Here is a 57,671-nt window from a genome sequence, read left to right as displayed (position 1 = left end):
TTGCCAGTCCCTGGACCTGGCCTTTGTCGCCGGCGAAACTCCAGCCCGCTTCATGACCGTTCGTTTCGGCAATGTCCTGGGTTCGAGTGGGTCGCTGATCCCGCTGTTCAAGCGCCAACTCGCCCATGGCGGTCCGCTAACCGTAACCGACATGGAGATGAAGCGCTTCTTCATGACGATAAGGGAGGCGGTTGAGCTCACCTTGCAGGCATCGGCCCATGGCCTGGAGAAAAGCCTGGGACAAGGCGAGATCTTCGTTCTGGACATGGGGGCGCCGATCAAGATCATCGACATGGCGCGCCGCATGATCAAGCTCGCCGGTTTTCGGCCGGATGAAGACATCAAGATCAAGATTGTCGGTTGCCGGCCTGGAGAAAAGCTGTTCGAGGAACTCTTCGACGAAAGAGAAAGACGTGTCGACGTTCCGATCTCCGGGGTCTTGGGCGCGGTGCCCAATCCGGTGCCGCTCGAGACCCTTCGCAAGGAATTTTCGCAACTGCGCCGCATGGCGAAAGCCGGCGACACCGGGGGCGTGCTGGACCTCGTTGCCCGGTTGCTTCCCAGCTACCACAGACCGGAAACAAAACCTACGGCGGCGACGGCGACGCCATTCGTGCCTCACGTGATCCGCGGCTCGGCCAAGGCGGCCACGCCTCCACGCGAAGCAGCAGCCTGATGCCGGCGGGAGCGCAGCCGTGCTAAGACATATCGCTTCGGCTCTGGTTGTCGCGCTGTCCTGCGGCACCGCACTGGCCGGCGAGCCTCAACCGACCGTCGCCGAGGCACGGGGCGCGATCGAGCGCGCGGGCGCCTACTTCCGCGACCACCTCGGTGTGGCCGGCACCTACGTGTGGAAATATTCGCTTGATGGCCAAAGGAGGGTGGGCGAAGGCGGCGCCCTGCCCACCAGCGTTGGCTGGGTGCAGCCACCTGGGACTCCGGCGGTCGGAGCTGCCTTCCTGCGCATTTTCGAGGTCACCGGCGACAAGCAATGGCTTCAGTCGGCCCAGCTCGTGGCAACGGCTCTGGTCAAGACGCAGTTGGAGTCCGGCGGGTGGTTTTACAGCATCGAGACGGACCCGCAAAAGGCGGCCACCTGGTGTTATCGCTCACTGAAGACAGATGGAAACGCCTGTCACGACATCAAGGACAATCCGCATCGCAACGAGACCGTCCTCGACGACAACAACACACAGAGCGTGCTGAATTTCCTGATGTGGTTCGACCGGGCGAGCGGCGGTTCGGATCCGGATGTCCGGTCCTGCATCGACAAGGCGCTTCATCGACTGATGCGGGTGCAGTACCCGAACGGGGCCTTTCCGGTCTTCTTCAAGGGAGCCGCGCCGGGTGCGGATATGGAGACGGCGGCCAAGGCGAGTATTCCGGCCAGTTGGTCGCATGAGTGGCAGAAGCCCGATCGTCCGCCTTACTTCGTCGTCAATGACAATCTCCCTCGCGATATGGGCCGTCTCTTTCTCAACGGCTACCGTACATATGGTGATCCAAAATATCTCCAGGCAGCCGAAAAGGTCGGCGATTTTCTCCTCGCGGCCCAGCTCCCTGCGCCGCAACAGGGCTGGGCTCAGGAGTATGATCGTTCCATGCAGCCGGTGTGGGGCCGCAAGTTCGAGCCGCCAGGCGTGGTCTCGCGCGAAACCGCCGGCAATATCGATTACCTGATCGAGTTGAACGAGCAGAACAAGGATGCGCGGCTGCTGGACGCGGCGGAGTCGGCCGCCAAATGGTTGCTGGCGGCGCGCCTGCCCGACGGCAAGTGGGCACGTTTCTATGAACTCAACACCAACCGCCCGCTCTACATCGACGATGATAACCAGGTGACCTTCGACGACAAGAACCTCCTGCACCACTACGGGATGAAAACGGGGCCCGAGATCGAGCCGGTGTTCGCCCGGCTGGAGCTTGCCAGGCGCGGCTTGCCGGTTTCCCGCCAACAGCTGTGGATCAGTGGCATGGATGAGTTGAGCGCCGGCGACCTAAGTTCGAAGGTGCGTCAGCTCATCGACAGTCAGGATGCCCAGGGGCGCTGGGTCGAGGGCCGCTTTGTAATGGGACAGGACTTCATCGACGGCGTGTTCGCTCTCGGTCGCATTATCTCCCCGCAGGCGTCCGCGCCGGGGAAGTAGCTGCACGTCGTCCGCTCTAATCCACATCGAGATTTCGACCGGGCCTTCGCGATCGCCGATTGGCCGTGTCAGGCCGGCAAACTCAGCCGCTGTGCGGCCTAGTTTGATCGACGTTGAAGAAGCTGTAGCCGGCCACGCGTGGAGCGGGCGTTACGAAGGAAGCCCGCGACCGCTCCTGGCACCGGGCCTCCGCGCAAAATCGCAATACTGGGCGCTATCCCAAGCAGCAGGGGCACGACAAAAAAGCGGCTGTAGAGATGCGGTAGCGCGTTGGCCAACGCGGCGAAGAGAAGGACCGTCGTCAGGGTGCAAATGGCGGATATTCGTCCTTGGCGAAGTCGCGCGGCGAGCATGCCGATGATTATTCCGGCGACCAGCATGAGCAGAAAGCCGATCAACCCAGGCAGCCCTGCCTCTACCCAGATCAAGAGATAGACGTTGTGGACTGGAGCATGCAGCTCGCTGAAATGTCGATACTGGTCGGCGCCGATGCCAAGCAGCGAACTGCTGTCCGCTTTGGTGATGGCCTCGCGGATAAGCCGCATACGGTCCGCAAACGTGCCGGCCTCGTCAATGTCGCCACTCTGCAGCGCATTCAGCACGCGGCGCTGGAAGATCGGGGGCAGGAAGTCGCGGCCCCACGTGACGACGACAAAGAACGCGCCGAGCGACGACACCGCCAACAGGATGATGCGGCGCCACGAGCCCGTCATGGCAACGAAGACGGTGAGCGCGACGACTAGGCCGATCAGCCCGGTATTGGAACCAGTCAGGACAATGCCATACGCAAAGAGCGGCACTCCGATCCAGGCCCAGCGCGGCCGGGCGCCCCCTGAAGCGACCAGCCACAACAACAGGGGGACCGCGAGTGCAATCAGCGTCGCGCATTCGTTCTCGCGTTCGACCCAGCCGATAAAACGGCCATTGCCGCTGGTCAGGTATGTGCCTTGTTGCTTGAGGATGTCGATGACCACGATGCCGTGAATGCACATCAGGCCGATCGAGCAGATAAGCGCCTTCGTAAGCAGAACCGTTTCGCTCCAGGGCCTCGACGCCAGCATGAAGGCCAGGAGAAAATAGGCATACAGATACTGCGCCGAGATGATGAAGCCGCGCTGCGGATCACCATTGATCAGGCTGCTGAGCAGCAGCATGCCGCACAGCAGCGCCACCCCGGTGTTCCAGAGAAGCGTCCCGGCTGCCAGGGGAGCGGGCGAAAGGGATTTCCCCAGCACCATCGCAAAGACGGCGGTCAGGGCGAAGGCATCGCTGGCGGTGAAGTAGAACGTGTCGACCCGCAGGATGTTGAAGGGGGTGAGAAACACGGAGGCCATTGCCAGCCAGAGGCCGATCTTGCCGGTCCCATTTGACAACGACGCCGCAGCCGGCCTGCGGTCGGGCTTTGCCCAGTACCCGCGAGGGACCCCGGCATGATTCATCGTCACTCCTGAAAACTATCTTTTCACCAGCCTCCATGGACGTGCAGTTCGGTACATATGCCAAGATATGCCCGCGGCCACCTACGCTATCCTTTCGGATAATCCCATGGCCGCGACTAAGCCTCTTGAACGCGCTGGCGTCCGTGTATCCGTGCTAAAAACTTGTCGCTTGGTTGGGTCTCGAACTCGGCTTGAAGACCCGGTGAGATCGATAAGGATAGGGGCGCGATCAGTGAGCTTGGTAGACGAAAACAGCGTGTGGAACCGACTGGGGCCATTCCTTCAGGAGTCACCCGAACCCTTGGAAGAACGGACGTTCGGCGCGCGCGAACTTTACAGTCTTTTCCGCAGACGCCTGCTCCTGATCGTTGCGATCGTCATTGCGGGCACCGCACTCGCACTCATCGCCGCGGTGGAACTTCCCAAGACATATACGGCTCGTTCCATGATCGTCGTCGAAACCGACGATCCCAATCCTCTCGACACCACGCAGGCGCAGCCGAACCAGCAGCCTGACAAGTCGCGGATGGACACCGAGGCGGATCTGATCGCCTCTCGCGTATTCGCCAGCCTGGTGGTCGACCGGCTCGACCTCATCCAGGATCCGGACTTCAACACCTATCTGCCGCCAGCCGCCGCCGGAGGAACTTCGGATTCGAGCGGCGGTGTGCTGTCACAGGCAGTCGGTCTGATTGTCTGGATACCGCAAGAACTATTCTCGCTGGTCGCCGGCTCGGGCCCGCAGGATGCCACATCCCTGCCGCCCAAGGATGTTCAGCAAGACCGGGCAATTTCGGCTTATCTGGCGAACCTGTCAGTCGATCGCTCCGGTGAAAGCGCGGCAATGACGATCTCGTTCTTCAACGACGACGCAGCGACCGCGGCCAAGATTGCCAATGCAACTGCCAGACTGTTCGTGGAATGGTCTCGTGACAACAAGCGGCAGGACATCAAGGATGCCGTCGGCTTTTTGAGGCAGCAATCGACCGAGCTCGCATCACGGATTGCCGCGATCGAGGGTCAGATCGCCAAATACGCGACCGAGCATGGCGTCTCCAGTGATCCACGCGATGATCTGCTGCGCGCCTCAATCCAGCAGGCCAATGAACAGCTCAGCACTGCCAGGGGTGAATACACGCAAGCACAGGCGCGCCTTGCCCAGGTCAGGCTAGCGGCCAAGAACGGCGACACCGGGGCCGGCGTCGACCCGTTGCTCACATCGGACTTCCTGACGTCGCTGCGCAACGATGAAGCGACGGCGATGAGGGATCGCGCGCAGCTGGCCGGCAATTACGGCCGCAATCATCCCCTGGTCCAGGAGGCCGATGCGAAAGTAGCGGCCGTCCGTGCGATGATTTCCCAAGAGATGCTGCGAACGATCGCAGTCCTGGAAAATGACGTGCGCGTCGACGAAGGCCGGGTGAACCAACTTGTCAAAAGCCTGGAGGCCTCCAACGAGGAGCTGCGTCAAAGGAGCCTGGCGGAGGCCAAGCTGCGTGAACTGAACAACAATCTGGCGACCGAGCAAAAGCTCTACGACCTCGTATCCGGTAAACTTGGCAGTCTCGATCCGTTTTCGGAAGCGGTCGAACCCGGCGTGCGAACCGTCTCCACGGCCGAGATCCCGACGAGCCCTTCCTTTCCCAAGCTTCGTCTGATGCTTGCGGGCGGTTTGGCCGCGTCGCTTGTCCTGGCCCTAATTCTGGTGCTGACACTTGAAAGCATGGAAGTCCGGATACGGGACTTGCGGAGGGCATCGAAGCTGATACGCGCTCCCCTGCTGGCGTCAATTCCGCGGTTGCCCCAGAAATTCCTGCGTCCCGCCCTGCCCCCTCTCGAAACCCTGTTGTCACGGCCGCGGTCTGCTTTCTCCGACGCTTTCCGATCACTTTACAATGCCTGCACCCGGATGAACGGTGGACGGAGCAAACATGTTGTTCTGGTCAGTTCCGGCTTGCCGCAGGAAGGCAAGACGACAACAGCCATGGGCCTTGCCATGGCAGCGGGCATGGATGGCGCGCTGACCGCCCTGATCGATCTGGATTTACGAACCCGCAGCCTTCACACCGCCATGGAACTGGGCTCCGCCAGCAGGACGCTCGGCGACTATCTGCAAGGCGATTGCGCTCTGGCGGAAATCGTCCAGACGCTGCCTGATATCCCGCAGCTCGATGTTCTAGCGCCATCCGCCGACGACCAGACGCTGCCGGAATTCCTCAATTCCGGCCAGCTCACCAAATTGCTGGAGGCGTTCCGGCTTGAGTACGATGTGGTGATCATCGATGCTCCGCCGGTGCTCGTTGTTGAAGACGCGATCAGGATTGCCGCCTCGGTCGACACAATCGTCGTTGTGGCCGCGTTCGACAGCACCACTCAAGAGGCTCTTTCCCAGGTTGTCGAGCGCTTGCGCTTCGCCGGCGGCCCATCGATTGGCTGGGTGTTCAACCGCGTCGACCCCTTCCAACAGGCTCGCGGCGCCCTGCGGAAGGCCTACATGAGGCGGCAGCAGATCCGGCGTTACTTCTTCGCTGATAGCCCGTGACCGCACAGCCGGTCACGCTCGGCCGGTTACAGTCCCATCGACTCGAGCAAGGTACGGTTCACCTTGTGCACATCAAAGCGTTCTTCCGCGAGCCTTCTTGAGCTGGCACCCATTCTGGCGGCGAGTTCCTCGTCTTCGAGAAAAGCCCGCTGCGCCGCGGCAAGCGCATTCACATCGCGTGGCTCGATCCGAAACCCGTTCTCGCCATCGATAACCGTTTCCTGACAGCCAGGCGCGTTGGTCGTGATGATCGGCCGGCCCGTCGACAAGGCCTCCAGCGCGCTGCGGGGAATGCCCTCGCGATAATAGGACGGCAGCACAAACACCGTGGATGCGGTCAGGTACGGGCTGACGTCGTGCGTTTCTCCGAGATACTCCACGGCTCCTTCCCTGGTCCACTGGTCCATTTCGGCTTTCGAGATGGAGAGGGGACTGGGATCGAACGGACCGAGAATCTGGAAACGCGCGGTACGGTGCTTGGCCTTCAGGATGCGCGCGGCGGCGGCAAACTCGGCAATCCCTTTCTCGCGCAGCAAGCGAGCAATCAGCAGGAAGATGGGCGGCCCGGGCGGCGGCCGGCTGGCTGCAAACAGTGTCAGGTCCACCCCTGAGCCCGCAACCTTGATCACCGGCGTGGTCGCGGAAACCATCCTGTGGCACCGGATGTCGAGAGCATCGGCTTCATTGTAGGCGAAAACAGCTTCGCAACCCTTCAGGGCCGAGCGGTAGAGACCAATGCTCAACCGGCGCAGGACAGTTGCACGCAGGCCCGTAACGCTGCCACTGAATATGAAGCCGAATCCCGTGAAGAGGGCAAACCGCCGAGGCACTCCGGCAAGCCGCGCCGCCAGCCCGCCATAGATGATCGGCTTCATCGTGTAGGGCAGGACGATGTCGGGAGCCAAGCGGCGCATCAGCCGGTAGAGCGCCTTGAGCGTTCGCAGATCGGCCAGCGGATTGGTACCCGTCCTGGCCATCGGAATCTGTTGGAAGCTGACGCCAATTGCACCCAGCCTGGCGATGGCCTGCTCATCATTGTCGGGGGCGAGCGCGATGACCTCGTGCCCGGCGGCGACCATGGCTTTCAACAATTCGAGGCGAAAATTGACGAGCGAACGCGTCAGGCTTGCGATCACGACGATCCGCTTGCGGCGCATCGCATCGTTCCCGCCGGCGGGAAAATGATCTCGACCATTCGCGTGCATGACAACCACCAGTCACTCCTGTCAGCTCGAGATATGGCGACGACGGCCCAGAGCTGTTGCGTAGAGTTCCAGGTGCCGATCGACGTAAAGCGATAGTGAGAAGTTCTCCATGACGCGGCGACGCGCCTGTTGGCCCAGAGCGCGCCGCTGGGCCGGTTCAAGGCCGACAAGCCTGACCAAACCGGCGGCCAGTGCTTCACTGTCCCGGGGCGGAACGACCACTCCACTGTCGCCGACGAGCCAGCCGGAGTCGCCGACCGCCGTCACCACCGCCGGCACGCCACTTGCCATCGCCTCGCCGGCGGCAAGGGAAAAAGCCTCGCCCCACGCTGAACAAAGCGCGTAGACATCGAAGCCGGGCATGAGATCGGCAACGTCACCGCGGATGCCCGGCGTCGTAATACGGTCGTCTATGCCGAGGTCGCGGGCGGCGCGCCGCACCGGCCCATCGGCATGCCCCTCCCCGATAAACACGCCCTGAACGTCGTACCCCCGCGCCAGCACACGGCTGATGGCCCGAACCAGGCTGATCTGGTCTTTCATGGGATGAAACCGCGCCACATGGCCGATGATCAGCCGTTCGGGCGGCAAGCCGAACAGATGGCGCAATTTCGCACCGGCGTCGGCCGCGGGAGAAAACTGATCGCAATCCGTTCCATTCGGAATGACCACCCTGCGGCGCGGGTCAAAACCCAGACGCTCGTGATCGTCGGCGGCCACGCGCGAGCAATATGAGATTGCGCTGGCGCGGCTAGACAGCCGGGCCGAGAGCCGGATCAACTGGCGCGTCAGCGGTTTCTCGTCGGCGAGGTCGCGAACCGTGTGATGGATACTCCAGATAACCGGCGAGAAGTTGAACCCCAGCACCGAGCCGAGCGTTGCCGCGACGTTGCCGTGATACATCCATCCGTGAAGAAGATCGGGCGCTGCCCTGCTTATCGACCGGGTCAGCCGAAAGACATCTCGCGGCCGCGGCCGCTCCGTCATGCTGATCGACACGAGCCCGGAATTCGCATGCTTCACCTGTGCAGCCAACGGCCCAGGTGAAAGCAGCGATAGAACCGAAGACGAGAAGCGGTTTTGGTCGATCCGGCCAAGAAAACGGGCAAGCATGACCTGGGCGCCGCCAACGTCGAGACTGGTGATCGTGTGAAGAACACTTGTGTGCACGCAAGCTTCCCAGCTGTCTGCGGCGCTCCGCCACAAGGAAGCGTTCAATCGGCCGACAGTATCCAGCCGCACCATACGTTGGTTACGATCGACATCCAGTTAGCCAAATTGGGTGGGCACGAGACCGAAGGTTGTCTCTGCTCCACCAAAGGTATGACTCATTGTCCGCGCACAGGTGTCGCTAGGGTCTTCACAGGAAATTTCTGTGGTGGGCTTCCATGGCGTCTTTTTGCAATCCGGCACGGAGCGGGCGATCGATAGGCTCGTGGACCAGTATCCTCGCGAAAGCGTTGAAACATGCCCGGATCACGGTCCCCGCTGTTGTGGCGATCCTGGCTTGCCCGATCGGTGCCAGGGCCGCGGCTGACGACGGCTACAAGCTTTCGGTCGGCGATGTGGTTTCGTTCGACTTCATCGACGATGCGCTTCCTGCCGAACAGCTGACAGTGGCCAGCGATGGCGCGGTCAACATTCCGCTGATCGGCAGCTTTGAAGTTGGCGGCCTGACGGTGCCTGACGCTTTGAAGCATATCCGCAAGGCGTTCATCGACCGAGAGTTCTTCAACGACCCGCATATAGCCCTGGCGGTGGTCAGCTTCCGTCCGATCTTTGTCCTTGGGGATGTCAAGGCGCCGGGCTCGTTTCCGTACCAGCCAGCACTGACCGTGGAGCAGGCGGTGGCGCTTGCCGGTGGTCAATCGACGGGCGGAGCCACTGCCGAGGATCGCGTGGTGACGCGCGCCCGGCTGCGTGGAACCCTTGATGAAAGCGTGGTGCAGATTGCCAAGGAAGCCGTCGCCGCCGCGCGCATCAAGGCTCAGTTGGCAAACAACGACAAGATCTCGGAGCTGGATCTGCCCCCCAAGATCAGAGGCCTCATGAATGCCAATCTGCTCGCAACGTTGCTTCCGACGGAGCAGCGGATCCTTGAAACGGATCAACACGCACTGACCACACGTCGCAAGCAGCTGTTGGCGGGGATCGACGAAGTGAACATCGCCCTCGCCAATATTGAACAGCTATCGGACATACAGAAGACGGTGATCGCTTCGTCGCAAGCCGATCTCGAGCGTGTCAGGGCCCTCAACAAGAAAGGCATCGTCACGCTTACCGATCTCTCGAACGCCGAGCGCGAGGCGACTACGCAGCAGTCGCATCTGCTTGAAATCTACAATCAGGCGTCGACGGTTCGCCGGGAATTGAGCCAGTTGCAGCGTGACCTGGACGACGCCACCCAGGCCTGGACGCACACAGCGCTGACGGAGCTTCAGGCCCACAACTCTGAAATCGAGCGCCTGGTCTCGGTTCGCGAGTCGACCGAAGAGCAGATCCTGCTGCTGAGCACGCTGGCGGCGGAACAGACACGCACCAACAACACCATCGCGTTCACTTACCAAATCCGCCGCAAGCAGAACGGCCAGATCGCCACCAGGGTGGCGACCCTCGACGATCCGATTGTAGCCGGAGACACGATCCTGGTGTCGATAAATCGTCTGGACAATGCTCTGGACCTGGCAAGCCGTCTGGATGCTCCTGTCGCGGCGCCCCCTCCCGTTCAGGTGGGACCGTCACAATGATCGGCCTCAGCAATCCGATGGCCCGCTCTCCCGAACTGACCGCTCGCGTGGCGGTAGGCCGTGCGATGCCCAGCCGGCTCGCCGCGGTGGTGCTTTTGATCCTCAGCCTGCCGCTATGGATGGTGGCCGCCGCAATTGTCTGGGCGAGTGTCGGCCGCCCACTGTTCTTCCGCCAGACCCGCAGCGGCTTGGCAGGCCGCCCCTTTGTCATCTGCAAGTTTCGTACGATGCGTGAAGGGCGCGATGCGGATGGCGTGCTGCTCCCCGACGCCTTGCGCGAGACGCCCGCCACACGGCTGATGCGCGCCATCCGTATCGATGAGCTGCCTCAACTTATCTCCATAGCCAGGGGCGACATGGCGTTCATAGGGCCACGCCCGTTGCTCCCAGCCACCATCGCCGAGTTCGGCGACCTGGGACGTGTTCGCTGCACGGTCCGTCCGGGCCTGTCCGGCTGGGCACAGGTGAACGGCAATACCCGCCTCACCAACGGTGAAAAGCTGGCGCTCGATCTCTGGTATGTGCGCAATCGCAATCTCTGGCTCGATCTGCAGATACTGATCCTGACCGTCCTTGTGGCCCTGTTGGGCGAACGCATCGACCGCCGCCATGTCGATCACGCGTTGAAGGCGATGCCCGCCGGGACGGTTCGGTCATGAGCCCGGCCCTTGGTCGGCTCCTGGTGATCGCGCCGCATCCCGACGATGAGGTTCTGGGGTGTGGCGGCACGATAGCCCGGGTCGCCGCGGAAGGCGGCGAAGTCCATGTCGCGGTCGTTACGCGAGGCTGTCCGCCTGCCTTCACCGAGGAGATGACGCAGCAGGTACGAAGCGAGGCGAAGGCGGCCCATGCCGGCCTGGGCGTGCGACACACGCATTGGCTCGATCTGCCCGCCGCGCAGCTCGGCCAGACACCGCACTCGACCGTCAATGCTGCGTTGCAAGCTCTGCTGCAGGCGGTCAAGCCGGACACCTTGCTCATCCCCTTCGTCGGCGATGTTCATATGGACCACCAGCTGATCTTCCTGTCGTCGCTGGTTGCCGCCCGTCCCACCCAGTCCCACTACCCGCGGACGATCATGGCCTACGAGACGGTGTCTGAAACGAACTGGAATGCACCCTATGTCACGCCGAGCTTCGTGCCGAATGTCTTCATAGACATCCAGGCGACACTCGACCGCAAACTCGAAGCCGCGTCGATGTTCGCTTCGCAGATCAAGAATTTCCCGCACGAGCGTTCGATCGAAACATTACGGGCGCTGGCGATCGTCAGGGGCACCGCCGTCCATTTGAGGGCGGCCGAGGCCTTTGTCCTTCTGAGAAATGTCATCTGAATTCTAGCTGGAGTGTTCCGAGATGAAACGCTGGCCGATTTACGACGAAGAACAGATAGCCGACGTCGTGGACGTTTTGCGGTCTGGCCGGGTGAACGCCTGGACCGGCGACCATGTGAAGACCTTCGAACGCGCTTACGCGCGCAGCCTCGGCCGGCGTCATGCCGTGGCGCTGGCCAATGGCTCCCTCGCGCTGGACCTTGCGATGAAGATCCTCCACATCGGCGCCGGCGACGAGGTGATCGTAACGCCCCGCAGTTTCGTCGCGTCGGCCGCTTGCGTCATGTTTGCCGGTGCGACACCTGTCTTCGCCGATGTCGACCCGACCTCGGGCAATCTTTCCGCCGAAACGATCGCGCCGAAGATAACGGCGCGGACAAAGGCCGTCATTGTCGTGCATATCGCCGGATGGCCGTGCGACATGGCGCCGATCATGGAACTGGCAAAGCGCAGCGGCATCAAGGTGATCGAGGATTGCGCCCAGGCGCATGGCGCCGAATACAACGGACGGCCGATCGGCTCCTTCGGTGACATAGCGGCATTTTCGTTCTGCCAGGACAAGATCATCACCACGGGTGGCGAAGGCGGGCTTGTCGCGATGGACGACAGGAAATTGTGGCTCGCCGCCTGGAGCCTCAAGGACCACGGCAAGAACTACAATGTGGTCTTTGCCCCTCATCGGCCGACCGGATTCCGCTGGTTGCATGACAGCATCGGCACCAATTGGCGCATGACGTCCATCCAGGCCGTGCTTGGCTTGCGGCAGCTCGAACGTCTGCCCGACTGGATTCACCAACGCGAGCGCAATGCCGCCATCTGGATAAACACGCTTGCCGATTTGCCGATGCTGTACACGCCCCGGCTCGATCCGGCACACAGGCATGCCTGGTATCGATGCTATTTCTATATCAAGCCGGAGATGTTGTCTTCGGGATGGTCGCGGGACGAGCTGATCGCGGCCGTCAACGCGGCAGGCGTTCCGTGCTTCTCGGGCAGCTGCTCCGAAATCTACCTCGAGCATGCCTTCGCCGATGCCGGCGTGGCGCCGTCCGAGCGACTGCCCGTCGCGCGGCAGCTTGGTGAAACGAGCATCGCGTTCCTGGTCGACCCGTCCTGGACGGTCGAGGAAACGGCGGCGGCAGCGTCGACGACGCGGTCCATCCTTGTCGCGGCTGCGCGCCAGCTCGAGGCGGCCTGATGAACGAGCACGCGATCAGGAAAGATGGAACCATTCCGGCGTCTTCCTTTGGAGAGCTGAAATTGGTGCCGTCTTCAGCATTGCAGAACCTCACCCTTCCTCAGGAAAAAAGAACGCTGCTCGGGTTCGAACTGCCGACCGTGGCCCGGCTTTATCAGCAGATGATCCTCATCCGGCTTGTCGAGGAGCGCTTGCTGGAGCTGTTTTCCCAAGGGCTGCTGTTCGGCACCACGCACACATCCATCGGACAGGAAGCCAATGCGGTGGGGGTGGTGAACGCTCTTGACCGGGATCGTGACATTGTCTGGAGCAACCACCGTTGCCACGGTCATTTCATTGCCTACTCGGGTGAAGTCGAGGGCCTGATCGCCGAGATCATGGGGCGCGTAACCGGCATTTGCGGGGGGCGCGGCGGCAGTCAGCACCTGTGTTTCCGCAACTTCCACTCCAATGGAATCCAAGGCGGCATAGCGCCCGTGGCGGTTGGCTGCGCGCTGGCACGAAAGGACGATGGCGCCGTGGCAGTGGTTTTCCTGGGCGATGGAACGATGGGTGAAGGAGCTGTTTACGAGAGCCTGAACCTCGCTTCGGTTTTCGGTGCTCCCGTGCTTTTTGTGGTCGAGGACAACGACATCGCCCAAACCACCCCAAAACATCTCACCGTTTCCGGTTCGATCATCGCCAGGGCCGAACCTTTCGGCATCCGCACGTTCGCCTACGATGGCAACGATCCAGTCGAGATATGTGAGCTTGCCCAGGAGGCTGTAACCTATATTCGCGCCGAGGGTCGCCCGTGCTGGCTCTACTTGCGGACCGAACGGATCGGTCCCCATAGCAAGGGAGATGATACCCGGCCGCCCTTGCGGCTTGAACAAGCTCGATCCCGCGATCCGATCCCCCCGATGCGCCAGCGCGTCGCGCAGTTCGAGGAGATCGACGCCTTTTGTCGATCTGTCGTGGACCGCGCCGTCGAATCCGCGGCTGCCGCAGCCCTAGCGCGAGGCTGACCATGCGCGTCGTCGAATCGATCAACCGTGCGCTCCACGATCTCATGCAAGCCGATCTCCGGCTGGTGGTTATGGGCGAGGACGTCCTCGACCCCTATGGCGGCGCCTTCAAAGTGACCAAGGGCCTGTCCACGGCCTATCAGGATCGTGTCTGGACCACGCCGATCAGCGAAGGTGGCATCGTCGGCATGGCGGCGGGCATGGCCCTCAAGGGCAGGCCTGTGATCGTCGAGCTCATGTTCGGAGATTTCATCGCCCTTGCCGCCGACCAGATCATCAACCACGCGGCCAAGTTTCGTTGGATGTACAACGATCAAGTCGAGGTGCCGATCATCATTCGCGCGCCCATGGGTGGACGGCGTGGCTATGGGCCGACGCACTCGCAGAGCCTGGAAAAGCATTTTTGCGGCGTGCCGGGCCTTACCGTGTTTGCAACGCATGAGTATGCGGATCCAGGGGCGCTCCTGCACCGGGCTCTCGCTTCTCGGTCCCCTCACCTGATAATCGAAAACAAGGTCATGTATTCGAGGCCCGTGCTCGGCACGGCCGCACTTCCACATCCGGCGGATTCGGACATCGTGATCCTAACCTATGGGGGTTGCGTCGAGCACGCGGTTGCTGCCGCAAACAAGCTCGCCGAAGAGGAGGAAATCGCAACCACCGTGGTGGCCGTTGAACAGCTGTCGCCTTTTCCTGGCGAGGAGGTCCTGAGCCAGGTCGGCCAGTGCGGCCGCGTTCTCGTCGTGGAGGAAGGCTCTCCTGGCTGGGGCTTCGCGTCCGAGTGCGCGCGCGCCTTGATCGGCCGGGTCAAGCACTTCAGCGCGTTGGCCGGACCAAACCACCCTATTCCCTCAAGCCGCGAATGGGAGGACGATCTGCTGCCAGGTGTGAATGCCATCCAGGCGGCCTGCGTCGATCTGTTCAGGAAAGGCTAAGCTTTCATGACTGTGCTTGTCGAGGCCCCGCGGGTTAACGCCAACGAGGACAATCTTCAGTTGATCGAGATCAAGGTCGCGCAGGGTGAAAGTGTAGAGGAAGGGGCTCTTCTTTTTGTCCTTGAGACCACGAAGGCTGCCGTTGAGGTCAATGCCCCCGAGGCAGGGGTAATCGGCCGGCTCGACGTCAAGATCGGCGACTTCGTCGCCGTCGGCTCAACGCTGTGCGAGATCGTCGACGAAAATGCGAGCGCATCCGCAGCGGCCAGCCCAGCCGATAGCGCTGTCAAAGAGGTCGCGATAACGGCCAAGGCCCGCAAGGCCGCGTCCGAGCTCGGGATCGACCTGGCGGATGTCACGCCCTCCAACGGCCGCATCGGCGAAGCCGAGGTGCGCGCGGCGGCCAGCTGCCGATCCGAGGCAATAGTTGCAGGTTCGCACGGGGCGCAGTCTGCCGTTCCTTCCGCGTCCACGCGGCGGGCGGTCATCATCGGCGGCGGCGGCCACGCCGCCTGTTTGATCGATGCTCTCGACGGCTCCGGATACGAGATCCTCGGCTGCACCGATCAGGCCCTGCCCGTTGGCCACCACGTCTGCGCCGGCATTTCGGTGATCGGTACGCAGGAGAGCCTGGAGCGTCTGCTTGCCGAGGGCACGCGCTACGCCTTCATCGGCATTGGCGGAGCCCAGTCCAGCGAGGCGCGGCGGGCAATGTTCGAACGCGCCGCGGCCATGGGCTTCATTCTGCCGCCTGTGATCCACCCATCCGCGATCGTCTCCAAGGCGACCAGGATCGGAGATGGCTGCCATATTCTGGCCGGCGCGAGCATCGGTCCCCGCTGTACGATCGGCAACAACGTGATCGTCAACCAGGGGAGTATCGTCTGCCACGACAGCGTCGTGCAGGACAATGCCCACCTGACCCCGGGCGCCATCCTCGCCGGCGGGGTGAGCGTCGGGGCGATGTCTGTCGTGGGCATGGGCGCAACTGTGCTGCTGGGCGTCCAGATCGGTGCCGGTTGCCTGATCCACAACGGCGCGCACATCAGTGCAAACGTCGCGGACAACACCATCGTCGACGCTCAGGGCCGCCGGCACCTCCGCTAAAAGCGATTTCCAGCAAAGTGTAAGACGGCTTTCCGCGTTTCCGTTCAAACGCGACGCGCTTTGAACCTCGGAACTTCAGGCGCCTTGTCGCAGAGCTCTTGCCAGCAATGGCTCGAGTGCCTCGGACCCTGGGATGCTGAGGTGGTGGCTGTCAAAATACAGCAGTTTTCCGCCCATCATCACAACACACCGTTCCTGCGGACAAAGCGCCTGCGTTGGATAAACGCGAACGAGGCCGCGATGTTGGCCCAGCCTGTCCAGAACGCCAAATGCAATCTGCTGCCGCTCCCGGTAGAGTCGCTCCGACACGTTGAAGCCAGACAGGTCATGTCCCTGCGCCACGAGTCGAGCTGCCGTGGAGGGGACGTCATAGCCCACCTCTGGGACGGGATAGACGATGATCACGTTCTTGCCGGCCTCGAGGATCCGACGCACAGTTTTTCTCAGGGATATCTCGAATGCCTCGCGCGCCTCGTTTGAGAAGCGATCGAATTGAACGCCGTTGCGGTCCTGCAACTGGGGAAGGTCGCCGTTGCGTTCTGCCGGTCCAAGTTCGACCGCACGACCCTCCAGATAGAGAGACCACCTGGCAGCAATTATGACGGTCTTCAGCTCTGGGCGACCGAGGACGTATTTGAGCCGTAGATCGTTTCCCTGGATGCACGCTCCGTCGGTTCCGACCCCAAGCAGAGGGGGGCAGCGGGGAGTGGCGCCGTAGACCGTGCTTGCGCCATTTGCAGCCAATTCGGACATCGCGCCGAATAGCGCTCCGGCGTGCGAATCCCCCCACAGGAAGATGCGGGCATTTTCAGAGGTGCCTATTGTACAGGGAGACTTTGCCGCAAGCTGAAGCAATACGTCTGCGCATTTATCCGCTTCAGGGTTGGCGGAGAAAGCATAGCTGGACAACACATTCACGTCCTTGGAGAAGCGCGTCGGCCAGCCATTGTCATGGTAGATCACGGCACCGGTTATTACCGCGGCGACGATGGCCAAAGTACCTCCAGCCAAGACGGACACGGGGCGGCTTACGCGCGACGGCACTCTGAGCGGCCGCTCAATGTATCGCCAGGACAGCAGCGCCAGCGTGAACGAGGCAGTCACCAGGCCAACAGACTGAAGCGAACTCAGCTCATCGATTGCCAGGTAACTGCCCAGGACAATCAGCGGCCAATGCCAAAGATACAGGGAGTAGCTTATCAGGCCCACGCCGACGAACGGCCTTGTCGAAATCAGCCGCGTGACCCAGCAGCTCGCTTCACGTCCTCCGTGAATGACAAGGGCAGCTCCGATGCACGGAAGGAGCGCCGCGATACCGGGGAATGAAGTCGTCTCGGAATAACCCAGCACGGCAGCGGCGATCAGGAGCAGTCCCGCCCAGGTCGCCACCTCACTTTGCCAGCGCTTGGTGAGGCGTGGGAATGCTTCGAGCGCCATGAGGCTGCCCAACAGAAGCTCCCACGCCCTGAATGGGGTCAGGTAAAAAGCGGCAGCATCGTCGTACTGCATCACCACGATGGTTGCGATGAACGAAATTCCCGCGAGGCTCGCAATGAGACTGCGAACATTGCCGGCTCCCAGGCGCCAGATCGAGACAAGGAATATCGGAAATAGGATGTAGAACTGCTCTTCCACCGCCAGTGACCAGGTGTGGATGAGTGGCTGGTCGTACGTTTCTCCATCAAAATAGCCCGTCTTCAGCCAAAAGCCGATATTGGACGAGAAGAGAGCCGTGGCGACGAAGTTACGGCCGAAACGTCTGAAGTCATCGGGTAAGAAGATGAGGGCGCAGGCCAGCGTACAGACCGCCAGCATGGCGAACAACGCCGGAAAAATGCGACGTATGCGCCGCTCGTAAAAATGCCAGACCGAGAACTCGCCTGTCTGCAGATCCCTGGCGATCAGTTGCGTTATCAGGTAGCCGGAGATGACAAAGAAAATGTCGACGCCGACATAGCCGCCGCCGACCTCGGTGAAACCGGCGTGAAACAGCACAACCGACACGACAGCGATGGCTCGTAAACCATCGATGTCGGCTCGATAAGTTGGAGCCGCCTGTGCTGAATGGAGCGATGCCGGACGAGAGGGTTTTCGACCGTCCAACATCACGCCGGCAGCGAGGCTGAGCCGATGAGCCTGAAAGCGTGACATACCGATGCTGTATAACGGCACTCTCGCGCCACTGTCCGCCCGCAATAGGAGGTAACCTGCGCCTAAATCGGACTACGCCGTGGCCCCCGCGAACAAGATCGAAATGGCCTCTGGGACCACAGGGAGGCGCGAAGGCCGGGGGCTTTTGCCAAGCGGAGCGGTTTGACGTGGCGACTTGCGGCCGTTTTGGCGTCCTGGCTGCCGAAAAGCCCGCCGATTCCGACCCGGTGTAGGTCACGCCCCGCCCCGGCTGCGGTTCAGCTCTCGCCTGCGGCCAAGACGGGTTCCGTTAATGTCCGCGATCCTGCTACGCGGCTGCTTGATCATCGGGTGGAGTTTTCCCACGCCAGCCCACTACTTTTGGGCAGGGGTGTCCTTCGAATTCCTGAGCATTGCAAAATCTGGATCGGTGTAGGTTGGAATGGTCTGCGGGGTCCAATTTGAAGGCTCAAATGGCTGTTGCGCATCCCCCTTCCCTGAAACCATCGGACGCACCGCATGTCCTGCGCGACGCATCCGCGAAACCAGTTTCCGACAAGTCATTCAATGTGGCTGCGCATGGGCTTCGTGGTGTCGCTTCGCTTATGGTGTTCTTCGCGCATCTCCTGGGCGGCACGGCGGAGCATATCTACGCCTCGAACGCCGCCTATGTAGCGGCCATTGGGCCTTTCTGGAATTTCGGCACCTTCGGTGTGTGCCTTTTCTTCGCTATCAGTGGCTTCGTGATCCTTCCGAGTGCGCTGCACTACAGTCCCCGTGAGTTTGCCGCCCGACGGTTCCTGCGCGTCTACCCGCTGTTCTTCGTTCTTAGCGTGCTCTACGTCGCACTGAACGCCGCGACAAACCTCTATCCCGAGACCAACAATCTCACCGCAATTCTCGCCGGACTGACGTTCCTGAATCTTTTCGCCCACACAGAGCAGCTGACGCCGAATGCCTGGAGCCTGACGTTCGAAGTCTGGTTCTATGTGTTCACCGGTGCCTTCGTGTTCTTCGCCATCCGTCGCCCCAACAAGCTTGGGTTGGCCGCTCTGGGTCTTCTCGCGGTGCTCTTTATCGCCAGATATCCGATTGCCCTGTATTTCGTTGCCGGCGGCCTGATCCGTCTCGCCTACGATCGATATGATTGGATGCGTGTCGGTCGCCATCGGCTGGCCGAGAGCGCGGCGCTGGCAACGTGCGTCTTCATATCCACTCGCGGCCACTATGACTATCACTGGTCCGATTTCCAGAATGCCGAAGTGCCATTGCTGGTCGCTGCGACGGCGCTTTACTTCGGCCTTGCGGTGTCGCGAAACAGCTTGACTGCGCTGCTTCTCGGCAATCGGCTTCTTCGCTACTTCGGGACGGTCAGCTACAGCCTTTATCTGGTGCATCCCTATACGTATTTTCTGACCCGCTCCCTCTTTTCGCACGCTCACCTCTTCACCGCCAACGTCGTCGTCTCGATGGGCGCCTTCATTGTCGCTGCAAGCGCTATCACCTGGATACTCACGCATCTCGCGAACCGCAGCCTCGAACTGTGGCCCTATGAGTTGGTCTATCATCAGAAGATCTACCGCTCGACATCGCAGCAGAATGCCGTTCGGACGTGGCTTGGCTTAGGCACCAAACGCTTCGCATGGCTGCGGGGATAATGCAGGGCTGCGACGGTCCATGGCCCGAGACCATGGCTGATCATGAGAGATTAATCGTCGGACTTGGAGAGCAGGTCCGTCAAGCGAGACACGTCGGGCACAAAGAGTTCCTTTGCGCGGCGCAGCACAATCCCGACACTCTGCAGATAACTGAGTTCGCGGGCCACCGCTTCCCGATGCGTGCCGATGCGATTGGCCAGATCCGTATGGGTGGGAATGGGAGAAATCATCGCCGAACCGTCAGTGTCGATACTTTCAACACACAAGCGCAGCAGTTCGCTATGCACGCGTGATCGAACGCTGAGTGTCGAGAGTTCAACGATATGCTCGACAAACGAGTGCTGGCGCTCGACCAGCATTTGGACGATGGCCTGAAGCGCCTCGGGATCGTTCTTGATTATATCCAGGAAGGCCCGATTGCCGATGGAGGCAATGGTGCATGGTCCTGCGGCTTCGATCGAATAAGGCACCGCAAGAAGGTCCCCGCTTAAAGCCACTTCATTGACGAGCGATCCCTCGTGCGCCGATGGGAGCCATACAATTTTGCCTGTACGGGTATAGACAGGGAAGCGAAGCTCACCCTCCAGAAGAAAAAATACTCGATCGACCCTTTCGCCGGCCGGAATCAAGACATCGCCGTCTTCGAGATGGAACCAATGACAGCGTCGGTTCATCTCGGCCAGCGTGGAAGGGCGAACGGCATGGAAATGCTCGATATCGCTCAAGTCCGGGCTTTGCGATGTGTTCCTTTCGGCTGTGGGAGTGGTTTCCCTCTCCGTCTGCGGAACAGCATATCGATCTAGCGGCTGTTTCAACTTTCCTCGCACCCTGCAAAATGTCGAGTCTTTGTCAGGCTCTCCAATTCGAGGGCCTGACAAAGCCAACCGGCACCGTTGCCGCGGGCAAAAGAAATCATCATTTTTTGACCGAGGCGGCAGCCATGCCTCAATTTCGTATGCTCACACCATCATAAGGCGTTGTGTTGAGGATGTAGGCTACCTCGGTACGATTTCTCGCGCGAAGCTTTTTCATGACATTGCGAATATGCACCTTGACCGTGCTTTCGCACATGTTGAGCTCGTATGCGATCACCTTGTTTGCCTTGCCCCGCCGCAACGCTTCGATCACCGCCATCTGGCGCGACGTGAAAACATTGTCGCCCTGCGGCTGCTTCGCGGGTTGGCTGTCCTTGATCGCCTGGCTCGAACTAAAGAGGACGCTCGGCGGTACGAAAGTCCCTCCTGCCGCGACAAGCTGAATAGCCTTTGCCGCAACCTGCAAGCTGACGCTTGTTGGGATGTAACCGCGTGTCCCGCTTTCCACTGCTTTGACGATATCGTCAAAGCTTTCGATATCCGAGAGCATTACGATTCCCAGAGAGGGTCTGGTTGCCTTGAGATGGGCAATCCGCGACAGATGATAGTCCGCCTGAGAATTCGACCACATGACGCATAGCAACACGGTCGAGACGCGTTCGGTCTCCTCCGGGCTGGCAGCGTCAAACGCTTCGACCGTAGGATAGCGCTGGATACGAAATGATGGCTCGATGAGTTCGAGGCTTCTGGCGAAACAGTCGCACATCAGCGGTCTGTCATCGATGATCGCTATCTCCATCTCCTCCCGTGAGGGAGCAGGTCCGATATGATTGGCATTTGCGACAGATGAATAGGGAGCCAAGTCGGTTTTGACCGGCTGATCGGTAATGGACAGAATTGTCATAGCTTATCCCCAACCCAAAGGTTCAACTCCAGTACCCACGGAATTCACCCCAACGGAGAATCCGCTTCGAATACCCACCTCCTTAAGGTATTAGTAATAACTTGCAGATCGATGAGGCGGTGTGACAAAACGCACACCCCGAATATAATCGCATATTTTTAGCAGGATTAGAGCCGGGACGGCAAAATGTCGTAGTGGCAAGGCTGCCTCCACCAAAAGGTGTATCCTCAACGAAAAGGCTGCCGGGGGTTGATCCGCATGCAATCTATAACGAATTGCAAAGGAGGATTTTACGTGACGTCGCTTTTAAAACTGTAAATTTTCACATCCATATCCAAAGCACGTAAAGTAAACCTGAAATTATGCCATTGTGAAGTAAAGTGTATCTTGGAAGACACCTCATGCCGGACTCCGAGCAACGAGCCGTCAGGCTGGTCAAGCCTCCGAGCGCGGCCTCCGTGAGCTCCTCCAATATGGAATTGACCTCTATTCGAGCCATTGCCGCAAGTGTCGGCCCAATTTAATGGCAAGCGCGACAATCGTCAGGGTGGGCATATCGTTTCCCCCGGTTGGAAAAACGGAGCTCCCGGCGACAAAAAGGTTCCCGAGGCCGTGAACCTGGCACGTGGCATCGACCACGCCAGTCCGCGGATCGGCGCTCATCCTCGTTGTGCCCATGTGGTGCCTCACCCATCGGTATGGGATATCGTCTCCGCCTGGGGGCACCTGTGTGCTCGATCGAACGTCGCTTCTGTGGCCCAGCAGCCGCATCTCGTCGGTGATGATTGTCTGCACGCGCTCGAGTGTACGCCGAACGAGAGGCCCCACCCTCCATTCCAGCTTCACGCGCGGAAGACTGAATTCGTCAAGTCTTGTATCGAGCGTAACCCGGCTTTCCGGGTCCGGCTCTTGTTCGAGGATCGTGTCAAAATGAAAATGTCTTACGCGCCCGCGTGAGTGCCCAAGGCGCTCGATGGCTGACGCGACCGACGCTGCGGGATGTCTGAGGATGGTGCGGCCACTCTTGATGAGGTCGCGATGGAGGCGCCCCTTCCGCAGCCAAAAGGCAAGATAATGCAACGCCTCGGAGCCACCCAGATCATTGGCGCAAGGTCCCGGCTTGATCCACGTCCGGGAGCCCAGAAGGCGTTCACTTTCACGAATCTCCGGGCGCAGCGCCAGCCCGAATGCACCGGTCACGCCGCAGTGCTCTTGCTCCGACAAATAAGGCCTCCGCGCCACAATGGATGGCACGTGAAGGGCCAGCGCGGTGTCGGGATGGCAGACCTGCAGGCTCCCCCATTTCACGCGCGGATGCTCCATGAAATAGCGGCCGACCAGGTCGTACTGGTTGCCTATGCCATTCGGCGTCTGCCGGTTTGAAACCAGGAGCAGGCGCGCGTTTTCGATCCCGCCGCAGGCCAACACAAAGGACCGTGCCTGGATCCGGAATCGCCTGTTTGGCGTACTGGCCACCTCGATGGAGCGAACCCATCTTCCCGAGGAGTCGGTGTCTAGCCGCAAGGCCGTGGCGTGCAGGAAAACCTGCACGTTTTTTGCCCTTTGCAGCCTGGCGCGCAATGTCGCCCCCAAATCCGGGACGGGACTGAGAAAGCATCGTTCGGAAAACAGTGGTCCGGTCATAGGCAGAGCCGCGGAGGCAGGCCATTCGGCTTGCAAGTCGTCGATGCCTAGCAAATCGGCGGCCGCCTCATAGTGAGGGAGGAGCGAGTTGCGATCGACAGGCCATCCGCTCATCGGTATCCAGGACCGAGGCTCGAAATCGGCGTGGTCCAGCATCTTGCACCACCCACCCCAACCAGCCCTGCCGGTACTTCCGCCGAACTGGCGGATCCTGCAAAGGTCCAGCGCCTCATAGGGTCTGCCTACAGAGCGGCCGCGCGACAGTCTTTGGCGCCAGTGTTCGTATGTCAGACCGCCGCTTTCGATGATGCATATGCGATGCCGTGTTCCTTCGAACTGCGAGGCGAGCGCCAAGCCCGCCGCACCCGCGCCCACGATGCACAGATCTGCCTCCAGGCAAGCGCCTTGGGGAACGCCGTCGCAATCCTCAATCATGGCGACGTTGAACGGACAGCAGGCGCGGCAAAATCGTCACCGGTAGGACCATACGGTCAGGTTCGTGAGGTCTGATCACTGGCGATCCGTTGTCCAAGCCTGATCCTCTTTGCCGCTTGCGAACGCAGTGCGGTGAAATTCGGCGCCACCAACGGGTAGTCAGGCGGCAAACCCCATTTCCTGCGATAGTCGGCCGGTGTCATTCCAAGCGATGCCAGATACCGCTTCAGCGATTTCATCCTGCGTCCATCCTCCAGGCTGATTATGAAATCCGGAGTCACCGATTTGCTGATTGGTACGGCGGGAACGACCTTTGGTTTGCTTTTTTCCGGGCCTCCCGCGAGGGCCTGCAAAGCGCGGCCGACATTTTCCACCAAATCCACCAGATCAGAAGGTGAGGCCCGGTTCCTGCTGACAAAGGCCGAAACAATCTTGGCAGTTGATTCCAGGTGATGGACGGGGTCAGTGGCCATGGATCCGCTCTCGACTGACGATGGTTATCGTCCGTGGCCAAATGCGGGGCCTGTTTGGATCACTCGTTTGCCGAACTTTCCAACATCAAATCGGGAGCAGATGCTCCTGATCCTCCCCGCCTTTGGAACCCTTCAATGGCATCCGCAGGGGCCATTTCTGTCAATTGCCCTTGGCGGCGCTGAATCCATCCAAAAGTGGTAACCGGCAGTGACAGCCAATGTGCCCCTCCATTGCCATCGCGACCCGTCGTGCTGCGGTTGCTTGACGTTTTCTTGAAGATCGCCAACATCGATGCGCCTTCTACACGACGGCGATTGAAATATCGGATGCACATTTCCGCATTCTTAGGCGTAGGCCATTTTAACAGCGGCCGACTGCTACACAATTACGATAGAGGCATGATGGCATTTATCTTTTTATTACTTTATATAAATCGAGATTTTACAGGTATAATCTCGTATCAAACTGTCATTAAATGTGTATGACTCGATCGTGATTGTGAATAAACTTTCTTCGAGAATCTGATTATTAAGTATGCGGGGGAGCTTGGATATCAGGAGACGATATGACCATTAAAGTTACAACTACGGCAAAGTTGCTGGTGGGGGCGTTCTTTGCTCTGGGAACCATAGGGATTTCCAATGCCGGCGCAGCCGGGGAGTCTGGCGTCCAGGTAAGCTCGCCTAGCGAGACCGGGGCCAAAGCTGGCGGCGCCGGTGAAACCGGCGGCAAGGCTGGCGGTGCTGGCGAGACCGGCGGCAAGGCTGGCGGCGCTGGCGAGACCGGCGGCAAGGCTGGCGGCGCTGGTGAGACCGGCGGCAAGGCTGGCGGCGCTGGCGAGACTGGCGGCAAGGCTGGCGGCACCGGCGAGACCGGCGGCAAGGTTGGCGAGACCGGCGGTACGGCCACTACCCTTAGCGCTGCGTCGAGCGAGACCGGCGGCACTGGCGAAACCGGCGGCAAGGCCGGTGGCACTGGCGAGACCGGTGGCAAGGCTGGCGGCGCTGGCGAGACCGGTGGCAAGGCTGGCGGCGCTGGCGAGACCGGCGGCAAGGCTGGCGGTGCTGGCGAAACCGGTGGCAAGGCCGGCGGCGCCGGCGAGACCGGTGGCAAGGCCGGCGGCGAGAGCGGCAAGGGCAGCGGTGGCGCTGGCTAGGCCGATAGAAGCTTGAGACTATCGGGTGCCGGTAATGGTTGTTCCCTTATCGGCATCCGTGTCCAACAACTGGCGCAATTCATCCGCGCAAGCAGCAAGTCCCATCACTGGTCACCAGTCCGAACCGGCATAGCGCGCGGCCTCCTTCCACAGGGCGAGCGCAACCTGTGGGGAACGGGCTTTCACCTCGAAATCTTGACCTTTGTATTTCCCGGCCGCGACCCAAACTGTTTTTGAGCGCTGATAAACAGTGACGCCTATAGCGCCGGCGAGCGTTCGCCATTGTGGATCATTTGCATTCATACATTCCAGCCCCCGCGATGTAAGAAGCAACGAGGGATGCCAGATTGGAGTTCCAAGGAATGTGATCATTTTAACACTTCCCGATCCGAACCTTCCATTCGGCAACCGAAACAACCCGCCGCTGGCGTGAGCGGCGGCATCGATCCGGTCCTCGACGATTGCAAGCCACCAGGGGCCAGGCACTCCCCCGACCAAAAGTCTAGCAAGAACACCCAAAAGCCTGTCTGGGATCGTTGGGTCTAGCGGCGATACCATCCACCTCATGATCTGCGCGTAACAGCAGCCGCTTCGCTTGGTGCGCAACGCTTGATCGCCCGCCGCACCAACATGCGGCGAGCAATTCTCATCGGATGGTGCGCATGCCTGTATCGCCAAAAGCCTGGATCGCCAAAAGTCCCTTCGCCTTCGGGCAGAATTCAGCGCGGTTTGGCCCTCTTCATCTCCGGAGGACCGACAGCGTCCCCTGCGATTCATGGGAGCGTGCACCGTCCTTGTCCAGAAGAAGGTCCACCCTGTTGGATGATCGGCCGTAGGTAAGGTCTTGCTATGCGGGCACTGTCGCGAAGGACGTTTGGGCAGGGAGCCATATTCGGCTTTCTGCACTGGCTGGGCGCTGGCAAGGCAGCCGGCGCGTACGCTCAGCCAGGCGATGGTGTGACGTTGGTGGCGGGAGGCAGACCCGCCGTCACGCTGGTTATCCCGGACAGGCCGAAGGACTCCGTCCGCTATGCTGCCGTGGAGCTCGGCTGGCATATCGAGAAAGCGACCGGCTTCCAACCTGCCATGGCGACTGAAAGCGAGGTGACGTCGGCGAGCCTGGGCAAAGCCCATGTCTTTCTGGGCGATACCCGGTTTGCCCGAAAGGCCGGCATCGATTCCGACGCATTGGAGCCGGAATCGTGTGCAATCCGCACCGTCGGCCGCCATCTCTGTATCGCGGGGCATGACACGAGCGGCAGCCCTCTTGATGAGGACACCTCCGCGGGAACGCTCTTCGGCGCATACGAACTTCTCGATCGCTACTTCGCGGTTCGGTGGCTATGGCCAGGCGAACTGGGAACGTTTGTTCCAAGAGCGGAGTCCGTGGTCGTTCCTCTTCAAGACCATGTCGTAACGCCTCGATTCATGCAGCGCCACGTGCGCTCGGCTGCGGGCTTGAAGGCCAAGAATCATCCCGAGATGGGCTTCACCGCCGCGGCGGCTGAAGAATACATGAACGCGCAGGCAACATTCCTGCGTCGCAACCGCATGGGCCGCCGAATCCCGGCGAAGTACGGCCATGCCTTCGTGGACTGGTGGCGGCAGTATGGCGCCGAGCATCCGGAATGGTTTCAACTGGTCAACGGCAGACGAGGCCCCTCAAGGCTGGGTGCGCGCTTTTCCATGTGCATTTCCAATCCGGGTCTGCGCGAAGAGATTGTCGCGCAGTGGCGCGAGCATGGAGGCGATACCCCTAGGCACCTCCCAACCTTCGTCAATGCTGTCGAGAATGACGTGTCTGGCCAATGCGAATGCGATGCATGCAAGGCGCTCGATGGCCCGGAGCCACCGGATTATCGAAAATTCATTCCGTCGAAATCAAAGATCGCCAGCAAGCCTTTCGTATCCGACCGATATGCGCGTTCATGGCAAGCCATCCAGCAGATCGCCGCGAAATACAATTCGAACTCGGTTGTCGTCGGCTACGCCTACATGAACTACTTCGCCGCTCCGACCTCGGGCATAAAACTGGGGCCGAATATCATGATCGGATTTTGCCCGTCATCCTGGTTCTATCCCCGAAGCGGCGACGAGCAGGATTGGATGAAAGCCCAGTGGCGAGGATGGGCGGAAACCGAGGCCAGGCTTTTCATGCGGACGAACTATTTTCTGGACGGATATTGCATGCCGCACATATTTTCCAGCCAGTTCGCCGACGAGTTTCAGAGCGCCGCGAACAACGGAATGATCGGGACCGATTTCGATTCGCTGACAGGTCATTGGGCGACGCAAGGCCCAAACCTTTACCTGTTGCTCCGCTTGCAGATCCACCCCGACATGCCTGCCGGCTCCCTGCTGTCAGAATATTACTCCGCCTTCGGACCCGCGGCGGCTGACGTGAGGAAATATTTCGACTTCTGGGAGGCGTATACGTCCGGTGGGCGTGCCCGGCTGCGTGACACCTTCGAGGCTCTTGGGGCTTCGCGTTGGCGAAGCTGGGCGAAAGCGGCGCATGCGATCTATCCAGAGGAGAGCTTTGCGCCGGCCGAAGCATTGCTCGACAAGGCAGCCTCCTCCGCGGCGGCAGACCAGCAAGCGTCAAGGCGGGTGCAATTCCTTCAATTGGGATTGCAGCACGCGAAATTGTGCTCTTCGGTTGCCGCCAAGCTTACGCTCGGCGATCCGGAATCCAGCTACGAGAGAGGCAAGGTGGAATTGCAAGCGCTGTTGGAATTTCGACGAGCGCACGAGCGCACGTGGGTATCCAACATGAATCACTGCGCGTGGGTCGAGAGCACCAGCTGGGCCCTTCCCGGCGCTGCAGTCCAATTGCAGGCGCCCGATCCGGAGTGATCTTCTTCAAGCAGCGAAACTTCCAGCCTGGCCTTCGGTCACCAACAGCGAAGGCACCCCGCCAGCATGCACGCTGGCAAGGGTGCGCTCTTTACGACCTGGCAGGATCGGCAGGGCGGTCAGCCGCCCTTGCTGCCGCCACCGTCTCCAGCGCCGCCGGATTTTCCCCCGGACTCACCGGCGCCGCCAGCCTTGCCGCCGGACTCACCGGCGCCGCCGGCCTTGCCACCGGTTTCGCCAGCACCGCCGGCTTTGCCAGGTTCTGCAGCGCGCCCTGCCTTTCCGGGTTCTGCGGCGCGACCTGCCTTGCCTGCTTCCACAGACTTAATTTTGGTCGTCGATTCGGCAAAGCTAGTCGTCGAGACGGATGCGACAGATACAGCAAGAGAAATTGCGGTAAGAATGCGAATGATCATGATAAGCCTCCTTAACAGGGTGACATTCAGCCCCGGAGGATCTTGTCGTGTATTTTTCCGGGAAGATCGAGTCTTGTTCGAGGATGAGCCCGTCGGCATGTTTTATAATTAGTGAAAAAATTTTCAGACGACATTTTACTCATTTCTCTTTCAAAATAGGCGCATTAGCGATTTCTTGGATATCTGCCTAAAACTTGCAACTCAATGTGATCGGTCGCAACAGTCGCCTGCATCGATCGCGTGGACCAGCGCCCCGGCGTGGCGCCGCCAAGTAGAAGATGACGTATCTATTTAAAACTCCGGGGAGTTGGATCGTCAGCTCGGTTTGACTGTTCGTCGCATTCTTGACGTCCGGACCGACAAGCCCCAAAGTTCAGGGGCAACCATTTGTTAACTATCTCACCATGTTGTGGTGATGGTTGCGTGCAGTGCTGCACTTTGGGCAGGCACATAGCAATTCCGTCTATCCGTCCCGATCTTAAGGCTTGTGCCCGATGATCGACAGGTCAATCGGGCCGACCACGCATGAGCCGGGATGGCCGGCGCCTGGGGCTGCGAATGGATGCTTAGGCGTCGGAGATCCCGTCACTAAATCCGCTGACCAGCATATCGAGCGGCTTCCATCCACAACGTGAGTGCAACCGCGGGCGAGCGGGCCTTCACCTCGAAAAGTCGGCCTCGGTAGCTTCCCGTGGCCACCCACACTGTTTTTGAACGTTGAAGGATCGTAACCCCAAGAGCATCCGCCCGATGGAAAATCTCGTCGTGATCGCGATGCATTTGCTCTGGCCTTTGGCTCCTAAGAATTGCGGGCGAAGGTGCTCCCTCATTGGCAAACCATAGCTTCGTCTACGTTCATATTGGGGCGCTGTCATTTGCATTTGACATAGATGCCCGCTTCGTACGAATCCGTCATAGCATCCCAACAGTCGCTATCACCGTGCAAAGCCACCGCCTTGATAGGTCAGCAGCCTGCCGCACCCTCATCGCCCATGGGACTTCAGTCTTATTTGCGTTATTGCTAATATGTCTATAATTTGAGCAGTGCGGGGGACACCCAAACCAACCCGCAGTGGCCGGTGTGGCGCAAATCAAGCTGCCCAACGCAGCGCAGCCGCACCGGCCATTGGTTCCCAAAAGCCTCGGCTTTGTCGTCATACGGTTGCAATGACATCTCGACTGCGGTGCCTTCCGACACATGCGAGGAAGCCGCGGGGTCTAATCGATCGGCTCGCCACCCAAAGACCTGAGTTGTCGATAGACCGTCAAGGGATCAGATTGGGACTAGGTTGCACGTTGATGAGCGCGCTACCGATCCAAGAAGCCGACACGCAGGCCAAGCCGATCATATCGACGATGGGACGCTCAATCGGCCGAAGACTAAACGGAGCCAAGACTTGCCGTCTTGTTTCATCACATAATCTTCAGCCTTGGCCATTTTCTTACACCAGCGGCCAATCGCCGACGGAGTTCCTGGGAAATAGCGCGAGCAGTAGCCGCTGCCTCTTCATCGTCGTCGATATCGTCTTCAATCAGCATAGCCAGCGTTTCGACATCGTCGAATGGAAATTCATCGGCGATGTCATCGGCAGCACCCCGTATCACCTCGGCATGGGCACATACGATTTCGGCGGGCTCTTCCAACATCCGCAATTGCCGGAACAGCGATGCAATAGTTTCGGATTGTTGGGACATCGCTCCATGCCTCCGTGTGGGGCAGGAGTAAGTCTATGGCTCCCAAGCGCTAGCGCCCAAAATATTTGCTAACGACAGCACTCCTTTTAGGGTTTCGTGCAAAACCCGTAAAGTCAACTGGCGAAGAAAACTGTTCACAACCCAAGCCAGGGCCGCGCGTCCCGGCAACAGGGACAGACCATTCGCGCTCCTGGTCCCTGCGGCGAGCCGCCGAGCTTGAGCCGTCTCGCGACTGCGGATGCTCGAGCTTAAAACGCCGAACCTCTATAACGTGTCGCTTCCTTCCACAAAGCGATCGTTGGCTTTGGAGCACGCCCCTTCACCTCGAAAGTACGGCCACGATAGCTTCCCCTGGCCACCCAAACTGTTTTTGAGCGTTGATAGATGTTGATGCCCAACGCGCATGCTCTTGCAAGCAATTCTCTATCATTTCGCATTTTGATCGACCTCGTCACGGCTCCTTGAAAGTTGAGATAACAATGATGCCCAGAGTTTGTTGCAGTATCGTGTCGGACCCCATTCCGTTAGGTAACCTGTCGTCACGAAGGGCCGATGCTTCCGCGTTCGCGAGGCGACCCATCTAAGAAACCCGCCGCCCCATTCACGGCAGCGACGGGCCGCCCCTGTGATTTTTGGGACTTGCCGGGCGTTGGGTCCCTGCCACCACCAAACCATTAGATAGACCTCATGTTCCTGGATCGTCGCGATGGTACTTTTTTGACGATTCATCGTCGCACGGGCGAAGCTGCGTCATGCGGCGCAGCCAGCGCGCGGTGAGTTTTGAGACTACATTCCGCAGGTGTAGAGCTTCACAGTTCTTGGGCCTAAGCGGGTGGCTGCGCGTGCTTGCGGTCGCTAAGCTCCCGAATGACGTGGCGAGTTCCTCAGCCCTTTGGTCGCTGAGCTTCACCCCATGGCGGAAGCCCACTGTCCAAATGGAGAGGCGGAACAAGACGCATCCCGTTTAAATTGGGCCTCGCTGACCATGGAGGCCCGCTTGAGGTTCATCGCGTTGCAAGATCCGGCCGACAACTGGATGGTGTATGATCTACATTCCGAGGTTCCGGCGGAATTCACTTGCAAAGTGCTCTACGGTCTCTCGCGCGAAGAAGCAGAGCATCTGACCGTTCTGGCCAATGCGAAATTTCGATCCAGAACAGCTATCGCGGAGCCCATGCTTGGCCGACCGGCGCTGGGTTGAAGTATCACACGCCCCTCACAACGCTGGATATGGGACTGGTAGCTTCCTGCCCGGATTTGTGCCTGGGGGATGCGCCGGATGGCTCGGGGAAAGGCGGCAGCGCTCTCCCGCGACCAAATCATGATTAGAGTTGACTCGGGCGTCGAGCAAGGCAGCGGATCGTGCTGTGGCAGGCTGCGATCCCCCCTTGCGTTCAGTGCATCATCCTTTGCCTTAGCCAGGCAATAAACCTGTTCCCGCCAATCGTTGCGCGGACCCGGTTGGCAGCCCAGCCCGCCTTCATCATAGCGCCGACGTGACAATCGCAGACGATGTCGTGCAGTTGCCAGTCGCTCAGCCCGAAGAAGCGTTTTGCCTCACCATAGCTGTCGTCTTTCAAGCCCGATGCGCGCAGCACCGGATCTTCGAAGGCCACAGCAATTGCCGATCCTTCCCCACGCACGCTGTCGCGTTCCTCCAGGCGCAGATATTCGGTGCCTGTAAACGCTGCAAGACGTCGCTCGGGATGTTGTTCGAGAAGTTCGGCCCAACGTTCGATACGCTGGTTCCGCGTCATCTCCGAATACGCCGCCGAGGATTGAACCTTGGCGACGGCATGCAGTTGGTCGAGTGTCTGATGTTTCATGGCAGCCTCCTGTCGAGAGCGAGAAGCACCCACGCCTTCAGAGAAATTATCGCGCGGCGATGCCCCGACAAGAGCGGGAGATTGAGGCGGTCAGGATTGTAAATGTCCACAAGGCATTCGGGGAGCGGTCGGTGGCATCGGCCAGCAATCCAGAACCAGGCTGCCCAGAACCGGGCTGCATGAATCCAGCGACTGCAGCTACTTTTTAATGATGTTTCCGTTGCGCAGGTCGAAGGCTTCGGAACCGCGGGTCTGGCGGTAGAAATCATCCTGCAGTTCGCCCCATTCGCCAAGAAAGGCACCGCACTTGCTGCAGTGAATTGGCGTCGACTCCTCGGCGTTGTCGGGAATGTCCATCTGGATAGTCCCGCATACCTTGCAATCGAGTTTGTCGTCCAGCCGGCGTTCCATTTTCCAAGGATTGCGCATTTTCAGTCAAGAGCCAATTGTTGGTTTCGTACCAAGGAACATAGACCAGCGCCAAACCTTCGGCCATCGATCACTCACGAGAGTCAAAAAGGACGGCTAGGCCCAGTTCCCGTGCCAGATCGACGATCTTCTCCGTCAACTCGTCATCCGTATCTTGCAAATAGGGCGCATCCCTGCGAGCGGCCTCTATTGCCGCTTTGACCGAGACGATATCGCCATATCGCGCACTTCGAAGCTCTGATACCAGAAACTCCCTAGCGGTACCGACGGGTCTTGTTGCCCATCTGGCGATGCTCATGCGGTTCCTCCCATCACCCTCGGCTTCATCTTGATCCCGTCCAAGACGCCGATCAATCGATGGTACGATTCCGTACCAAATCGCTCAGCTATAAGAAGGCAACGGCGGCACGGCATCGGCCGGGCCTTGGTTTGAGTGTCGCGAAAGTTGCCCACGCGAAATTGTCCGGCGAGGCAATCGCGATCTACGAAAGGCTGGCTTAGTCATCGCACTTTCCGCAGCGGTCATCATGCTGCCTATCCACCGGCAAACCGCTGACCCAAGATCGATCGGATCCTCGCGTCGGCGTTACCACAAAGCGCCGCCGGTCACCTGGATGTTCTCCATGGTGATGCCCCTGGCGGCGTCCGAGCACAGGAACACCGCGAGCGCCGCGATTTCCTCCGGCTGCAGCATGCGCTGCTGCGGGTTGCCGCGAACGATTTCGGCCATGGCTTCCTCTGGCGTGCGGCCCTTGCCCTCACGCTCGACCACTTGCGCGACGTTGCGGCGCATCAGCTCCGTCTCCACCCAGGTCGGGCTGATCATGACGCAGGTGACGCCGTGTGCGACCCCTTCCAGCGCCACGCAGCGCGTCAGCCCGAGCAGGCCGGCCTTCGAGGCGCAATAGGCAGGATTGTCCTTCCAGCCAACCAAGGCCGCGGTGGAGCCAATGTTGACGATGCGACCCCAGCCGCGTCCGATCATGCCCGGCAGCACGGCGCGTGTGACACGGAAGGCACCCGTAAGATTGGTGTCGACGATCTTGTCCCAGAGTTCGTCGGAATGCCCCACGACCGGCTGCTCGGCGGTGGTGCCGGCGGCATTTACGAGAATGTCGGCCGGCCCGATCGTCGCCTCCGCCTCGGCCACGAAGCGATTGCTGAGATCGCTATCGCGCACGTCGAGATGCGCGGCGTGGACGCTTGTGCCATGCGCCGCCAAAGCCGAACGCACCCGTTCGATCTCGCCGGCGCCCGGATAGTAGGCGGCATCGGTCCGGCCCGGGCCCGGCGCGGCCACGTAGGAGCCGACGGCGACGTTGGCCCCGGCCCTGGCAAGCGCGGTGGCGATGGCGAAGCCCATGCCGGAAAAACCGCCGGTGACGATGGCCCCGCGGCCCGAGAGGTTGGTCATCGAACTGGATCTCCGCAATCAAACCACAAGGCAGTCGCCACCGACCGTCATTTCGGAAGCCGCGACGACCTATCCAAGGCCCGGCAACCGGCCTGGTCAAGGCTGCAGCGGCTTGCCCAGCCATTCGCGATAGAAGCCTTCGAGGTCCGGCTCGAAATCATGCACGATTGGGTAGCCGGGCGCGGCCGCTTCCACTTCGTGCATGGTCCCGCACTGCGGGCAGATGAATTCGCGGATCTCCATCCACTGCGGATCGGGAATATCGCTGTTGGGATAGATTTCGCGCAGCGTCTCCTCGGTGTTGCGCACGATGATCGCCGCCTTCAGCTTCCAGTTCTTGCGATAATCGCCGAAGGAGTGGCCGCACTCACAACGGGTCACCCGCTCGTCACCGCTCTGGCAGATGAACAGATGATCCGAGACCGGCAACAGGATCGGGTCTTTCCAGCCGACCCGATCCTGCAGCACCGCGACGTATTTGAAGAAGCGGTCGTCGTCCTTGTAGGCGCTCATGACGCGGCGCGTCTGCGGCCAGGGCAGCGTGCCCGCGACAAGATCGGCGATGACTTCCTTGCTGTACGAGGTCATGGCTTTTCTCCCGGCATGAAGATCGATCTGGCGTCGACGTTCCAGAAATCGCTGAATTCCCTGGTGAAGCGCGAGGAAAGCTTGATCGCGCTGGCATACATCTTCTTGACCTCGGGCGCGAAGTCGGCCTTTTCGACCCGGCCGCGCTCGGTGGCGATCCACTCCGACACCGGCTTCGCCTCGGCGAGCCGCCTGGCGCGCATCTCGGCGCGGTGACGCTTGGTGGTCTCGATGTTGGCAACGGGATAGCCGTCCCCATCCTCGTCGAGGATGATGCCGAAGATGCCCTCGGCCGCTTCCTTGGTGAGATAGCCGTTCTCGACATCCAACGCCGTCTTGAGCGGATCGCGCTCAAGCACGTCGCCATAGCCGCCACCGCCATTGTAGGAATGGGTGAAGATGTCACCGGTCTTGTGCGGCGCGGTGATGTAGGGGCCCTCCATCGTCACATGCTCGCCCTGCAGCCGCAGTTCAAGCTCCGAGCGATGCGGGTTGGTGCCGGTGTGGTGCGCCAGCGGTGCCCTTTTTTCGGCGAGTTCGAAGATGTTGGAGTTGCGCACCGCGCGATGCTTTTGGCAGGTCGGCGCCGGATAGCCGCCGCACATGCCGCCATTATCGAACACGCGGGACGAATGCTCAGACGTAACCAGCCTGAGATGGTCGGTCTTGCTGACCAGCCAGGTCGACAGGAAGGAACAGCCGCCGCGATACTTGCCGGCGCCGCCGGAATTGGGAACGATCGAGCGGCCGATATAGACCATCGGCATGTTCTGTTCCCAGATCTCGATATTGCCCATGTCGGATTCCGGGTTCCAGCCGACATAGGCGGTGTCGAGCCCATCCTTGATCGCCAGCGCGCCGGAACCGGCGGCCGCGCATTCGAAATGCGCCATGCCGAACAGCTTGCCGTACTGGCTGGTGCCGCCCATCTCGATCATCGGGCTGTTGACCTGGCCGACGAAGGCTTCCTCGACAAAGCCGCGTCCGATGAAGGAGCGCGACAACAGCCGCTGGAACACGCCATAGGCCGGAAGCAGCAAGGCCCATGAGGTGGCGGTCGCCACCATTTCGTTGTCCGGGTTGGTCCATGTGCCGTGCGGCAGTTTCAGTTCGGTCGCCATCCAGGCGCCGTCATTGACCAGTCCCTCGAAATTCATGTGCTGGGTGAGCGTCACGAACATGCCGCCATCCATGCCGGCCGGAGTGCAGTTCATCGAATGGTAGCCCCAGGGCTGCGTGCCCTCGAAGTCCATGATGATCTTGCCGTCGGTAGTGATCTCCATCTCGATCGGGATGTTGTAGAGCCAGTCGGGGTCGCCGAGCGGCTGGTAGCCGGGCTTGCCCGCTGTGACGTGGCCGTAGAAAGTGTGGCCGCGGTAGATACCGGGCACAGTGAGCTGGCGCGTGCGGGCGAGCTGGGCGCGGCGGCCTTCTTCGATGAACTCCTTCGACACCTTCATCCAGTAGTCCAAGCCGATCTCGTCGATCAGCGCCTTGACGCTTTCGCGCATGTCGATGCAGGAGGCGACCTTGGCCTTCTCGTCCAAGACCCAATAGATCGGCATGCGCAGATTGCGCTCGCAGCGGATGACATAGTCGCGGCGGATCTCGTCGTTCTCGCCGACCTTCTCGGCGCAGACGAACAGCCCTTCCGTGAAGCGCTCCTGCGCCAGCGCCACGTCGCCGCCGGGCGTGATGCCGCCGGCCTCGAGCTCGTGGCAGACCGCGCCCGCCCAGCCGACCAGTTTGCCCGAGTGGAAGATCGGCACCACGTCCATCACATCGGGCACCTGCACGGTGCCGATGAAGGCGTCGTTGTTGGCGAAGATGTCACCGTCGCGGATGCAGGGGTTTTCCTCATAGCCCTGTCTGATCATCCATTTTATGAAGCGGCTCATCGTGTGGACATGCACCATGATGCCGTTGGAGAGCGCGATCGCATCGCCTTCCGGCGTGTAGATGGCGACCACCATCTCGCCGACCTCGCGCACGCCCGGCGAAGCGGAGATACGGCGGGCCATCTCGCGGGCAGAGACACAATAGGCGCGCAGCTTGGTGTGCAGCGTCTCGAACTTGAGCGGATCCTGGTTGCGCAGCGAAAGTTCCGTGATGCCGTCGTAGCAGCCGGTCTCTTCCATGAGCCGTTCGGATTCGATCAGCCGTTCGCGGATGCGGAGCGCGGAGGCGGGTTTGTCCAGCATGGCGTTCGCCCTTCTCAAGCGTGGGTGTAGTGCAGCAGCGTCCATTCATCGACATGGACACGGTCCTGCGGGTGAACGACGAGCGTTGTGGCGGGATGTTCGATGATAGCCGGGCCGGTGACCTCGTGGCCGGGCTGCAACAGATCCATCTCGTAGAGATTGGCCTTGTGCCAGCGGCCGCCGATATAGGCCTCGCGCACACCCTTGTGGGCGGCTGCCGGATCCGACTTGCCGAGCGGACGCTTCAAGAGCACCGGCTTGACCTTATCGGCGGTGGCGATGAGCCCGAGTTCGGTGATCGAGAAGCCGGCTTCGCCATAGCGCGAGACGCGGTGGTTGACCTTGGCATAGACGGCCTCGAATTCGTCGATGACCCTGCGCATATCGTCGGCCGAACGGATGGCCGAGAGCGGCGCCATCACCTCGACATCCTCGAGCTGGCCGGTATAGCGCATCATCAGGAACGGCACGGTCTTGATCTTGTCGCGCCCATGGCCGTCCTCGATCATCTCGTCGACGGCTGCCTTGGTGAGATCGTCCCAGACATTGGTGACCTTCGTACCGAAGGCCATCAGTTCGTCATCGCTGGCGCGCGCGCCGATGTCATGCTGCGTCGACACCGAATGGCGGCGCATGAAATCGGCCGTCGTGCAGCCGAAGGCCGAGAAGGCGGCGGCAAACTGGAAGGTGATGATGTCCTTGAAGCCGATTCCCCTGGAGCAGCCGGCCAGATGCAGCGGGCCTGAACCGCCATAGGAGAGCAGCGTGAATTCGGAGGGGTGGATGCCCTGGCCGGAGATGACGCGCCGCAATGCATTGTTGGCGTCGGCCTCCAGCATGTCGATCATGCCTTCGGCGGCCTCCTCGACACCCACGCCGAGCAGGCGCGCGCACTTTTCCTCGAAGGCCGCCCTCGCCTTCTCGACCTGCAGCACGACCTTGCCGCCAAGGAAGTAATACGGGTTGAGGCGGCCGAGAATGGCATCGCAATCGGCGATGGTGGGTTCGGTGCCGCCCTTGGCGAAGCAGATCGGGCCGGGATCGGAGCCCGCACTTTCCGGCCCGAGCGAGACCTTCTTGGTCAGCGGATCGACCTTGAGGATCATGCCGGCGCCGGCGCCGATCGTGTCGAGGTGCAGCGTCGGCACGTTGAGCTTGAAACGGTCCATCAAAGGCTCGTTCTCGATCCGCGTCTGGCCGCGCGTGATGACGCCCATGTCGAAGGAGGTGCCGCCCATGTCCGAGCAGATCAGCGAGTCGTTGCCGATCAGCTTGCCGACATAGGCCGCGCCGAGAATGCCGCCGATCGGGCCGGAGATCATGGTTTCGTGCAGGCGCGGATGATTGATCGAGGTCAGGCCGCCGAAGGACAGCAGCGTCTGCACGCCATATTTGAAGCCGTATTTCTTCGAGACGTCCTCGATACCCTTGAGCTGCTTGCGGCCGCGCGACGTCGCGTAAGCCTCGATCAGCACCGAGTTCAGCCGTGACTGTTCACGGATGACCGGGCGGACTTCGTGGCTGGTGTAGACGGTGATCTCGGCGCCGGCCTTTTCGATCTCCTCGCGGCAGATCTCGGCGATGCGCTTCTCGTGCACGGCATTGACGTGCGAGAAGATCGTCATGATGCAGATGCCCTCGACCTTGTCGGCGATCAGCTTCCTGGCGGCGGCAGCCACCTCATGCTCGTAGAGCGGCAGGATGATGTCGCCGAACTGGTCGATGCGCTCCGTGACGCCATGGGTGCGGCGGCGCGGCACCAATGGATCGGGATGATGATGGGTCACCGCATGCAGCCGGTCGGCGTAGGAATAGTCGGCCCAGGCCTGCAAGCCGCGGCCCATCAGGATCATGTCCTCCAATCCCTTTGTGGTGATCAGGCCAAGGCGGCGGCCGGTGCGCGACAACAGGGTGTTGAGCATGCCGGTGCCGGAATAGAGCACGACGTTGACGCCGGAGAAGAGCTGCTCCAGCGAGATGCCCCAGGCATCGGCCGCGTCCTCGGCGGAGGCCAGGAAACCTTCGGCCTCGTTCTTCGGCGTGGTCGCCGACTTGCCGATCTTGAAGTGACCGTCCTGATCGACAAGGATGGTGTCGGTCATGGTGCCGCCGGCGTCGATGCCGATGACGATTGGGTTGCCAATGATCTGGGGGCCGACGATGGGGCCGATGGGATTGGGTTGGGTCACGATCGCCTCGGAATGTGGTCTGGGTTGAGGCAAGGCTAGAGCTCTTGGGCGGTCTCGCGCCATATGCCAAAAGACACAATGACGGTCGGGCCGGGATCGCCGAGAAAAGGGCATGCGCATGGGCAATATCTGGGCGCCGCTCGCCAAGGCGATCGCCGCCACCGGCACGGACAGGCATGTCGACTGCCTGATCGACCTGATCGGCGCCGACATCGAGCACGACCTTGTCACCGTGACGCGCTATTCGGCGACGCAGACACCGGAATTCGTCAAGCACCGGCGCTTCTCGGACGAGATGGTGCAGCGCTATCTCGCCAGTTACTACGTGTTCGACCCGTTCTACGCCTCGTGGCGGCGCGAGCGGCGGCTTGGCATCATGCCGCTGAAACGGCTTGCCGACGACGAGGCCAAACGCGGCCAGTACATAGCTGGCTTCCTGGCGCAGTCGGAAATCTGCGACGAAGTCGGCATCATGCTGGCGGATGGCGGCGACTGGTGTCTCGGCATCTTCCTCGACCGTTCGAGCGCCGCTTTCAAGGACAGCGAGATCGCGCGGCTGGAAGAGCGGCTGCCGGTGTTCGCAGCCCTGCACGCACTCGACATAACCGCGCGCGGAAACGAATTTTCCCGCACATCGGTGCCGACAGGGCCCGGCGCTTCGCCGCAGCAGAAGCCCAGCATTCCGGCCAGCCTCTGGCCAGAGCTTTCACAGCGGGAACGCGAACTCGTCCAGCTCGTCCTGGCCGGACATCCGACCGCCAGCATCGCCGAGCGTCTGGGGATCGCGGTCGGCACGGTCAAAAACCACCGCCGCCGCATCTACGAAAAACTCGACATCACCACCGAGCGCGAATTGTTCCTGCAGTTCTTTCAATCGCGGGCATCCCGGTTGAATGGTCCCTGAGATTTCGGGCTACACCGAACCTGTTTCGACGCCGCTGCACGCCTATTGCTTGACCGAGGTGGAAGTCCCCCATGTGTCCGACAGCACGTAGCCTTGCGGGTATGGGTCCGTCGGATCGAGGTAGTAGGCATGCTCGCCGGTGATCCAGGCTCGGCCGGTGATTTCCGGAACGATCGCCTTGCGGCCGCCAATCTCCGTCAGCTCCACAATCTTGCCGGTGAAGCGCGAGCCGATGATCGATTCGTGGATCAATACATCGCCAACTCCCATCACGCCACGGGCGTGCAGCACGGCCATGCGGGCCGATGTGCCGGTTCCCGTCGGGCTGCGGTCGGATCGTCCCGGCGAGACGATGCAGGTGTTGCGGGTGACATTGCCGGGACCCTTGAACGGCATGGCGAACTGCACGATCGACACGCCGCCGCACATGGTCGAATTCCGGATGCACGACATCAAGCTGTTCGCGAGCGGCCCGTCGAACCTTCTCGCCCATCACCGCCAGCTCGCGAGCCTCGTCGGGGGCGACCGAGAAGCCGAGCGCCCTAGCATCGACGATCGCGTAGAACATGCCGCCATAGGCGACGTCGATCGTGAGCGTTCCCAGCCCCTCGACCTCGATGTTGGCATCGAGACGTTCGGCGAAGGCAGGCGCATTGCGCAAGGTGATCGACACGCATTTGCCGTCACGGCATTCGGCGCGCACGTCGATGACGCCACCCGGCATGTCGAGCCTGAAGCGCGTCTCGGGCTCCAGCATCGGCACCATGCCGGTCTCCAGCAGGACCGTGGCGACGCAGATCGTATTGGAACCGGACATCGGAGGGTATTCCGTCGGCTCCATGATGATGGCGCCGGCGACGCAATCGTCACGCGTCGATGGCACGAGCAGGTTGACGTGCCGCGCGACGCTGCCGCGCGGCTCGCAGATCAGCATGCGCCTGATATGGTCGTGATCACGTTCCATCGTGATCATCTTCTCCATCATCGTGCGGCCCGCCGGCGGCAGCACGCCGCCCACGATGACGTCGCCGACCTCGCCTTCGGCGTGGCAGCCGACGACACGAATGCTGGCTTTGGTGCGCATTGTTGAAGCCTGTCCTAGACGGCGCGCGTTATGCCGCCATCGACGCGGATGTTCTGGCCGGTGATGTAGGCCGCGCCGTCCGACGCAAGGAACGCGATCGTGGCGGCGATTTCCTGGCTGGTGCCATAGCGCCCCAACGGCACGCTGTCGCGACGTTCCTCGGTTGCGGGCAGGCTGTCGATCCAACCTGGAAGAACGTTGTTCATGCGAATGTTGTCACCGGCATAAGTATCCGCGAAGATCTTCGTGAAGGAGGCCAGTCCGGCACGGAAGACGGCAGAGGTGGGGAACATCGGGCTCGGTTCGAACGCCCAGGCGGTGGAGATGTTGACGATGACGCCCGATTTCTGCTTCTGCATGATTGGTGTGACCAATCGCGTCGGACGAACAGCGCACAGGTAATAAACGTTCATTGCGTCATGCCAATCCTCATCGGTAATCTCGAGGATGGGCTTTCGTGGGCCGTGGCCAGCGCTGTTTACAAGCACGTCGACGCGGCCCCACCGCTCGACAGCGCCATCGACCAGCCGCTTGAGATCGTCATTGGATTGGTTCGAGCCGGTGACACCGAAGCCGTCGAGCTCCTTTGCCAACGCTTCCCCTTTGCCTGAGGACGAGAGAATCCCGACCTTGTAGCCGTCCGCAGCAAGTCGACGGGCGGTCTCCGCGCCCATGCCGCTTCCGCCAGCGCTAACCAACGCAACTTTTTGTCCGGTCATCGTACTTCCCTTCGGCTATCAACTCTCATGCATTTTGCGAAACTGGGCGAAGTTCTGACACATCGCCGTGGGGATGGCTAAACAGAAATCGGCCGTCGTCCAATAGGAAACTATCGAATGACTCAAATGGCTGAACGGCTCGCCTCGGGGCATTCGCGCCGGCAGGGTCTGACAGCCTCGGACATTATAGCTGAAGGTATATTAGGAGTTTCTTGACAAACTGGTTAACCTCTGGTTTCCTGATTTTGTGGGTATTTAATAAGTTCGTTGCGTTTTTTACGGACGGTGTTCGCATGTCAACGTTGGTTGTTGCGGACCCGCGGGGGGTATATCTCGCCGGTCTGGAGTGGGTGTTGCGCAAGGCGGGACACGATGTTGTCGCCGAATGCAACCGCGCGGTTGATGTTCCCCTTCATGTGGAGCGTCACCAGCCTGATGTTGCCATCGTCGGCGTGGATGCAATCGACCCGCAGACGGCCGGGCTCTCCTCGCGGCTGAGAACCTGCGGCAAAGCTCTCGGCATCATCTTCATCGTGCAGCCGAACAGCGGCCTCGGCGTCAAGGAAATACAGGCGCTCGACGCTGACGGACTGCTGCTGGACGGCATCAGCAACCACTATCTCGTCGACTGCGTAAATGCGGTTGCGAGCGGCAGAAAATGGATCGACAACAAGATCCTCCTGCATCTGCTGATGCCGGAACCACAGAGCCAGCCCATGTCCAGGCTGACCGGGCGGGAGACCGAAATCGCCGATCTCGTCTCGCGCGGATTGCGCAACAAGACCATCGCGCAGCGGCTGCATGTCTCGGAAGGCACGGTGAAGATGCACCTGCATCACGTTTACGAGAAGCTGCAACTCGGCGGCCGGGCGGAATTGGCCTGGGTGGCGCATAACAAAGGTGGCGACCATCCAGGAACGCGTCACTCCGGCCTGCTCTGACCATCGCTTGCAACAGCCATCGATAATTGATGCCTTCAAGCCGGAGAGCCGCCTGACAGCAGCGGCCGTAATACCGGCACGACCGCCTGCAGCAGCCTGATCTATCGAAGGATATATATCGTTCGATCAGGTGTGGGCATTCACCCTAATACTATCGAAACGCGAATGGACGCGCCCTCTGCGCCGACAACACAATGGTCAATTGAAAACCGCAAATTCAATGCGCGTGGGGTAGGCCTGGGGCAGGTGCATTTCTGCGTTGCTGGATGTGCGGATCGTTAGAAGCGACCTTACCAAGGGGGTAACGATCATGACCACCACCATCGACATCAATGGCACGCTGACGCTCGACCAGACTTCCGGAGCTCAGTCCGGCGATACGGCCATCAGCAGTGATCTCACCGGACTTTCGACGGCGTTCAAGGACTTCCTCAATGGGCTAACCGGCGACCTGCAACTGTCGGCAGGCCAGCTCGCCTTTGCCGATAATGTCGAGGCCGCCGTCAGCGGCGCCGGTCTTGTCACCGTCAATCCGGACGGCGCAACGATCAGCAAGCTGTTCTTCTCCGACGGCAGCGGCGCCCCGCTCGACGGCGACCAGGTCATCTTCAATGGCAGCCCGCTGCTGACGGTCGATGGCGGCCAATCAATCTATCTGCATTCCTATGCAAACGGAACGATCGTGCTGGCGACCACTAGCGCCACCGAAGGCGTCGGCGATGTCGTCGCCGCCTTCTATCTGAACGCGGCAGGCAACAATCTCAGCGCCAGCGTCGAGATGGTGACCTTCCAGGCCATTGCCCACCCGGACAGCACCAACCCTGACGACACCATCGACTGGACCAATCTCCTCAATGTCTCGGCGACGGGCTCCACATCCTTCAATTTCGACAATCTCGCCTCGGGCAACAATCTGTTCGTGGCAGTAGGCACATCCGGCGCGGGTCTGGTGGTGAGCGGCATACACCCGGTCATCAAGGCCGACGGAACGCTCGACAACTCAGGCGACAACATCAAGACCAGCCAGGGCGGCATCGGCGCCACCATCGGCGTCAACAACCAGATGTTCGACCCGGGTGAGACGGCCGTGTTCAGCTTCGTCAAGGGCCAGGCACCGGGCACATACGGCGACATCGACAACATGAGCTATACGGACTTCATCGACGTCACTGACGCCAAGCTCTTCATCTCCCAGACCGAGGGCACTCCGAGCACCAATTTCACCGTGAAGATCGGCGCCTTCAGCGCCGGTGGCGCTTCGACCAGTCCCGAGGCGGGCCGCAGCTACATCGACAACAATCTCGCCAGCGGCGCCAATCTGGGCAACGACGGCGTCGCACAAAGCGCGCTTGCCGACGACACGGCGGTCGCCATTGTTCGCGTCATCATCAGGGATGGCAACGGTGTGGTGCTCACCACTGCGAATATTGGCGACCTCAACAACAGCTATGTCACCTTCAACCAGAACGGCACGATAACCGCACAGCATCTCAACGATGCCTATACGGTGCAGTGGTTCACCGACAACAGCGGCACACAGGCCGTGGAGACCTTCAACCGCTTCCAGGCGACGGCGGTGGTCGGAAAATTCGACGTCGGCCGTGTCGACCTGTCGCAAGGCGTGACCGTCACGGAATCCGTCGGCGACAAGCTGCACACCAATGATGACGGCCCGACGGCGGCCTTGACCGAGAACGCGGCCAAGGTACTGCATGACGAGACCTCCGGCGTCGATGCCAATTCCAACGACCAGTCCGGTGCGGCTCCAGCCGCCTTCACCGCGCTCGGCACCGTGCTTGGCTGGGCGGCCAGCGCTTCCGCCGTGGTCACGCCGAACTCCAGCTTCGGCACCGACGGACCGGGCACCCAGACGCTGTCGCTCGGCGTCAGCGGCGCCAATGCCGATTCCGGCTTCGATTCACTCGACCACCACAACATCCTGCTCAATGTCGAGGGTGGCCTCGTCGTCGGCCGCGTTGACGTCAACAACGACGGCAACACGACGGGCGAACCCATTGCCTTCGCCATCTCGATCAGCCAAGGCGGCATCCTCAGCATCGCGCAATACATCGCCATCGCGCATCCGGACGGCACCAATGCCAACGACGTCGCGACGATGCTCGACAGTGCGCTGCTTGCCAAGCTCCACACCACCGACGGTGACGGCGACACCAGCGACACCAGCATCGCCATCGGGGACAAGGTGCAGATCAGGGACGACGGCCCGACGGCGGCTCTGACCGAGAATGCAGCCAAGGTGCTGCATGACGAGACGGCTGGCGTCGATGCCAATTCCAACGACCAGTCCGGTGCGGCTCCAGCCGCCTTCACCGCGCTCGGCACCGTGCTTGGCTGGGCGGCCAGCGCTTCCGCCGTGGTCACGCCGAACTCCAGCTTCGGCACCGACGGACCGGGCACCCAGACGCTGTCGCTCGGCGTCAGCGGCGCCAATGCCGATTCCGGCTTCGATTCACTCGACCACCACAACATCCTGCTCAATGTCGAGGGTGGCCTCGTCGTCGGCCGCGTTGACGTCAACAACGACGGCAACACGACGGGCGAACCCATTGCCTTCGCCATCTCGATCAGCCAAGGCGGCATCCTCAGCATCGCGCAATACATCGCCATCGCGCATCCGGACGGCACCAATGCCAACGACGTCGCGACGATGCTCGACAGTGCGCTGCTTGCCAAGCTCCACACCACCGACGGTGACGGCGACACCAGCGACACCAGCATCGCCATCGGGGACAAGGTGCAGATCAGGGACGACGGCCCGACGGCGGCTCTGACCGAGAATGCAGCCAAGGTGCTGCATGACGAGACGGCTGGCGTCGATGCCAATTCCAACGACCAGTCCGGTGCGGCTCCAGCCGCCTTCACCGCGCTCGGCACCGTGCTTGGCTGGGCGGCCAGCGCTTCCGCCGTGGTCACGCCGAACTCCAGCTTCGGCACCGACGGACCGGGCACCCAGACGCTGTCGCTCGGCGTCAGCGGCGCCAATGCCGATTCCGGCTTCGATTCACTCGACCACCACAACATCCTGCTCAATGTCGAGGGTGGCCTCGTCGTCGGCCGCGTTGACGTCAACAACGACGGCAACACGACGGGCGAACCCATTGCCTTCGCCATCTCGATCAGCCAAGGCGGCATCCTCAGCATCGCGCAATACATCGCCATCGCGCATCCGGACGGCACCAATGCCAACGACGTCGCGACGATGCTCGACAGTGCGCTGCTTGCCAAGCTCCACACCACCGACGGTGACGGCGACACCAGCGACACCAGCATCGCCATCGGGGACAAGGTGCAGATCAGGGACGACGGCCCGAGCATCGGGGCAAATGGCACAGTGCCAACGGTCGTGGTCGATGAGTCCGACTTCACGACAAACGGTGGCCCGACAGATTTCTCGAGCATCTTCACACCGCAAAGTGGTGGTGCCGACGGCACAGCGGCGGTCGCCATCACCTTTGCACTGGCCGCGTCCGGCGCGTCAGGTCTCACCGACACTCTTACCGGTCAGTCGGTCGTTCTGTCGACAGTCGGTGGGGTGGTTTTCGGCAAGAACGGCGACGGCGACACGGTGTTCACGATCAGCGTGGACGGCAACGGTAACGTGACGCTTGACCAGTCCCGCGCCGTGGTTCACCCGACCAGTGACCCGAACGAATCGGTGTTCATGTCGAACGCAAACCTCGTCACGCTGACGGCGACCATCACCGACCGCGACGGGGACACGGGTAGTGCCTCGGTCAACATCGGCACGGCGTTCGAGTTCAAGGACGACGGCCCGACGATCACGGTGCCGTTCGACGGCGACCAAAACGCCGGCAACGGTAACGGGACCCATGAGACTCTGGCTAACACGCTCAACGCGTCGGTCACAGGAGCCTTCGGGTACGACATCGGCCATGACCTCTTCGCGGTCTACGACGCCACGCACTCGGACTTCGCGAGCATATCGCTGTCCGGCAACGTCACCGGCCTGGTGCCGAACACTCCGACCGCATTCGCAACCTCGAGCGTTACGCTCGTGGCGGGGTCGGAGACTGCCACCTCAGCGACGTTCAACTGGGCTGCCACTTACGATGCTAACCCGGACTTGGCTGGCGTTCAGCCGGGGACGATCGCCGGTACGCTTAGCTTCAACAAGACTGCCGACACCTACACCATCACGTTGAGCGATACGGCGGATGGCTTCACGAAGGACCTACTCCACACCTCGGAGTTGCTTTCCAAGGAGCCCATCGGCAACACGGGTCACCCGAACGTCGTGGTCGAGAAACTTTTCGATGCGTCGACGACACCCGAACAGACCGACAAGGATTTCTTCGTGCAGTTCACCGGCAACTCAAACCCCAACGGGAGCCCCTTTGGGTTCAACGGGACGGGTGACGGTAGCCCGATCGCCGGCGATACTTTTTTCAACGCCGGCCAGCAAGTCACCAGCAACTTCGAGGACTGGGTTTCCGCAACCCAGACCACGAACGGTGTTGCGGGCGACACGATCCAAAAGGGCGAAGCGCTTACCCTCCGATTCTTCGAAACCACGCCGGGCATCACGACCGACGACGGCCACATCGCCCCGACCCAGACGGCCAACGATATGGCCATCGAGTTCGACGGTATCGGCAACTCCGAGGACCTGATGCTGGTCCTTAACCTCGTCAACCTCGGTTCAGACGGAGCGTTTGGGGGTTCCGGCACTGCGGCAGACACCTTCACCACGAAGGCGATGTACGTGGAGAACCAGGACATCTATAAGGCCAGCACTCCGGGTGGTGTGCCCTCCCCGTACACCAACGAGTTCTCGCTCGACAACAACGACGGTCTCGTGATCGTCGAGCGGAACGACTATAACAGTGCCGGCGAGAACTGGGTGCTTCAGGGTGCCCAGATCATGCAGTCCGGTAACGGTCTGACCGGTCCAGACAGCGTACCGGGAGGTGCGTTCACGGAACTGGCAACGGCGCTCAACCTGCAGAAGGCAGTCGGCGCAAACGGTGGCAGCACGACCATCGCCCTTCAGAACTGGGACCCGACGGACAACGATGTGCTCAAGATCACGGACATCGCTTTCACGGCGACCCAGACCGTGACCCCGGACGCGCACCTTAATTTCGCAGTCAACATTCATGACGCGGACGGCGATGTGACCGGCATCAACAACATCTTGGTCGACGTCGTCTGACCGACACCGCACCAGGGGAGGCAGCTCACGCTGCCTCCCTCCCCCTGTAGATGATCTCGCGCCCTGCCTAAAGCCGGTTCAAAACAAATGAAATCAACCGCACAGCCCCGCGCCTTGCAGACGGTGATGAAAGAGGCTCGACGGGCCATCAAGCCGCTCGTTTGGTTCAGCGCCGGTATCAACATACTTATGCTGACGGGGGCAATATACATGCTCCAGGTCTATCACCGCGTATTGGGCAGCCACAGCTTGGAGACGCTAGTAGCGCTGTCGTTGGTGGCGGCGGCGGCTCTCGCGACAATGTCAGCCTTGGACATCGTGCGTGGCCGCTTGCTGGCCAAAGTCGGCGCATGGATGAACGTGCGACTGGCACCGGTTCTCCTGACCGCGACGGTGGAATACGCCGCCGCCACACCAGGCCAGGCCACGTCTCGCCCGCTGCGCGACCTCGACCAGGTGCGGAACTTCTTCACAAGCCCGAGCATCTTCCCGATTATCGACGCACCGTGGGCACCGATCTTCTTCGCCGCCATCTTCCTCATGCACCCGTGGCTCGGCTGGTTGGCACTCTGCGGCGGCATCGTGTTGTTCGCCCTGGCCCTGTTGAACGAATATATCACGCGGAAGCCGACCGCGGAGGCCGCAAGTGCCCAGGCGCGGGCCTACACGCAGGCCGAGGCGGCAATCCGTAACGCCGAGGTCGTCCAGGCGATGGGCATGTTGAAGCCACTGTTGGAGGGCTGGAAGGCGCAGCAGGACGAAGCAAACAAAGGACAGATTCTCGTCGCCCACCGCGGCGGCACAATCTCGGCCATCGCGAAGAGTTTCCGACAGGGTCTCCAGATGGCCATCCTCGGACTCGGCGCTTATTTAGTCGTGAAGAATGAGGCTTCGGGCGGTATCATGATTGCCGCCTCAATTCTGATGGGTCGCGCGTTGGCCCCCGTCGAACAGGCGATCGCCACGTGGAAGGCGACGGTGGGGGCCCGCGCGGCTTACAAGCGGCTTGTCAATGTCGCCGGTCAGCACCCGGAGATCACAACCGCCCTGCCATTGCCGCGCCCAAAGGGCAGGTTTGAGGCCGAGAACATCGTCCTCGCGCGCCAGGGCGGTGAGCACATCTTGAAGGGAATCAGCTTTCAGCTCAAGTCGGGTGAAGCGATGGCTTTGATCGGTCCGAGCGGAGCCGGCAAGACGAGCCTGGCGCGAATACTGGCCGGCACTTGGCGCCCATCAGGGGGTCGCGCTTTGCTGGACGGCATGAGCGTCGCCGAATGGGCATCGGAGGACCGCGGAAAATACGTCGGCTACTTGCCACAGGATATCGAACTCTTCGCCGGCACCGTCGCCGAAAACATCTGCCGCTTCACGACGCTCAGCCCAGCTGTCTTCAACAAGGTGGTCGAGGCCGCGCAGTTGGCGGGAGTTCACGACCTGATCAAGGGGCTGCCGAAGGGTTACAGCACCGACATCGGCGAATCTGGCGCGGCGCTGTCAGGCGGGCAGCGCCAGCGCATCGGGTTGGCGCGGGCACTCTACGGCGACCCGGCGCTCCTTATCCTAGACGAGCCCAATTCCAATCTCGACCGCGAGGGGGAGGAGGCATTGATCGCAGCCCTCGGCACGGTCAAGGCGGCGGGCACGACCATCATCCTGATCGCGCACCGACCAAACATTATGGAGAAAGTCGACAAGATATTGCTGCTCAACCGGGGCCAACTTGACCTCTTCGGGCCTCGCGACGCCGTCTTCAACGAACTCGCCAATCGCGCCGGCAAGGTGGCCCATATGCCAAAGGCGGCCCAGTTGGCGACCCTCGAGGTGGTCAAGGAAATCAAAGAGGTCAAAGAAGCATGAGCCGTTCCCCGGAATTGAACGTCGTGCCGTTGCCCGTTCCGCCGCCCTCCCTGCTGCAACCGGTGCCGCTGCGTCTCACGGGCGTGACGCTCACCGGATACGCGATCATGTTCCTGTTCTTCGGTGTGGCTGGGGGCTGGGCGGCGCTGGCGCCGTTGGACAGCGCCGCTGTGGCACCGGGTGTCATCAAGGTCGCCGGCGATCGCAAGCTCATCCAGCATCTCGAGGGCGGCATCATCGCGGAGCTGAACGCCGCCAACGGCGATATCGTCAAGGCGGGCAAGGTCCTCGTCCGGCTCGACGACACACAAGCCAAGGCGCAGCTGGACCTGGTCCAGAACCGCATAGCAACGCGTGAGGCATTGGCCGCTCGTCTCAGGGCAGAGCGCGATGGCAAGGCCGAGATCGCGTTTGATCCGACCTTGCTGGCAAATCCCGCCTCCGCAGTAAGGGACGCGGTGGCCGCACAGCGTGACGTGTTCGCGGCCAAGCGCCACAACTTGACGGACGAACGGGAAATTCTCAGCCAGCGCCGTCACCAGACCGAGAATGAGACTAAGGGACTCGAGGACCTTATCGCCACCGAGGACAAGCAGATCGTAGCGATCGAAGGTGAAACCAAGGACCTGGAAGGTCTGCTCGAGAAGGGACTGACCACTCGCGAGCGGTCGCTGTCGCTCAGGCGACAACAGCGGGAGATCGAGGGGCAGCGCGCCACCAATGTCGCTTCCATCGCGCGAGCCAGAAGCGGCATGGCCGAGATCGACATGCAGATCCTGAACCTCGACACGGTGCGGCTGAACGATGCCGTCGATGAGTTGAGCAAGGTCGAGGCAGAGCTGTTCGATCTTAGACAGGGGGAACGCTCGGCTAGGGACGTGCTTACCCGCACCGGTATCGTCGCCCCTGTTGACGGCATCGTGATGGACCTCAAGGTCCATACGGCCGGCGGGGTCGTGAAACCCGGCGACACGCTGATGACGATCGTGCCGCTCGGACAACAACTCGTGGTCGAAGCCATGGTCAAACCAGAGGACGTCGAGACGATAGCCCCCGGACAGCCCGCGCACATCAGCTTCCCGGCTTTCGCCCGCTACAACCTGCCGCCGCTTGATGGCGTCGTGGAGATCGTGTCGGCTGACCGCATGGTCGACGAGCGCAGCGGCGCACCCTATTTCGCCGCCACCGTGCTGATCGACAGGAACGAGCTCGCCAAGCTGGAGGGCCGCAAGCTGCTGCCCGGCATGTCGAGCGAGGCGATGATCCGCACAGGGGCTCGTACCGTGCTTTCTTATCTCGCCGAGCCGATCACGCAGAACTTCCGTCGAGCGATGCGGGAAAAATAGCCGCCAGAACGCGCTGCAACCTGGGGATCGACAGGGGCGATCTGCCGCGAAAAGCTTGCTCGGAACGAGTCCGGCTTTGTTTCAGCGGAATCCCGCCTTGCCCTGGTTGCGTCGGAACCCCACCCGACGAAGTTCGTTCCAAAAGGACGACCCCTTTTGTTCATCCCAACGGCCCGGCATGCCCACGAGCAAGACCAAAACCGACGAAGGCGAGAACCGGCAGCAACTCCTGCAGATAATGACCACGGAACATTTCGTGCTGGGAACAGCCAGGGCAGCCACCATTCAGGAGGCGAACCAGCGCGCGAATTTATTCCTGACTTCGGTCTCAAGCGCCACGATCGCCCTCGCCTTCGTAGCCCAGGTGACGAGGATGGGGCTTCCTTTCGTGCTGTTCAGCCTGATCCTGCTGCCATGCCTCTACTTCCTCGGGCTGGTAACATTCGTCAGGGCCGTGCAGGTCGCCGTCGAAGACATGGTTCACGCCCGTGGCATGGCACGTATCAGGCACTTCTATACCGAGCTTGCCCCTTCGATGACGCGATATCTTGTTCATTCCACCCACGACAACCAACAGGCGCTGCTGGCCGATGTCGGTCTCCAGCCAAGGCCCTGGCAAGCATTCACCAGCACCGCGGGAATGGTGAATGTCGTCAATGGTGCCATCGCAGGCGTCTTTGCCGGCGTGATGACCAACGCTGTCCTTGGCTCGACGGTTGGTCTCGCCGTAGCGGCCGGCATTCTGGCCTTTGTGGTGAGCAACTGGTGTCTGTGGCAACATCACGCGCGCAGCTGGGCGGGCGCCGAACACAAGCTGAAGGTGCTGTTCCCGGATGCGCCCCGCCATGACCGCATGGACGGGGCGCACAGCGGATAACCCGTCGAAAGCGATGGCGGGACGCCGCTGGTCGGGAGAGCGACGGATCTTACGCTGCGCGGCCCGCCTGCGGGGTTTCGGCAACCTGTCGGAACCGGCCGCTCTCCACCACATTGAGCGCGGTCACGGCGGCCAGATTATCGCCTTTTTGGTCCCACTCGACGGGATCGCGATAGGCGATACCCCTGAAGTGGAGATTGCGCATCGCTGCCACCACACCGCTTCGGTCGGGATATCGCTTGGCGTCATCGACGGCATCTTTTATCGCTGCGATCAAGACGCGGGCCGCATCGTAGGAATTCACGGCATAATTTCCGATCGGCCCAAAGCGGGCCATGTAACGTGCCGCGAACTCGTTCGAACCAGCGACCCTGCCCAGCTCCGGCGTGGCCGAGAGCACCAGGACACCTTCCCCCACCGTCGCGGCGTCTCCCGTCGGTTCGAGAAAATTCGTGGTGTCCCAGCAGCCGTCGCCACTGGCAAAAAGCTGGCGGAGGCCCGCGTGGCGCATCGCTTTCAAGATGTAAGCACCCTCGAAACTTCCACCGTAGAACAAGACATCGAAGTTCGCCCGCAAGGACGCCACCAGCGGGTCGAAATGACGGCTCCCTTCCCGAACGGTGCGCCGCTCCGCAATCCGTCCTCCAAGCGACAGAAATGCCCGGGAGAATGCGCAACCCATGCTGTGGCCGTACATTGTTTCCGTCTCGACCAGAACGGCTCGGCGCTTGCCCAGGACGTCGTGGAGATGACGCGCAATGGCCGCTCCGGTCTGATCGTCACGATTGGTGAAGCGAAAGACATTCGGCAGCGCGCGCTCGGTGAGCGCAGTGTCCGAAGCAATGGGCGTGATCATCCCAAGATTGTGTGCGGCATAAATCTCCGCCGCGGCCAAAGTGACGTTGCTGTTGTAGTGACCGACCACGCCAAGCACATCCGGTCGCCCACAAAAGTCGTCCGCGACTTGCCGGCCCGTCTCGACCGACCCCTGGTCGTCCGCTTTCTCGGCGGCAATGACAAAGCCCGCTATGCCGCCGCTCGCATTCTGCTCTTCGACCGCGAGTTCTACCGCCTGCGCCATTTCGACACCGAGCACCTCCCCGTTTCCCGACAGCGGTGCCCCGATCGCTATCCGGATCGTTTCGACACCGCTGTTCATGGCAGGTTCTCCATGGCCACCAACGGGCCTCCCGTGACCGAACTGCGCTTGTGCCCATCGGTTCCCCGTTCGACGGAAAAAAGACTATCAGCTGGCGTCGACGAGCCACGTGAGCGGCGCGGAGGTCCCCCGCCATTCGAGCGCTTCGAGGCGGCACCTATGCGCCGACGCTGTCGGGCCATAGCGCCTGTACGCCTTTCGGCAAGGCGTCGCGCACTTTCGCCGACTGGCCAAGGTCGACATGATGGGCAAGCGTCTTGAACACTGTTCTTGTCGCCTCGCCTGCGTCCACGGGTCGACCAGATTTCAGCGCTTCCGCGATGCGATGGACGAATTCCTCGACAGTGCGATCCCGGCTAGGCACATCGGACGGCTGATACTGATCGTAATATGCGCCCCTGATCAGGAGCGGCAGCTCCGCACCGAGATTGGCTCCCAATTCCGCGGGCAGCCTGTCGCGCAAGGCGCGCAAGACCACGCCAAGCACGTGCCATGCGAACTGCCGGTCGGGGCCGAGATCATCCATGATCTCGTTGAGCCAGATGTTGGTGGTCTGCACTGTCTTGTCGATAACATCGAGGCCGGTTGCAGTCATTATCGCCTCCAGACAAAGAACGCTCCCACGCCCACTGCCGGTAGAACACCTGACCGCTCGGATTGTTTCCTTCTTTCGATAATTGGTGAAGTTCGACGGACCGCTCCCCGGCGCGGAACATTCGCCCCACCCGATCGTTCCACGAAACGACGATAGGCTCCGATGAGGAGGAAATCATGGCCGGAAACAAGACCCACGAACAGCAGCTTCGCATCCTGGAAAAACACGAAAATACCAGGAATGCCGACAAGGATTTCAACGCCAAGGGCGATCTGAAGAAATCTGGAAGGGAGCGAGAGGCGTACCGAAAGGGCGCGGACCTCAAGCCTGATATGCCGGATATTGCCGACCGCGACGACAGGAACATCATCCGGGGCGAAAACCAGGAAAGCGGGCACCACAAGCGTCGCGCGGATGATTGAAACGCCTCCGTCGGCAGCCGCTGCCGGTAACGAAAAAGCAGCGGGTAACGACTGGCAACCTACCGCGATTTGCCAATCCCCGAGGAGGAACGCCATGGCCACGAGCAGGAAGATCACCACCGGCGCGAATGATCGGCCGCGCGATGCCCCGATCGGCCAGACCGCGGAGGGGCTGCCCGATGACAGCTCACAGCCGATCCAGGCGGACAACGAGCAGATCGAGCGTGTCCGCAAATCGCTGTCGCGCAAGCCGCAAGAGCGCAAAAGGCCTGCCACCGATGAATAGCTCTTGGAAAGCCGCCTCGATTAACCGGAACACGTGTCGCGCGACCTTGTCACCCCGCAGTAACCGGTAAGGAGACCAGTCATGACCTTTGCTTTGAGAAGCCCCGCCTTTGCCGATGGAGAGGGGATACCGCCGCGATATTCCCGTGACGGCGAAAACCTCTCGCCGCCGCTGCAATGGCAAGACGCTCCCGCGGGCGTCAAAAGCTTTGCCCTCGTCGTCGAGGATCCCGATGCGCCTTCAGGCACGTTCCGCCATTGGGCGGTCTACGACATCGACCCGCAACGCGACATTCTGGCCGAGGGCACGACCGCGGGCGCCAAGACCGAAAGCCTTGGGCATGGCATCAACGATTTCGGCAATCCCCACTATGATGGGCCCCAGCCGCCACCCGGGCACGGCCTTCATCACTACCATTTCAAGCTTCTGGCACTCGATGTGGAGACGCTGCATCTCGACCGGAAAGCGCCTGTCGACGAGGTGATGAAGAGAGCTCAGCCGCACATATTGGAACAAGCCGAATTGGTCGGTACGTTCGAGCGGAATTGAGCATCGGCGCCATCGAGGCGGTTGACGGAGGCTCCATGCGGTCACTCGCCCAATACAATTCCGGATGCCACGATCTGCGCCGTGCGCTCCGTCAATTTTCCGCATTTTACAAGCGTGGGTTTGACGTAGGTTTTCTTCTTCATGATCGCGATCCGATGTAGCACCGGACTAAACGACCTTCGGCACGGCAACGTTCCATCGGCCGGTATCGAAGGCAGCCGCCCTTCTCCTCACTTTGCGCTCAACGCGACCATGCGATCGAGCGCCGCGCTCAGGCCGTGCAGCGACACAGGAAATGTCAGCGGCGTCTCGGCATCCGTCGTGACATTGAGCTTCAGCACCGTGCCTCCCCGCATCTTTCCAACCACGGACCGATCGATGGCAAAGACCGCGAGGCAGCCCGTCGGCAGGCAGGTCCTGAAACGCTGTTGGGACGATGGCGGCTGATCGTCGATCTGCAGCGTCACGCCGGAATCGAGCAAGATGCCGAAAGGCAGAAGCAAGGTAGCCGTCGTCGAGCCGTCCGCGCATCTCTGTATCTCCACGGCAAGCAGTCTGTGGCCGTTCTTCTGGACCTGGTCCTGCGAAAGCGAGCAGACCCTCACATTCTCCTGGACAGAGCAAGCCACGCTCCAGTCCTGGTAGACTTCGCGCAGCGATGAAGGGCCATCCGGAACAGCCGCCACCTGCCGACCTCGGTTCAAATCCTCGGCCAGTGATGCCGCGCCATCGGGCTGCGAGGCATGATCTGATGCATTGCCTTCTGCAATCGCTCGCTGGATAGTCCCGGCAATGTTCGAGACTATTGCGACTCACGGCACCACAATCCTGGCGATCATCTCGGTGGCGATGGCAACCGTCGGCATCGCCCACGCCGTCATGACCAAGGAAGACGTCCGCGCCGCCACCGGCTGGGTCGGCGTGATGGTGCTGTCGCCGATCCTCGGCGTGCTGATCTATGCCGTCGCCGGCATAAACCGCATCCGTCGTGCCACGATCAGCGCACAGCGCCCGCTTGCCGGCGATGCGGTGTCGGCCAAGCATGAGCGCGACCTCGCCGCCGAGGAGGCCCTGATCGTCGAGCGCTACGGACAGCGCTTCACGGGTCTTAGAACGCTCGGCGACCGGGTGGCGAGACGCACGCTGAACCCGGGAAATGCAATCGACGTGCTGGAGACGGGCGACGAGGCCTACGCCGCCATGTGCGCGGCCATCGATGGCGCCGAGCGCAGCGTCTTGCTCGAGACCTATATTTTCGACAATGACGCCGTCGGCCTGCTCTTTGTCGAATCGCTGGCCAATGCCGTCCGGCGCGGCGTCACCGTTCGCGTGCTGATCGATGCCGTCGGCGCCCGCTACTCGGTCCCCAGCATTCTGGGGCACTTGCGCGAGGCGAATATTCCTGCCGATCTCTTCAACGGCAACATCGTCATGGGCCTGCGGCTGCCCTACGCCAACCTCAGGACCCACCGGAAGATCCTGGTGGTCGACGGCACGGTTGCCTTTACCGGCGGCATGAACATCCGCAAGGGTTTTTCCGCGGAGTTCGCCGGCTCGAACAGCGCCAGGGACACGCATTTCCGGGTAACCGGCCCGGTCGTCGCCGACCTCTTCTCGGTCGCCGCCGAGGACTGGCGCTTTGCCACCAACGAGGCGCTGAAGGGCGAAGCCTGGCGCATAGCGCCACTGTCGCCGGCGCCCGGCGTCCCGATGCTGGTGCGGGCGGTCGCTTCCGGCCCGGATGCCAGCAACGAGACCAACCACAAGCTCTTGATCGGCGCGTTCTCCGTCGCGCGCAAGTCGATCCGCCTGATGTCGCCCTATTTCCTGCCCGACCGCGAATTGATCAGCGCGCTGATCACCGCCGCCCGGCGAGGTGTCGAAATCGACATCGTCGTGCCGGCGGTGAACAATCTTTTCCTCGTCGATCGCGCCATGACCGCGCAATTCGATCAGGTGCTGAAGCACTATTGCCGTGTCTGGCGCACCGAAGGGCCGTTCGACCATTCGAAGCTGCTGTCGATCGACGGCGCATGGGCCTATATCGGATCGTCCAACCTCGATGCCCGGTCGCTGCGGCTCAACTTCGAGATCGATCTGGAGGTCCTCGACGCAGGTTTTGCCCGCGAGATCGAAGCGCGGATCGGATCGGCAATGACCACCGCCGTGCCGGTGACGCTCGATGCCTTGCGCGCCCGGCCATTCCTCATCAGGCTGTTCGACCGGGTCCTTTGGCTCGGTTCACCCTATCTCTAGATGGGTTTACCCCTATCTCTAGAGGAGTTTGCCCTATCTTTAACAAAACGACGTGTTTGCCAGATAGTTTGACGCCGATCATGGAACACAGACCGAAAGACTCTATTTGATGTGCATGGTGAAAACGGCTGAAATGGCGGGCACGCGATGCGGATGAACGGACGCAGCCTGCCCGCAAGCATGCTTTTGTCCATTCGCGACCGTCGGATGCAGAAGGCAAACGCCGCCGCGCACAAGACGACCGGCACCACCGGCACATTGGTCGCCTCCTACAACGTCCACAAATGCATCGGCGTCGACCGCAAATTCGATCCCGAGCGCACCAGCCGCGTGATTCGCGAAATCGATCCCGATGTCATCGCTTTGCAGGAAGCCGACAATCGTTTCGGCGACCGTGACGGGCTTCTCGACCTGCCCCGGCTCGAACGGGAAACCGGCCTTGTTCCCGTGCCGATTTCGGCCACCGGCAAGAGCCATGGCTGGCACGGCAATGTCCTGCTGTTCAAGAAGGGCGTGGTTCGCGACGTGCATCAGATCAAGCTTCCGGGGCTGGAGCCGCGCGGTGCCGTCGTGGCGGAGATCGAGATGGATGGAAGCCAGACTTTGCGCGTCATCGCCGCTCATCTCGGCTTGTTGCGCCACTCACGTTCCCGGCAGGCACGTGTCGTGCTCGATCTCATGAACAGCCCGGACGAAAAGCCGACCTTGCTGCTTGGCGACCTGAACGAATGGCGGCTCGGCAACCGCTCGGCGCTCAACACGCTGCATGCGACCTTCGGTCCGCAGCCGCCGGCGGTCCCCACCTTCCCGTCAAACCTGCCGCTGCTGGCTCTCGACCGGATCATGACCAATCGGCACGGACTGATCGCGGCGGTGGAGGCGCACGATACGCCGCTTTCGCGCGTTGCATCCGACCATCTGCCGCTCACGGCGCTTGTTCGCCTCGATCGTATGGCCGATCCTGATAACGCCATGATGTCCCCGGCGTCGCAAAG

Annotated in this window: 46 protein-coding genes and 2 pseudogenes (2 of these 48 running past the window's edge); 25 read left to right on the top strand and 23 right to left on the bottom strand. The window is 61.2% G+C overall.

All coding sequences use genetic code 11. From position 1 onward, the window contains the following. Both AC0NIH_RS10250 and AC0NIH_RS10245 read left to right on the top strand, forming a co-directional pair. Positions 1-676, top strand: the final stretch of a protein-coding gene (locus AC0NIH_RS10250; protein WP_473468769.1) for a polysaccharide biosynthesis protein. The gene continues 1,424 nt to the left of window position 1, outside the view; only the last 676 of its 2,100 coding nucleotides appear in the window; its start codon lies beyond the left edge, outside the window; its stop codon occupies positions 674-676. Positions 677-695: 19 nt separating this feature from the next. Beyond that, positions 696-2,144 (top strand): hypothetical protein, encoded by a 1,449-nt coding sequence (locus AC0NIH_RS10245; protein WP_473468767.1) that lies wholly within the window; start codon positions 696-698, stop codon positions 2,142-2,144. 98 nt (positions 2,145-2,242) lie between these two features. On the opposite strand, the gene AC0NIH_RS10240 is transcribed toward AC0NIH_RS10245, so the two are convergent. Then, a complete protein-coding gene (locus AC0NIH_RS10240; RefSeq protein WP_473468766.1) occupies positions 2,243-3,583 on the bottom strand; it encodes an O-antigen ligase family protein in 1,341 nt (446 codons plus the stop codon). Between the two features lie 301 nt (positions 3,584-3,884). On the opposite strand from AC0NIH_RS10240, the gene AC0NIH_RS10235 reads away from it, so the two are divergent. Continuing rightward, positions 3,885-6,125 (top strand): GumC family protein, encoded by a 2,241-nt coding sequence (locus tag AC0NIH_RS10235; protein ID WP_473468764.1) that lies wholly within the window; start codon positions 3,885-3,887, stop codon positions 6,123-6,125. 26 nt (positions 6,126-6,151) lie between these two features. Here AC0NIH_RS10235 and AC0NIH_RS10230 read toward each other — a convergent pair whose 3' ends face one another. Together AC0NIH_RS10230 and AC0NIH_RS10225 are read right to left on the bottom strand one after the other, a co-directional pair. Beyond that, the gene (locus tag AC0NIH_RS10230) at positions 6,152-7,330 is read right to left on the bottom strand and encodes a glycosyltransferase family 4 protein (protein WP_287270335.1); all 1,179 of its coding nucleotides are present in this window, start codon (positions 7,328-7,330) and stop codon (positions 6,152-6,154) included. Positions 7,331-7,351: 21 nt separating this feature from the next. Beyond that, positions 7,352-8,500: a glycosyltransferase gene (locus AC0NIH_RS10225; protein ID WP_473468762.1), complete on the bottom strand. Its 1,149-nt coding sequence runs from the start codon at positions 8,498-8,500 to the stop codon at positions 7,352-7,354. A gap of 218 nt (positions 8,501-8,718) precedes the next feature. On the opposite strand from AC0NIH_RS10225, the gene AC0NIH_RS10220 reads away from it, so the two are divergent. Genes AC0NIH_RS10220 through AC0NIH_RS10190 form a run of 7 tightly spaced genes read left to right on the top strand, consistent with a single transcriptional unit; the run spans position 8,719 to position 15,657 of the window. Continuing rightward, positions 8,719-10,077 (top strand): polysaccharide biosynthesis/export family protein, encoded by a 1,359-nt coding sequence (locus AC0NIH_RS10220; RefSeq protein WP_473468761.1) that lies wholly within the window; start codon positions 8,719-8,721, stop codon positions 10,075-10,077. Beyond that, complete coding sequence (locus AC0NIH_RS10215) at positions 10,074-10,736, top strand: sugar transferase (protein ID WP_473468759.1); 663 nt, start codon at positions 10,074-10,076, stop codon at positions 10,734-10,736. Before AC0NIH_RS10220 ends, AC0NIH_RS10215 begins: the two co-directional genes overlap by 4 nt. Then, the gene (locus AC0NIH_RS10210; RefSeq protein WP_013893298.1) at positions 10,733-11,410 is read left to right on the top strand and encodes a PIG-L deacetylase family protein; all 678 of its coding nucleotides are present in this window, start codon (positions 10,733-10,735) and stop codon (positions 11,408-11,410) included. The genes AC0NIH_RS10215 and AC0NIH_RS10210 overlap by 4 nt, the downstream gene beginning before the upstream one ends. A gap of 22 nt (positions 11,411-11,432) precedes the next feature. Then, positions 11,433-12,608: a DegT/DnrJ/EryC1/StrS family aminotransferase gene (locus AC0NIH_RS10205; protein ID WP_473468756.1), complete on the top strand. Its 1,176-nt coding sequence runs from the start codon at positions 11,433-11,435 to the stop codon at positions 12,606-12,608. Next, a complete protein-coding gene (locus AC0NIH_RS10200; protein ID WP_023768885.1) occupies positions 12,608-13,615 on the top strand; it encodes a thiamine pyrophosphate-dependent dehydrogenase E1 component subunit alpha in 1,008 nt (335 codons plus the stop codon). Before AC0NIH_RS10205 ends, AC0NIH_RS10200 begins: the two co-directional genes overlap by 1 nt. Before the next feature lie 2 nt (positions 13,616-13,617). Beyond that, positions 13,618-14,550 (top strand): alpha-ketoacid dehydrogenase subunit beta, encoded by a 933-nt coding sequence (locus AC0NIH_RS10195; RefSeq protein ID WP_473468754.1) that lies wholly within the window; start codon positions 13,618-13,620, stop codon positions 14,548-14,550. A gap of 6 nt (positions 14,551-14,556) precedes the next feature. Beyond that, positions 14,557-15,657: a NeuD/PglB/VioB family sugar acetyltransferase gene (locus tag AC0NIH_RS10190; protein ID WP_473468751.1), complete on the top strand. Its 1,101-nt coding sequence runs from the start codon at positions 14,557-14,559 to the stop codon at positions 15,655-15,657. A gap of 75 nt (positions 15,658-15,732) precedes the next feature. Here AC0NIH_RS10190 and AC0NIH_RS10185 read toward each other — a convergent pair whose 3' ends face one another. Continuing rightward, positions 15,733-17,808 carry an acyltransferase family protein gene (locus tag AC0NIH_RS10185; protein WP_352715396.1) on the bottom strand — a complete coding sequence of 692 codons (2,076 nt, stop codon included), beginning with the start codon at positions 17,806-17,808 and terminating at the stop codon, positions 15,733-15,735. A gap of 452 nt (positions 17,809-18,260) precedes the next feature. On the opposite strand from AC0NIH_RS10185, the gene AC0NIH_RS10180 reads away from it, so the two are divergent. Further along, entirely contained in the window at positions 18,261-19,445 is a 1,185-nt protein-coding gene (locus AC0NIH_RS10180) for an acyltransferase family protein (protein ID WP_473468749.1), read from the top strand. A gap of 50 nt (positions 19,446-19,495) precedes the next feature. On the opposite strand, the gene AC0NIH_RS10175 is transcribed toward AC0NIH_RS10180, so the two are convergent. The 4 genes from AC0NIH_RS10175 to AC0NIH_RS10160 form a co-directional block, all read right to left on the bottom strand. Next, positions 19,496-20,170, bottom strand: coding sequence for a Crp/Fnr family transcriptional regulator (locus AC0NIH_RS10175; RefSeq protein WP_051410536.1), 675 nt, complete (start codon positions 20,168-20,170; stop codon positions 19,496-19,498). A gap of 220 nt (positions 20,171-20,390) precedes the next feature. Beyond that, on the bottom strand, positions 20,391-21,164 hold the full coding sequence (locus tag AC0NIH_RS10170; RefSeq protein ID WP_084018938.1) for a LuxR C-terminal-related transcriptional regulator: 774 nt from the start codon (positions 21,162-21,164) through the stop codon (positions 20,391-20,393). 486 nt (positions 21,165-21,650) lie between these two features. Beyond that, positions 21,651-23,243: an FAD-dependent oxidoreductase gene (locus AC0NIH_RS10165; RefSeq protein WP_023768878.1), complete on the bottom strand. Its 1,593-nt coding sequence runs from the start codon at positions 23,241-23,243 to the stop codon at positions 21,651-21,653. Between the two features lie 56 nt (positions 23,244-23,299). After that, the gene (locus AC0NIH_RS10160) at positions 23,300-23,716 is read right to left on the bottom strand and encodes a Ros/MucR family transcriptional regulator (RefSeq protein ID WP_023768877.1); all 417 of its coding nucleotides are present in this window, start codon (positions 23,714-23,716) and stop codon (positions 23,300-23,302) included. Positions 23,717-24,282: 566 nt separating this feature from the next. Between AC0NIH_RS10160 and AC0NIH_RS10155 the strand changes: the two genes are divergently transcribed. After that, positions 24,283-24,873, top strand: coding sequence for a hypothetical protein (locus tag AC0NIH_RS10155; RefSeq protein WP_286437985.1), 591 nt, complete (start codon positions 24,283-24,285; stop codon positions 24,871-24,873). A 111-nt stretch (positions 24,874-24,984) separates the two neighbouring features. Here AC0NIH_RS10155 and AC0NIH_RS10150 read toward each other — a convergent pair whose 3' ends face one another. Next, positions 24,985-25,245, bottom strand: a complete 261-nt coding sequence (locus tag AC0NIH_RS10150) for a hypothetical protein (protein ID WP_156934420.1) — start codon at positions 25,243-25,245, stop codon at positions 24,985-24,987. A 477-nt stretch (positions 25,246-25,722) separates the two neighbouring features. On the opposite strand from AC0NIH_RS10150, the gene AC0NIH_RS10145 reads away from it, so the two are divergent. After that, entirely contained in the window at positions 25,723-27,729 is a 2,007-nt protein-coding gene (locus tag AC0NIH_RS10145; RefSeq protein ID WP_473468745.1) for a DUF4838 domain-containing protein, read from the top strand. 119 nt (positions 27,730-27,848) lie between these two features. Here AC0NIH_RS10145 and AC0NIH_RS10140 read toward each other — a convergent pair whose 3' ends face one another. Next, positions 27,849-28,145, bottom strand: coding sequence for a hypothetical protein (locus AC0NIH_RS10140; RefSeq protein WP_013893285.1), 297 nt, complete (start codon positions 28,143-28,145; stop codon positions 27,849-27,851). 1,413 nt (positions 28,146-29,558) lie between these two features. Further along, positions 29,559-29,840 (bottom strand): hypothetical protein, encoded by a 282-nt coding sequence (locus AC0NIH_RS10135; RefSeq protein WP_031250176.1) that lies wholly within the window; start codon positions 29,838-29,840, stop codon positions 29,559-29,561. A 913-nt stretch (positions 29,841-30,753) separates the two neighbouring features. Here AC0NIH_RS10135 and AC0NIH_RS10130 point away from each other — a divergent pair. After that, the gene (locus tag AC0NIH_RS10130) at positions 30,754-31,041 is read left to right on the top strand and encodes a hypothetical protein (protein WP_156937908.1); all 288 of its coding nucleotides are present in this window, start codon (positions 30,754-30,756) and stop codon (positions 31,039-31,041) included. Between the two features lie 193 nt (positions 31,042-31,234). Here AC0NIH_RS10130 and AC0NIH_RS10125 read toward each other — a convergent pair whose 3' ends face one another. The 7 genes from AC0NIH_RS10125 to AC0NIH_RS10095 form a co-directional block, all read right to left on the bottom strand. Further along, positions 31,235-31,666 carry a hypothetical protein gene (locus AC0NIH_RS10125; RefSeq protein WP_473468741.1) on the bottom strand — a complete coding sequence of 144 codons (432 nt, stop codon included), beginning with the start codon at positions 31,664-31,666 and terminating at the stop codon, positions 31,235-31,237. 198 nt (positions 31,667-31,864) lie between these two features. Next, positions 31,865-32,023, bottom strand: a complete 159-nt coding sequence (locus AC0NIH_RS10120) for a hypothetical protein (protein ID WP_023765683.1) — start codon at positions 32,021-32,023, stop codon at positions 31,865-31,867. A 142-nt stretch (positions 32,024-32,165) separates the two neighbouring features. Further along, positions 32,166-32,393 carry a hypothetical protein gene (locus AC0NIH_RS10115; RefSeq protein WP_473468739.1) on the bottom strand — a complete coding sequence of 76 codons (228 nt, stop codon included), beginning with the start codon at positions 32,391-32,393 and terminating at the stop codon, positions 32,166-32,168. 288 nt (positions 32,394-32,681) lie between these two features. Beyond that, positions 32,682-33,509 (bottom strand): SDR family NAD(P)-dependent oxidoreductase, encoded by an 828-nt coding sequence (locus AC0NIH_RS10110; protein WP_473468737.1) that lies wholly within the window; start codon positions 33,507-33,509, stop codon positions 32,682-32,684. Between the two features lie 96 nt (positions 33,510-33,605). Further along, positions 33,606-34,097, bottom strand: a complete 492-nt coding sequence (locus AC0NIH_RS10105) for an acetone carboxylase subunit gamma (protein WP_473468736.1) — start codon at positions 34,095-34,097, stop codon at positions 33,606-33,608. After that, on the bottom strand, positions 34,094-36,298 hold the full coding sequence (locus AC0NIH_RS10100) for a hydantoinase B/oxoprolinase family protein (protein ID WP_473468734.1): 2,205 nt from the start codon (positions 36,296-36,298) through the stop codon (positions 34,094-34,096). Before AC0NIH_RS10100 ends, AC0NIH_RS10105 begins: the two co-directional genes overlap by 4 nt. Positions 36,299-36,312: 14 nt before the next feature. Next, positions 36,313-38,442: a hydantoinase/oxoprolinase family protein gene (locus AC0NIH_RS10095; protein WP_473468788.1), complete on the bottom strand. Its 2,130-nt coding sequence runs from the start codon at positions 38,440-38,442 to the stop codon at positions 36,313-36,315. 157 nt (positions 38,443-38,599) lie between these two features. Here AC0NIH_RS10095 and AC0NIH_RS10090 point away from each other — a divergent pair, with 157 nt between their 5' ends. Further along, positions 38,600-39,391, top strand: coding sequence for a helix-turn-helix transcriptional regulator (locus AC0NIH_RS10090; RefSeq protein WP_473468731.1), 792 nt, complete (start codon positions 38,600-38,602; stop codon positions 39,389-39,391). A gap of 42 nt (positions 39,392-39,433) precedes the next feature. Here AC0NIH_RS10090 and AC0NIH_RS10085 read toward each other — a convergent pair. Together AC0NIH_RS10085 and AC0NIH_RS10080 are read right to left on the bottom strand one after the other, a co-directional pair. Further along, positions 39,434-40,475, bottom strand: a pseudogene (locus AC0NIH_RS10085) (proline racemase family protein). A gap of 14 nt (positions 40,476-40,489) precedes the next feature. Continuing rightward, complete coding sequence (locus AC0NIH_RS10080) at positions 40,490-41,194, bottom strand: SDR family oxidoreductase (protein WP_224688643.1); 705 nt, start codon at positions 41,192-41,194, stop codon at positions 40,490-40,492. 212 nt (positions 41,195-41,406) lie between these two features. Between AC0NIH_RS10080 and AC0NIH_RS10075 the strand changes: the two genes are divergently transcribed. From AC0NIH_RS10075 to AC0NIH_RS10055, 5 genes are all read left to right on the top strand, one after another. Further along, entirely contained in the window at positions 41,407-42,135 is a 729-nt protein-coding gene (locus AC0NIH_RS10075; protein WP_352710015.1) for a response regulator transcription factor, read from the top strand. A gap of 310 nt (positions 42,136-42,445) precedes the next feature. Beyond that, entirely contained in the window at positions 42,446-47,329 is a 4,884-nt protein-coding gene (locus AC0NIH_RS10070) for a DUF5801 repeats-in-toxin domain-containing protein (RefSeq protein WP_474025201.1), read from the top strand. 87 nt (positions 47,330-47,416) lie between these two features. After that, on the top strand, positions 47,417-49,186 hold the full coding sequence (locus AC0NIH_RS10065; protein ID WP_023765695.1) for a type I secretion system permease/ATPase: 1,770 nt from the start codon (positions 47,417-47,419) through the stop codon (positions 49,184-49,186). Further along, positions 49,183-50,532, top strand: coding sequence for an HlyD family type I secretion periplasmic adaptor subunit (locus AC0NIH_RS10060; protein ID WP_023765696.1), 1,350 nt, complete (start codon positions 49,183-49,185; stop codon positions 50,530-50,532). Before AC0NIH_RS10065 ends, AC0NIH_RS10060 begins: the two co-directional genes overlap by 4 nt. A 178-nt stretch (positions 50,533-50,710) precedes the next feature. Continuing rightward, a complete protein-coding gene (locus tag AC0NIH_RS10055) occupies positions 50,711-51,409 on the top strand; it encodes a hypothetical protein (protein WP_473465198.1) in 699 nt (232 codons plus the stop codon). 49 nt (positions 51,410-51,458) lie between these two features. Here AC0NIH_RS10055 and AC0NIH_RS10050 read toward each other — a convergent pair whose 3' ends face one another. Further along, complete coding sequence (locus AC0NIH_RS10050) at positions 51,459-52,568, bottom strand: branched-chain amino acid ABC transporter substrate-binding protein (RefSeq protein WP_473465195.1); 1,110 nt, start codon at positions 52,566-52,568, stop codon at positions 51,459-51,461. A gap of 157 nt (positions 52,569-52,725) precedes the next feature. Next, a complete protein-coding gene (locus AC0NIH_RS10045; RefSeq protein ID WP_352710003.1) occupies positions 52,726-53,163 on the bottom strand; it encodes a DUF2267 domain-containing protein in 438 nt (145 codons plus the stop codon). Positions 53,164-53,339: 176 nt separating this feature from the next. Between AC0NIH_RS10045 and AC0NIH_RS10040 the strand changes: the two genes are divergently transcribed. From AC0NIH_RS10040 to AC0NIH_RS10030, 3 genes are all read left to right on the top strand, one after another. Then, positions 53,340-53,585, top strand: a complete 246-nt coding sequence (locus AC0NIH_RS10040; RefSeq protein ID WP_352710001.1) for a hypothetical protein — start codon at positions 53,340-53,342, stop codon at positions 53,583-53,585. 94 nt (positions 53,586-53,679) lie between these two features. Next, positions 53,680-53,871: a hypothetical protein gene (locus AC0NIH_RS10035; RefSeq protein WP_023765701.1), complete on the top strand. Its 192-nt coding sequence runs from the start codon at positions 53,680-53,682 to the stop codon at positions 53,869-53,871. An 81-nt stretch (positions 53,872-53,952) separates the two neighbouring features. Next, entirely contained in the window at positions 53,953-54,420 is a 468-nt protein-coding gene (locus tag AC0NIH_RS10030) for a YbhB/YbcL family Raf kinase inhibitor-like protein (RefSeq protein ID WP_473465192.1), read from the top strand. Between the two features lie 230 nt (positions 54,421-54,650). On the opposite strand, the pseudogene AC0NIH_RS10025 reads toward AC0NIH_RS10030, so the two are convergent. Further along, a pseudogene (locus AC0NIH_RS10025) lies at positions 54,651-55,112 on the bottom strand (invasion associated locus B family protein); the annotation flags it as partial. A gap of 100 nt (positions 55,113-55,212) precedes the next feature. On the opposite strand from AC0NIH_RS10025, the gene AC0NIH_RS10020 reads away from it, so the two are divergent. After that, the gene (locus AC0NIH_RS10020; RefSeq protein ID WP_473465189.1) at positions 55,213-56,676 is read left to right on the top strand and encodes a phospholipase D-like domain-containing protein; all 1,464 of its coding nucleotides are present in this window, start codon (positions 55,213-55,215) and stop codon (positions 56,674-56,676) included. A gap of 147 nt (positions 56,677-56,823) precedes the next feature. Then, positions 56,824-57,671 carry the 5' portion of an endonuclease/exonuclease/phosphatase family protein gene (locus AC0NIH_RS10015; protein WP_473465187.1) on the top strand. The gene runs 7 nt beyond the window's last position, so the window shows 848 of its 855 coding nt (coding positions 1-848); it begins with the start codon at positions 56,824-56,826; its stop codon lies off the right edge, out of view.

This window comes from Mesorhizobium sp. WSM1386 (assembly GCF_055901595.1).
This window is presented reverse-complemented; position numbering and strand designations above follow the sequence as displayed.

What these genes read in the sequence shown, in the direction of transcription:
- AC0NIH_RS10180 (WP_473468749.1), top strand. Translation starts at nt 18,261, where the DNA reads ATGGCTGTTGCGCATCCCCCTTCCCTGAAACCATCGGACGCACCGCAT.
- AC0NIH_RS10190 (WP_473468751.1), top strand. Translation starts at nt 14,557, where the DNA reads ATGACTGTGCTTGTCGAGGCCCCGCGGGTTAACGCCAACGAGGACAAT.
- AC0NIH_RS10205 (WP_473468756.1), top strand. Translation starts at nt 11,433, where the DNA reads ATGAAACGCTGGCCGATTTACGACGAAGAACAGATAGCCGACGTCGTG.
- AC0NIH_RS10155 (WP_286437985.1), top strand. Translation starts at nt 24,283, where the DNA reads ATGACCATTAAAGTTACAACTACGGCAAAGTTGCTGGTGGGGGCGTTC.
- AC0NIH_RS10130 (WP_156937908.1), top strand. Translation starts at nt 30,754, where the DNA reads ATGGCGGAAGCCCACTGTCCAAATGGAGAGGCGGAACAAGACGCATCC.
- AC0NIH_RS10165 (WP_023768878.1), bottom strand. Translation starts at nt 23,243, where the DNA reads ATGATTGAGGATTGCGACGGCGTTCCCCAAGGCGCTTGCCTGGAGGCA.
- AC0NIH_RS10210 (WP_013893298.1), top strand. Translation starts at nt 10,733, where the DNA reads ATGAGCCCGGCCCTTGGTCGGCTCCTGGTGATCGCGCCGCATCCCGAC.
- AC0NIH_RS10215 (WP_473468759.1), top strand. Translation starts at nt 10,074, where the DNA reads ATGATCGGCCTCAGCAATCCGATGGCCCGCTCTCCCGAACTGACCGCT.
- AC0NIH_RS10035 (WP_023765701.1), top strand. Translation starts at nt 53,680, where the DNA reads ATGGCCACGAGCAGGAAGATCACCACCGGCGCGAATGATCGGCCGCGC.
- AC0NIH_RS10020 (WP_473465189.1), top strand. Translation starts at nt 55,213, where the DNA reads ATGTTCGAGACTATTGCGACTCACGGCACCACAATCCTGGCGATCATC.
- AC0NIH_RS10115 (WP_473468739.1), bottom strand. Translation starts at nt 32,393, where the DNA reads ATGAGCATCGCCAGATGGGCAACAAGACCCGTCGGTACCGCTAGGGAG.
- AC0NIH_RS10060 (WP_023765696.1), top strand. Translation starts at nt 49,183, where the DNA reads ATGAGCCGTTCCCCGGAATTGAACGTCGTGCCGTTGCCCGTTCCGCCG.
- AC0NIH_RS10100 (WP_473468734.1), bottom strand. Translation starts at nt 36,298, where the DNA reads ATGCTGGACAAACCCGCCTCCGCGCTCCGCATCCGCGAACGGCTGATC.
- AC0NIH_RS10030 (WP_473465192.1), top strand. Translation starts at nt 53,953, where the DNA reads ATGACCTTTGCTTTGAGAAGCCCCGCCTTTGCCGATGGAGAGGGGATA.
- AC0NIH_RS10185 (WP_352715396.1), bottom strand. Translation starts at nt 17,808, where the DNA reads ATGTCACGCTTTCAGGCTCATCGGCTCAGCCTCGCTGCCGGCGTGATG.
- AC0NIH_RS10140 (WP_013893285.1), bottom strand. Translation starts at nt 28,145, where the DNA reads ATGATCATTCGCATTCTTACCGCAATTTCTCTTGCTGTATCTGTCGCA.
- AC0NIH_RS10220 (WP_473468761.1), top strand. Translation starts at nt 8,719, where the DNA reads ATGGCGTCTTTTTGCAATCCGGCACGGAGCGGGCGATCGATAGGCTCG.
- AC0NIH_RS10150 (WP_156934420.1), bottom strand. Translation starts at nt 25,245, where the DNA reads ATGATCACATTCCTTGGAACTCCAATCTGGCATCCCTCGTTGCTTCTT.
- AC0NIH_RS10195 (WP_473468754.1), top strand. Translation starts at nt 13,618, where the DNA reads ATGCGCGTCGTCGAATCGATCAACCGTGCGCTCCACGATCTCATGCAA.
- AC0NIH_RS10170 (WP_084018938.1), bottom strand. Translation starts at nt 21,164, where the DNA reads ATGACAATTCTGTCCATTACCGATCAGCCGGTCAAAACCGACTTGGCT.
- AC0NIH_RS10160 (WP_023768877.1), bottom strand. Translation starts at nt 23,716, where the DNA reads ATGGCCACTGACCCCGTCCATCACCTGGAATCAACTGCCAAGATTGTT.
- AC0NIH_RS10045 (WP_352710003.1), bottom strand. Translation starts at nt 53,163, where the DNA reads ATGACTGCAACCGGCCTCGATGTTATCGACAAGACAGTGCAGACCACC.
- AC0NIH_RS10090 (WP_473468731.1), top strand. Translation starts at nt 38,600, where the DNA reads ATGCGCATGGGCAATATCTGGGCGCCGCTCGCCAAGGCGATCGCCGCC.
- AC0NIH_RS10105 (WP_473468736.1), bottom strand. Translation starts at nt 34,097, where the DNA reads ATGACCTCGTACAGCAAGGAAGTCATCGCCGATCTTGTCGCGGGCACG.
- AC0NIH_RS10050 (WP_473465195.1), bottom strand. Translation starts at nt 52,568, where the DNA reads ATGAACAGCGGTGTCGAAACGATCCGGATAGCGATCGGGGCACCGCTG.
- AC0NIH_RS10055 (WP_473465198.1), top strand. Translation starts at nt 50,711, where the DNA reads ATGCCCACGAGCAAGACCAAAACCGACGAAGGCGAGAACCGGCAGCAA.
- AC0NIH_RS10040 (WP_352710001.1), top strand. Translation starts at nt 53,340, where the DNA reads ATGGCCGGAAACAAGACCCACGAACAGCAGCTTCGCATCCTGGAAAAA.
- AC0NIH_RS10145 (WP_473468745.1), top strand. Translation starts at nt 25,723, where the DNA reads ATGCGGGCACTGTCGCGAAGGACGTTTGGGCAGGGAGCCATATTCGGC.
- AC0NIH_RS10070 (WP_474025201.1), top strand. Translation starts at nt 42,446, where the DNA reads ATGACCACCACCATCGACATCAATGGCACGCTGACGCTCGACCAGACT.
- AC0NIH_RS10135 (WP_031250176.1), bottom strand. Translation starts at nt 29,840, where the DNA reads ATGTCCCAACAATCCGAAACTATTGCATCGCTGTTCCGGCAATTGCGG.
- AC0NIH_RS10240 (WP_473468766.1), bottom strand. Translation starts at nt 3,583, where the DNA reads ATGAATCATGCCGGGGTCCCTCGCGGGTACTGGGCAAAGCCCGACCGC.
- AC0NIH_RS10120 (WP_023765683.1), bottom strand. Translation starts at nt 32,023, where the DNA reads ATGGACATTCCCGACAACGCCGAGGAGTCGACGCCAATTCACTGCAGC.
- AC0NIH_RS10065 (WP_023765695.1), top strand. Translation starts at nt 47,417, where the DNA reads ATGAAATCAACCGCACAGCCCCGCGCCTTGCAGACGGTGATGAAAGAG.
- AC0NIH_RS10080 (WP_224688643.1), bottom strand. Translation starts at nt 41,194, where the DNA reads ATGACCGGACAAAAAGTTGCGTTGGTTAGCGCTGGCGGAAGCGGCATG.
- AC0NIH_RS10125 (WP_473468741.1), bottom strand. Translation starts at nt 31,666, where the DNA reads ATGAAACATCAGACACTCGACCAACTGCATGCCGTCGCCAAGGTTCAA.
- AC0NIH_RS10200 (WP_023768885.1), top strand. Translation starts at nt 12,608, where the DNA reads ATGAACGAGCACGCGATCAGGAAAGATGGAACCATTCCGGCGTCTTCC.
- AC0NIH_RS10230 (WP_287270335.1), bottom strand. Translation starts at nt 7,330, where the DNA reads ATGCACGCGAATGGTCGAGATCATTTTCCCGCCGGCGGGAACGATGCG.
- AC0NIH_RS10110 (WP_473468737.1), bottom strand. Translation starts at nt 33,509, where the DNA reads ATGACCAACCTCTCGGGCCGCGGGGCCATCGTCACCGGCGGTTTTTCC.